This window comes from Amphibacillus marinus, from assembly GCF_900110345.1.
Lineage (GTDB): Bacteria > Bacillota > Bacilli > Bacillales > Amphibacillaceae > Amphibacillus_D > Amphibacillus_D marinus.
In genome coordinates, this window is the sequence record NZ_FODJ01000008.1 from 115,343 (window position 1) to 173,013 (window position 57,671).

49 protein-coding genes (2 of these 49 running past the window's edge) are annotated in these 57,671 nt (G+C 37.7%); 37 read left to right on the forward strand and 12 right to left on the reverse strand.

Going from position 1 to position 57,671, the window contains the following annotated elements; genetic code table 11:
• A protein-coding gene (locus BM000_RS11555; RefSeq protein ID WP_091498468.1) for a DUF1861 family protein crosses the window boundary here: on the forward strand, window positions 1–798 show its 3' portion. 138 nt of this gene lie to the left of the window's left edge; only the last 798 of its 936 coding nucleotides appear in the window; its start codon lies off the left edge, out of view; its stop codon occupies window positions 796–798.
• Window positions 799–874: 76 nt separating this feature from the next.
• Here BM000_RS11555 and BM000_RS11560 read toward each other — a convergent pair whose 3' ends face one another.
• Entirely contained in the window at window positions 875–1,096 is a 222-nt protein-coding gene (locus BM000_RS11560) for a hypothetical protein (protein WP_091498470.1), read from the reverse strand.
• Window positions 1,097–1,528: 432 nt separating this feature from the next.
• Here BM000_RS11560 and BM000_RS11565 point away from each other — a divergent pair, with 432 nt between their 5' ends.
• The 10 genes from BM000_RS11565 (at window position 1,529) to fliT (ending at window position 9,270) form a co-directional block, all read left to right on the forward strand.
• The gene (locus BM000_RS11565; protein ID WP_091498605.1) at window positions 1,529–2,203 is read left to right on the forward strand and encodes a response regulator transcription factor; all 675 of its coding nucleotides are present in this window, start codon (window positions 1,529–1,531) and stop codon (window positions 2,201–2,203) included.
• The gene (locus BM000_RS11570) at window positions 2,200–3,552 is read left to right on the forward strand and encodes a sensor histidine kinase (RefSeq protein ID WP_091498473.1); all 1,353 of its coding nucleotides are present in this window, start codon (window positions 2,200–2,202) and stop codon (window positions 3,550–3,552) included. Before BM000_RS11565 ends, BM000_RS11570 begins: the two co-directional genes overlap by 4 nt.
• Before the next feature lie 63 nt (window positions 3,553–3,615).
• Window positions 3,616–3,777: a hypothetical protein gene (locus BM000_RS16810; RefSeq protein ID WP_177178288.1), complete on the forward strand. Its 162-nt coding sequence runs from the start codon at window positions 3,616–3,618 to the stop codon at window positions 3,775–3,777.
• Complete coding sequence (locus BM000_RS11575; protein ID WP_091498476.1) at window positions 3,777–4,475, forward strand: zinc metallopeptidase; 699 nt, start codon at window positions 3,777–3,779, stop codon at window positions 4,473–4,475. The genes BM000_RS16810 and BM000_RS11575 overlap by 1 nt, the downstream gene beginning before the upstream one ends.
• 177 nt (window positions 4,476–4,652) lie before the next feature.
• Window positions 4,653–5,744: an ABC transporter permease gene (locus BM000_RS11580; protein ID WP_091498479.1), complete on the forward strand. Its 1,092-nt coding sequence runs from the start codon at window positions 4,653–4,655 to the stop codon at window positions 5,742–5,744.
• A complete protein-coding gene (locus BM000_RS11585; protein ID WP_091498482.1) occupies window positions 5,744–6,424 on the forward strand; it encodes an ABC transporter ATP-binding protein in 681 nt (226 codons plus the stop codon). The genes BM000_RS11580 and BM000_RS11585 overlap by 1 nt, the downstream gene beginning before the upstream one ends.
• A gap of 162 nt (window positions 6,425–6,586) precedes the next feature.
• Window positions 6,587–6,931: a flagellar protein FlaG gene (gene flaG, locus BM000_RS11590; protein ID WP_091498485.1), complete on the forward strand. Its 345-nt coding sequence runs from the start codon at window positions 6,587–6,589 to the stop codon at window positions 6,929–6,931.
• Window positions 6,932–6,945: 14 nt separating this feature from the next.
• Entirely contained in the window at window positions 6,946–8,484 is a 1,539-nt protein-coding gene (locus tag BM000_RS11595) for a flagellar hook-associated protein 2 (RefSeq protein WP_091498491.1), read from the forward strand.
• A 31-nt stretch (window positions 8,485–8,515) separates the two neighbouring features.
• Window positions 8,516–8,917 carry a flagellar export chaperone FliS gene (fliS, locus tag BM000_RS11600; RefSeq protein WP_091498493.1) on the forward strand — a complete coding sequence of 134 codons (402 nt, stop codon included), beginning with the start codon at window positions 8,516–8,518 and terminating at the stop codon, window positions 8,915–8,917.
• Window positions 8,917–9,270 carry a flagellar protein FliT gene (gene fliT / locus BM000_RS11605; protein ID WP_091498496.1) on the forward strand — a complete coding sequence of 118 codons (354 nt, stop codon included), beginning with the start codon at window positions 8,917–8,919 and terminating at the stop codon, window positions 9,268–9,270. Before fliS ends, fliT begins: the two co-directional genes overlap by 1 nt.
• Window positions 9,271–9,327: 57 nt before the next feature.
• Here the strand turns inward: fliT and BM000_RS11610 are convergent, their stop codons facing one another.
• From BM000_RS11610 to BM000_RS11620, 3 genes are all read right to left on the reverse strand, one after another.
• Window positions 9,328–10,074: an amino acid ABC transporter ATP-binding protein gene (locus BM000_RS11610; protein WP_091498498.1), complete on the reverse strand. Its 747-nt coding sequence runs from the start codon at window positions 10,072–10,074 to the stop codon at window positions 9,328–9,330.
• Between the two features lie 13 nt (window positions 10,075–10,087).
• Window positions 10,088–10,789: an amino acid ABC transporter permease gene (locus tag BM000_RS11615; protein WP_091498501.1), complete on the reverse strand. Its 702-nt coding sequence runs from the start codon at window positions 10,787–10,789 to the stop codon at window positions 10,088–10,090.
• A gap of 142 nt (window positions 10,790–10,931) precedes the next feature.
• Window positions 10,932–11,828 carry a transporter substrate-binding domain-containing protein gene (locus tag BM000_RS11620; protein ID WP_091498504.1) on the reverse strand — a complete coding sequence of 299 codons (897 nt, stop codon included), beginning with the start codon at window positions 11,826–11,828 and terminating at the stop codon, window positions 10,932–10,934.
• A gap of 170 nt (window positions 11,829–11,998) precedes the next feature.
• Between BM000_RS11620 and hpf the strand changes: the two genes are divergently transcribed.
• Both hpf and BM000_RS11630 read left to right on the forward strand, forming a co-directional pair.
• The gene (gene hpf / locus BM000_RS11625; RefSeq protein WP_091498507.1) at window positions 11,999–12,556 is read left to right on the forward strand and encodes a ribosome hibernation-promoting factor, HPF/YfiA family; all 558 of its coding nucleotides are present in this window, start codon (window positions 11,999–12,001) and stop codon (window positions 12,554–12,556) included.
• Window positions 12,557–12,709: 153 nt separating this feature from the next.
• Window positions 12,710–14,242, forward strand: a complete 1,533-nt coding sequence (locus BM000_RS11630; RefSeq protein WP_091498510.1) for a glycoside hydrolase family 43 protein — start codon at window positions 12,710–12,712, stop codon at window positions 14,240–14,242.
• 335 nt (window positions 14,243–14,577) lie between these two features.
• Here the strand turns inward: BM000_RS11630 and BM000_RS17095 are convergent, their stop codons facing one another.
• Both BM000_RS17095 and BM000_RS11635 read right to left on the reverse strand, forming a co-directional pair.
• A complete protein-coding gene (locus BM000_RS17095; protein WP_281245956.1) occupies window positions 14,578–14,706 on the reverse strand; it encodes a hypothetical protein in 129 nt (42 codons plus the stop codon).
• 150 nt (window positions 14,707–14,856) lie between these two features.
• Window positions 14,857–16,044 (reverse strand): ROK family transcriptional regulator, encoded by a 1,188-nt coding sequence (locus BM000_RS11635; protein WP_091498513.1) that lies wholly within the window; start codon window positions 16,042–16,044, stop codon window positions 14,857–14,859.
• A gap of 286 nt (window positions 16,045–16,330) precedes the next feature.
• Here BM000_RS11635 and BM000_RS11640 point away from each other — a divergent pair, with 286 nt between their 5' ends.
• The 17 genes from BM000_RS11640 (at window position 16,331) to kduD (ending at window position 42,618) form a co-directional block, all read left to right on the forward strand.
• Window positions 16,331–19,126 (forward strand): glycoside hydrolase family 3 C-terminal domain-containing protein, encoded by a 2,796-nt coding sequence (locus BM000_RS11640; protein ID WP_091498516.1) that lies wholly within the window; start codon window positions 16,331–16,333, stop codon window positions 19,124–19,126.
• Window positions 19,126–21,405 carry a glycosyl hydrolase family 95 catalytic domain-containing protein gene (locus BM000_RS11645; RefSeq protein ID WP_245751649.1) on the forward strand — a complete coding sequence of 760 codons (2,280 nt, stop codon included), beginning with the start codon at window positions 19,126–19,128 and terminating at the stop codon, window positions 21,403–21,405. Before BM000_RS11640 ends, BM000_RS11645 begins: the two co-directional genes overlap by 1 nt.
• Window positions 21,406–21,501: 96 nt before the next feature.
• On the forward strand, window positions 21,502–23,277 hold the full coding sequence (locus tag BM000_RS11650; RefSeq protein ID WP_091498518.1) for a cache domain-containing sensor histidine kinase: 1,776 nt from the start codon (window positions 21,502–21,504) through the stop codon (window positions 23,275–23,277).
• 25 nt (window positions 23,278–23,302) lie between these two features.
• Window positions 23,303–24,811 (forward strand): response regulator transcription factor, encoded by a 1,509-nt coding sequence (locus tag BM000_RS11655; RefSeq protein ID WP_091498521.1) that lies wholly within the window; start codon window positions 23,303–23,305, stop codon window positions 24,809–24,811.
• A gap of 21 nt (window positions 24,812–24,832) precedes the next feature.
• A complete protein-coding gene (locus BM000_RS11660; protein WP_091498524.1) occupies window positions 24,833–25,507 on the forward strand; it encodes a YesL family protein in 675 nt (224 codons plus the stop codon).
• A gap of 9 nt (window positions 25,508–25,516) precedes the next feature.
• Window positions 25,517–26,845: a DUF4340 domain-containing protein gene (locus tag BM000_RS11665; protein ID WP_091498526.1), complete on the forward strand. Its 1,329-nt coding sequence runs from the start codon at window positions 25,517–25,519 to the stop codon at window positions 26,843–26,845.
• A gap of 842 nt (window positions 26,846–27,687) precedes the next feature.
• Window positions 27,688–29,385 (forward strand): ABC transporter substrate-binding protein, encoded by a 1,698-nt coding sequence (locus BM000_RS11670; protein WP_091498528.1) that lies wholly within the window; start codon window positions 27,688–27,690, stop codon window positions 29,383–29,385.
• 407 nt (window positions 29,386–29,792) lie between these two features.
• Window positions 29,793–30,794, forward strand: coding sequence for an ABC transporter permease (locus tag BM000_RS11675; RefSeq protein WP_091498531.1), 1,002 nt, complete (start codon window positions 29,793–29,795; stop codon window positions 30,792–30,794).
• A 49-nt stretch (window positions 30,795–30,843) separates the two neighbouring features.
• Window positions 30,844–31,728, forward strand: a complete 885-nt coding sequence (locus tag BM000_RS11680; RefSeq protein WP_091498534.1) for a carbohydrate ABC transporter permease — start codon at window positions 30,844–30,846, stop codon at window positions 31,726–31,728.
• 49 nt (window positions 31,729–31,777) lie between these two features.
• Window positions 31,778–33,442 carry an ABC transporter substrate-binding protein gene (locus BM000_RS11685; RefSeq protein WP_091498536.1) on the forward strand — a complete coding sequence of 555 codons (1,665 nt, stop codon included), beginning with the start codon at window positions 31,778–31,780 and terminating at the stop codon, window positions 33,440–33,442.
• 109 nt (window positions 33,443–33,551) lie between these two features.
• Window positions 33,552–35,582 (forward strand): beta-galactosidase, encoded by a 2,031-nt coding sequence (locus tag BM000_RS11690; protein ID WP_091498539.1) that lies wholly within the window; start codon window positions 33,552–33,554, stop codon window positions 35,580–35,582.
• A gap of 28 nt (window positions 35,583–35,610) precedes the next feature.
• Window positions 35,611–37,926, forward strand: a complete 2,316-nt coding sequence (gene yicI, locus BM000_RS11695) for an alpha-xylosidase (protein WP_091498543.1) — start codon at window positions 35,611–35,613, stop codon at window positions 37,924–37,926.
• A gap of 131 nt (window positions 37,927–38,057) precedes the next feature.
• Window positions 38,058–38,672: a hypothetical protein gene (locus BM000_RS11700; protein WP_091498546.1), complete on the forward strand. Its 615-nt coding sequence runs from the start codon at window positions 38,058–38,060 to the stop codon at window positions 38,670–38,672.
• A 627-nt stretch (window positions 38,673–39,299) separates the two neighbouring features.
• Window positions 39,300–39,932: a bifunctional 2-keto-4-hydroxyglutarate aldolase/2-keto-3-deoxy-6-phosphogluconate aldolase gene (locus BM000_RS11705; RefSeq protein ID WP_091498548.1), complete on the forward strand. Its 633-nt coding sequence runs from the start codon at window positions 39,300–39,302 to the stop codon at window positions 39,930–39,932.
• 14 nt (window positions 39,933–39,946) lie between these two features.
• Window positions 39,947–40,957: a sugar kinase gene (locus BM000_RS11710; RefSeq protein WP_091498551.1), complete on the forward strand. Its 1,011-nt coding sequence runs from the start codon at window positions 39,947–39,949 to the stop codon at window positions 40,955–40,957.
• A gap of 20 nt (window positions 40,958–40,977) precedes the next feature.
• Window positions 40,978–41,808, forward strand: a complete 831-nt coding sequence (gene kduI, locus BM000_RS11715; RefSeq protein ID WP_091498554.1) for a 5-dehydro-4-deoxy-D-glucuronate isomerase — start codon at window positions 40,978–40,980, stop codon at window positions 41,806–41,808.
• A gap of 27 nt (window positions 41,809–41,835) precedes the next feature.
• Window positions 41,836–42,618: a 2-dehydro-3-deoxy-D-gluconate 5-dehydrogenase KduD gene (kduD, locus tag BM000_RS11720; protein WP_091498555.1), complete on the forward strand. Its 783-nt coding sequence runs from the start codon at window positions 41,836–41,838 to the stop codon at window positions 42,616–42,618.
• Window positions 42,619–42,677: 59 nt separating this feature from the next.
• On the opposite strand, the gene BM000_RS11725 is transcribed toward kduD, so the two are convergent.
• The gene (locus tag BM000_RS11725) at window positions 42,678–43,439 is read right to left on the reverse strand and encodes an IclR family transcriptional regulator (RefSeq protein ID WP_091498557.1); all 762 of its coding nucleotides are present in this window, start codon (window positions 43,437–43,439) and stop codon (window positions 42,678–42,680) included.
• A gap of 185 nt (window positions 43,440–43,624) precedes the next feature.
• On the opposite strand from BM000_RS11725, the gene BM000_RS11730 reads away from it, so the two are divergent.
• Complete coding sequence (locus BM000_RS11730) at window positions 43,625–44,467, forward strand: sugar phosphate isomerase/epimerase family protein (protein ID WP_091498560.1); 843 nt, start codon at window positions 43,625–43,627, stop codon at window positions 44,465–44,467.
• Between the two features lie 101 nt (window positions 44,468–44,568).
• On the opposite strand, the gene BM000_RS11735 is transcribed toward BM000_RS11730, so the two are convergent.
• Window positions 44,569–46,116 (reverse strand): helix-turn-helix domain-containing protein, encoded by a 1,548-nt coding sequence (locus BM000_RS11735; RefSeq protein WP_091498563.1) that lies wholly within the window; start codon window positions 46,114–46,116, stop codon window positions 44,569–44,571.
• Between the two features lie 187 nt (window positions 46,117–46,303).
• Between BM000_RS11735 and BM000_RS11740 the strand changes: the two genes are divergently transcribed.
• From BM000_RS11740 to BM000_RS11750, 3 genes are all read left to right on the forward strand, one after another.
• A complete protein-coding gene (locus BM000_RS11740) occupies window positions 46,304–47,860 on the forward strand; it encodes a PTS transporter subunit EIIC (protein WP_091498567.1) in 1,557 nt (518 codons plus the stop codon).
• A gap of 23 nt (window positions 47,861–47,883) precedes the next feature.
• Window positions 47,884–49,248, forward strand: coding sequence for a class-II fumarase/aspartase family protein (locus tag BM000_RS11745; protein ID WP_091498569.1), 1,365 nt, complete (start codon window positions 47,884–47,886; stop codon window positions 49,246–49,248).
• A 96-nt stretch (window positions 49,249–49,344) separates the two neighbouring features.
• A complete protein-coding gene (locus BM000_RS11750; RefSeq protein ID WP_091498572.1) occupies window positions 49,345–50,229 on the forward strand; it encodes a 5'-3' exonuclease in 885 nt (294 codons plus the stop codon).
• Window positions 50,230–50,285: 56 nt separating this feature from the next.
• Here the strand turns inward: BM000_RS11750 and BM000_RS11755 are convergent, their stop codons facing one another.
• The 4 genes from BM000_RS11755 to BM000_RS11770 all read right to left on the reverse strand — a co-directional run bounded on the left by BM000_RS11755 (window position 50,286) and on the right by BM000_RS11770 (window position 54,754).
• Entirely contained in the window at window positions 50,286–52,229 is a 1,944-nt protein-coding gene (locus tag BM000_RS11755; protein WP_091498574.1) for an FtsX-like permease family protein, read from the reverse strand.
• Window positions 52,219–52,980, reverse strand: a complete 762-nt coding sequence (locus BM000_RS11760; RefSeq protein WP_091498577.1) for an ABC transporter ATP-binding protein — start codon at window positions 52,978–52,980, stop codon at window positions 52,219–52,221. The genes BM000_RS11755 and BM000_RS11760 overlap by 11 nt, the downstream gene beginning before the upstream one ends.
• 102 nt (window positions 52,981–53,082) lie before the next feature.
• The gene (locus BM000_RS11765) at window positions 53,083–54,069 is read right to left on the reverse strand and encodes a sensor histidine kinase (protein WP_091498580.1); all 987 of its coding nucleotides are present in this window, start codon (window positions 54,067–54,069) and stop codon (window positions 53,083–53,085) included.
• Entirely contained in the window at window positions 54,062–54,754 is a 693-nt protein-coding gene (locus BM000_RS11770; protein WP_091498582.1) for a response regulator transcription factor, read from the reverse strand. Before BM000_RS11770 ends, BM000_RS11765 begins: the two co-directional genes overlap by 8 nt.
• 252 nt (window positions 54,755–55,006) lie before the next feature.
• On the opposite strand from BM000_RS11770, the gene BM000_RS11775 reads away from it, so the two are divergent.
• The 3 genes from BM000_RS11775 to BM000_RS11785 form a co-directional block, all read left to right on the forward strand.
• The gene (locus BM000_RS11775; protein ID WP_483860456.1) at window positions 55,007–55,954 is read left to right on the forward strand and encodes an MBL fold metallo-hydrolase; all 948 of its coding nucleotides are present in this window, start codon (window positions 55,007–55,009) and stop codon (window positions 55,952–55,954) included.
• Window positions 55,955–55,959: 5 nt separating this feature from the next.
• The gene (locus tag BM000_RS11780; protein WP_091498587.1) at window positions 55,960–56,622 is read left to right on the forward strand and encodes a reverse transcriptase-like protein; all 663 of its coding nucleotides are present in this window, start codon (window positions 55,960–55,962) and stop codon (window positions 56,620–56,622) included.
• A gap of 281 nt (window positions 56,623–56,903) precedes the next feature.
• Window positions 56,904–57,671 carry the 5' portion of a PDZ domain-containing protein gene (locus BM000_RS11785; RefSeq protein ID WP_091498590.1) on the forward strand. 408 nt of this gene lie beyond the right edge of the window, so the window shows 768 of its 1,176 coding nt (coding positions 1–768); its start codon is at window positions 56,904–56,906; the stop codon falls past the right edge of the window.

The following is a 57,671-nucleotide window of genomic DNA, read 5'->3' on the forward strand; positions in this document are numbered from 1 at the left end:
AACGACCAAACATTAATGATTGGTCGGGTAGAGAAAAGAGATAGTGAGCACTCAAAAGCAATTTTCTTTCAAGAAAAAGCAGGAGAATTTTATCGTTTAGAAGGCATGCCAGAATATCAATTACAAGATCCCTACGTCTCATTTATAGGTGGAAAAATTGTTTTTGGTGGAACAGAAATATATCCACACCCAGATGATGCAACTAAACTTGCATGGCGAGCAAAGTTCTATTATGGTGAGGATTTACTGGCTATGGAAGAGCTCGTTACAGGCCCACGAGGCATGAAGGATATTCGTTTGATTGAGCTAGCAAATGGCACGGTAGGTGTATTTTCACGACCACAAGGAGAACGAGGAGGACGTGGTAAGATTGGTTTTACTGTTATTAATAAGCTAACAGATTTAACCGCAGAAATTATTGACCAAGCACCGTTACTTGATCAATTTATTGATGAAGAATGGGGTGGCTGTAATGAAGCGACGCTGTTGTCTAATGGGAAAATTGGTGTGCTTGGGCATATTGCAAAGTTTAGCGAAGGTGATGTAAGACACTACTATCCGATGACGTTCTGTTTAGATGCTGAAACGGGTGAATACTCTGAAATGAAGATTATTGCTGAACGGTGTAATATGCTACCTGGACCTAGTAAGCGCCCTGATTTAGAGGATGTCCTCTTTAGTGCAGGGTTAGTTCGAGTGGAAAATGGAAAGGCTATTCTCTACACTGGTGTGAGTGATGCGGAGACACAGTCGATTGAGATACCTGACCCATTTAGCGAATATGAGATTTATTTTTAACAGCAATTGTAATTACTGGTGTAGTTTTAATTAATAAAAAGCAGGATAGCAAATCGCTGTCCTGCTTTTCTCTACGTTAAATTAGTTTCCTATATAAGAAAGCAAAGAGTAGAAAGAGAAAGACGCTTATAAATGCGATAATTAAGCCGTACAAGGCAGCAGTAATAATTCCTAAAACTAAACTGTTGTCTGCCCCAATGCTAAATAAGAACTGCATGAATGACAGAACAAATACAATAGTAACAGTAATTTTCATTTTAGCTATTTGAGACTTTTTGTGCAATATCTTGTTACTCATTCTCAGTTCTCCTTGATTTTCAAGTATTAATTAGCGGTGTTTATCGTCATTATAAATGCAAATTAACTTTCGCACAATAAAAATAGTCATTAAGCCTTTAGCGTATTGGGAAGGAGAGATACTCAATACCCATGTTAACTTTCTTTTCAAGTTGGCAAGCTATGCTGTTTGATAAGAAATGGATTCGCTACGGGTTAATACCTAGACTAAATCTTTGGTCAACCCTCAAGCCAGCTTAGTTGAACCTTACTATCTTGATGTAAAAGTTGAGAATGTAATGATAAGATAACGTCTGTATGTTTCGCCATTTCATTAAAGTGTATTACTGTAACAATTTGAACTGGCACGCTTTCGCTTTGAAATGACGGTCCTATTTATTATAATGAATTTATTAATGTTTTAAGTTTTTATTTAAAAAAAGGTGTGAGTAGAATAGCAACAATATTAGTAGTAGATGATGATTCGCATATTAGAAGGCTAATGACCTTATACTTAACTAAGAGTCATTTTGATGTAATTGAGGCAGGGGATGGCGAGGTAGCATTAAGTATTTTAGCCAAGCAAGCTGTTGATCTTGCGATTGTTGATATCATGATGCCTAACTTGAATGGAATTGAGCTTACTAAAGAGCTTAAATCCTTTTATGAACTGCCTGTTTTAATGGTGACTGCTAAGCATGAGTCACATGATAAAGTAAAGGGATTTGAAGCAGGTACAGATGATTATTTAGTTAAACCGTTCGATCCGATTGAACTCGTTCTTCGTGTGAAAGCATTGCTGAAGCGGTACAATTTGCAAGCTGACAAACGGAATAAAATTGGTGAGCTTGAGATTGACCTTGATCGTTTAACGGTTTCCAATCAAGAGCAGATTGTTGAACTAAAGCGCAAGGAATGTGAGTTGCTCTTTGAGCTATCCCATGAACAAGGACGAATCTTTACAAGAACGCAACTCGTCGAGAAAATCTGGGGGTTTGATTATGAGGGTGATGACCGAACTGTTGACGTTCATATTAAACGTTTGCGCGAAAAGCTAGCTGTTTTTCCGAGTTTAAAAATAAGCACGGTTAGAGGATTGGGGTATCGGTTAGAGGACGTGAAGCCATGATTCGAAGTCTATATTGGAAATTTGTTGTTACCTTTATTACGGGTGTAGTTGGAAGTCTTCTTGCTACCTATTTTATAATATCTGTTTTTTTTCAAGATGAATGGTTCTTTCGTTCAGAATTAGAACGATCGACTGATCATGTAGTTGAGTTGTTAGAATTAGTTGACACAGAAGACCGATCTCGGTTGCTAGCTTTACTCAACAATATTGGGACCAGCCCTGTTGTTCTAGATCAGGTAGGGGAGCATGTTGATGGGAATCGTGAGGCTACTTTTTTTAACGAGGACATGATCGTGCGTATGAATCAACTTCCGCAGTCAGAGATCATGCTTTTCGTACCGCAAGAGCAGAGCTTAGTCAGGGTGGTCGGCATTAATTTGGATAATGAGTTAATACTGTTTGTTAAAATTGATTTTAATAATGAATTTACCAGTTCCAGACGGTTAACGCTAAATGCGCTATTTCTCGTTTTATTAATTGGTAGTACATTTATCATTCTTGTCTCAAAGTATTTTGTTTCAAGTATCCGCAAAGTAACCAATGCCGCTGAGCAACTTGCTACTGGTGATTTTTCAGTTAGATTAACAACTGAAAGACAAGACGAAGTTGGTCGGTTAATGCACAGTTTTAATAAATTGGCCAAAGCTTTGGCCAATATGGATGAAGTACGGGAAACGTTTGTGAGTAATGTTTCTCATGAAATGCAGTCTCCACTGACTTCTATTAAGGGATACGCACGAGCGATCCAAGATGGCATGATTAACTATGACGATCAAACCGAATACTTAGCAATTATTTATCAAGAAGCAGATCGATTATCACGGTTATCCGATAACTTGTTGAGAATGGCATCGCTAGACTCAGAAAAGCACCCATATCGTCCAGAATGGTATCGGTTAGATGAACAGATTAGACGCGTTGTTTTATCAACTGAGCCATTATGGAAGGAAAAGGACATTACCATTGAATTAGATTTAAATTTAGAAAAAATTATGGCCGATCAGGACTTAATGGAACAGGTTTGGTTAAACCTATTAGTAAATGCTGTTAAGTACAATCGTGAGCAAGGGAGTGTCCATATATCAACTTATATGGAAGGTGATCATCACGTTGTTAGAGTCAATGATACAGGTATTGGAATACCAGAGCCAGCCATTCCTTATTTATTTGATCGTTTCTATAAGGTTGACCAGGCCAGATCAGCAACGAATTCTGGAAGTGGGCTAGGGCTTTCCATTGTCAAAAAAATCATCTTGCTCCATCGAGGTTCCATTGATGTTGTTAGTAAGCTGGATGTAGGTACAACTTTCTTCATTCGTATTCCAATTAATCAAAAAAAGTCAAACTAGTTCATACTCAGTTCATATTCATCATTTATACTATAGACAAATGAATGAATAGAGGTGACTGATTTGGCTAATTATGACTTGAATTTAAGTCTAGAGCGAGAAGGTACAGGTTACTTAATTAAAACAGGCATGAAATCGTTAATGGAACGAATTGCAGCATCGTTAAGAGAAGAAGGGATAGATGCTGAGGTTTGTAAAAAAATAGATAAAGGTAGTGGTGCATAATGTTTTATTCATATGGATTTTACCCTGGAATGGATATTTTAATTTTAGTTGCCTTTTTAGTTGCAATGTGGGCGCAATCAAAGGTAAGGAATAATTTTTATAAATATTCCCGCGTCCAAGCAAGTGCCCAAGTTACTGGCTTGCAGGTAGCTCGTCGTATTTTAGATCAGCATGGCCTATATGATGTCGCAATTGAACGCTCAGGTCGTGGTGATTTATCCGATCATTATGATCCACGTAGTAAAACAGTTCGACTATCAGGACCGGTTTACAGTGGTTCATCGGTTTCTTCACTGGCGATTGCTGCACACGAAGTTGGACACGCTATTCAGCACGCCAATGGTTATGCTATGTTAAAATTCCGTACTGCGCTATTCCCTGCGGCTAATATTGGCTCTCGGATGGGACCATGGCTACTGCTGTTAGGCTTTATTATGGCATATCCGCCGCTAGTAGGCGTTGGGGTTGGTTTGTTTGCTGCAGCTGTTCTTTTTCAGCTTGTTACTTTACCAGTGGAGTACGATGCAAGCCGCCGCGCTAAACACGATCTCCTGAGCTTAGGTCTTGTAACCGGACAAGAGCAACGAGGCGTCGCTAACGTGTTGAATGCTGCTGCTCTAACTTACGTAGCAAGTACGCTAATTGCTGTTCTGCAATTATTAAAATTTGTAATGATTTTTGCAGGCCGCCGTCGTTAATAAGGAAAATATTTCAATAAAAAGCATCTGACAAAATCGTAATTAAGGTTACGACATGTTCAGGTGTTTTTTTCTTAAAGATTAATTTAATGTGACAATTGGTTAGCTTAGTCGGTTCTCAATTGAATTTAACATACTTAAAGGTTAGAATTATTTACAAAGAGGAGGGGACGTATTTTGTTTGCATTAGCAATAAAAGAAATTCGTTTTTTTAAGTTAAAGTATAGCTTGATCGGTTTTATTCTTTTTCTACTTGCTTCTCTCGTTTTTATCGTCAGCGGCTTAGCTGGAGGTCTATCATTAAACAATGTTGCGATGCTAGAAAATAGCCATGCAAATCATTTCTTTCTTTCTGAGGATGCGGAAAATCGATTAGATCAATCTGGTTACATCGTTGATGATCTACTTGAGGCATTGCCTCGTGAAGGTGGGTGGGAGCCGTTCTTAATTCAGAATTATCGGTTGGACGCTGATTCAAGTGAGACAAAGCTTGCTGTTACCATGATGCCAGTTGATCCGAATAGCTTTCTTTATCCTGGTGTAATTGAAGGTACTGACTTATCGGATAGTGAAGCTATTGAAATTGTAGTTGATCAATCAATGAAAGTGGATGGTGTTACCATTGGTGACACTTTATATGAGGAAGACAATGATCTTTCCTTTGAAGTAATTGGTTTTACTGAAGGCCAGACTTATCGACATGCGCCAGTAGCTTATTTAGCTGAGACAGCATTTTATAGTTTAGAGTTAACACCCCATACCGTAGCAAATGCAATTGTGATTGAAACTGAAGAGACTGTATTACAAGCTGCAATTACCGGGGCTTTTGATGAAGGCGTTTGGGTAGGGAAAGCGGATGTTATAGATGGTGTTCCAGGACACTCGTCAGAGCAAATGTCATTAAATATGATGATTTTCTTTCTTATTGTCATTGCGGTTTTTGTTTTGGCAGCTTTCTTCTACATTCTAACCATTCAAAAGCTTAATCAATTCGGGGTGCTAAAGGCATTGGGAGCAAGCAATCAATTCCTAATTGGCGCAACACTTCTTCAGGTACTAACCTTGACAACTGTTAGCCTAATCCTTGCAATTGGGTTTACTTACTTCATTACCACCATCTTACCAGAGGGGATGCCCTTTGACTTTAATAGCGGCTTACTTGTGCAATATTCAGTCACGATGCTTGCTGTCTCGTTAATAGGAGCTTTGTTATCAGCGATAAAGATTGTAAAGATTGATCCACAGCAAGCGATTGGGAGGGTTGAATAATGACAGCACCATTAATTCTAGACAAGATTGTTAAAGGCTACCAAGACGGTAAAGAATATCAAGAAATATTGTCAAAAGTCTCATTATCAGTTGAAAAGGGTCAAACAACAGCTGTCATTGGGCCATCGGGTTCTGGGAAGAGTACGTTTTTATCTGTGGCTGGCGCCCTCCTCTCTCCAGATAGCGGAGCAGTTATCATTAATGGACAGTCAATTGCTGGATTTTCGGCTAAACAATTGGCTAATATTCGCTTAAATCAAATTGGCTATATTTTTCAAGCGGCGAACTTAGTTCCTTATCTAACGGTAAAGGAGCAATTAAAACTAGTTATTGAAATGAATCGTAATTGGTCAAAGGATGCTCAATTGCGCGTAAAGGAAGCGCTCGGTGATGTTGGACTTGGAGAGCGACTCAATGCATATCCACATCAATTATCCGGTGGCGAAAAACAACGTGTTGCCATCGCGAGAGCTTTTATGAATGACCCTGATATTATTTTAGCAGATGAACCAACTGCAAACCTAGATCAAGCTAGAAGTCATGAAATTGTCAGACTTATTGCTAAAGAAGCCAAGGAGAAGAATAAGGCGGCAATATTAGTCACTCATGATGAGAAGCTATTAGAATATTGCTCAGTTGTATATACAATTGAAGCAGGTGAGTTAGTGAAAAGAACGTAGAGGGATTCCCCCCTCTACGTTTTTGCATTTAAATTAATGTTAATAAGCCGTTAAACTGCTTGTTATCGAGTGATTAATTAAAAAGTTTGGTGAAAACGTTCAATTATTTTAAATGCTGCCGATATAAGCTTTAAGGATAAAATGCAGAGGAGTTGGCATGACATGGATGTCAGTAGATTGTTTTCTGGAACGACTTTCACACCACAGGCTAGTGGAGATTATGTATCAGATGTCAGAGCTAAGATTCAACAATCAGGAACGAACATGGATCAGGCCCAGGTTGACCGTGTTCAAGTGGAGAGTATGGTAGAAGGCTTAAATGATTTCTTACAGCCAATAAATAGAACGATTCGGTTTGAATTGCATGATAAATTAGATCGCTATTATGTTAAAGTTGTCGATAGATTCACAGATGAAGTGATTCGCGAAGTCCCACCAGAGCAAATGCTGGATATTTATGCGGCAATGGCTGAGTTTATGGGCTTGATCGTTGATGAGAGAATATAGGGAGGGCATAAATAATGGGTATGAGAATTAGTGGATTTGCATCAGGAATGGATATTGAGGCAATGGTTCGCGATTTAATGACGGCAGAACGGATGCCATTAAATCGTATTCAACAAAATAAGACTAAAATTGAATGGCAACGTGATGCTTATCGCGAGTTAAATGTTAAACTTGCTGAGCTTGATAATTTAATGTTAGATATGCGTTTACAAAGCACATATATGGCAAAAAAAACGACATCTTCCAATAACGCAGTCACTGCGACGGCCAGTGCAAATGCATCAAATGGGAGTTATCGGATTTCAGTGGAGCAATTAGCGACAAATGCGATTAACGCCTCTAATGGTGGTATTTCCGCTGAAGGTCAAAAAATTGACCCACGCGCAAAACTATTTGATCAAATAGAGGAAGGTAAAATTAAAGGGTTCTTAAATAATGGTGAAGTAGAGTTTGATCGTACTCAACCGCAATTTTTAAAGTTTGAAACTTATGTTGAGGGAGAGATGCGAGAAGTTGAGATAGAAGTTACAGAGCAGGACACCTTAAGCTCAGTGTTGAATAAAATTACTAATAAAGGCGTCGGTGTACGTGCTTTCTATGATGTTGAACAAGATCGTGTTATCATGGAACGTACCACTACTGGTCAGTTTAATCAAGTAGAAGGCGGTAAGGAGATAGAATTCGCAGATAACGGGTTTTTAGCGAATTTATTCTCTATGCAGTCAAGCAATGAGACTGGAGGAACCAATGCTCGCTTTACTTATAACGGAGTTGAATTAACCTCTAAAACAAATACAACCACCTTAAATGGAATCACCTTTACTTTTAATGATGAAACGTCAAGCACAAATGTTAGTGTAGTATCTGATACTGATCAAGTTTTAGCGAAAATCACTGAATTTGTTGATAAATACAATGAGCTCGTGGAAACCATTACAGGCAAGCTTAATGAACCAGCATATCGCAGTTTTCATCCGCTTTCAGAAGAAGAAATGCGAGATATGTCAGAACGAGAAATAGAAATGTGGGATGAGAAGGCAAGAAGTGGTTTGCTACGCCGAGATCCCGTCCTTAGCAATGCCTTAACCGAAATGCGAATGGCTTGGACCGGTATGGTGAAAAATGATAGCCAATATAATCACTTTTCACAAATAGGAATAAATACGACAGCTAATTATCTAGATGGCGGTAAGCTAGCTATTGATGAAGGTAAGCTTCGAGAAGCTTTAGAAAATAATGTGGAGGATGTTTTCCGCATGTTTTCTAATAATGTCGATGGTGAGGGCAAGGGGATTTTTCACCGTTTAAATGATGCAGTTGATAAAACAACAAAACAAATTACCGATCGTGCAGGCGGATCTAATAGTCAGCTTCACCAATACGCACTTGGCCGACAAATTAGAGGAATGGACTCAAGGATAGCTAACTTTGAACGGCGCTTAGAGATGACCGAGAATCGTTATTGGCGTCAATTCACTGCGATGGAAAAAGCAATTCAGCAGTTCAATGACCAGTCTAATATGCTATACTCTTATTTCAACCAAGGTATGTAGCAGGAGTTTATAGAAAGGATGACATTAAATCATGAGTCAGCAGCACTACCAACAAGCATACAAGTCTAACTCAGTTAATACTGCATCTCCCGGTGAGTTAACGCTAATGCTCTATAATGGTTGTTTGAAATTTATCAAATATGCTAAAAAGGGAATTGAGGACGGTAATTTTCAAATGAAAAATACCAATATACAGAAAGCACAGAGTATCATTAATGAGCTAATTGTCACATTGGATCAAGGTGCCCCAATCGCAAAAGAAATGATGCCGTTGTATGATTATATTAATCGGCTTTTAATTAACGGTAATGTTAAGAACGATCTTGAAGCGTTAACAGAGGCATCTAATCTAGTGGCCGACTTCCGGGATACATGGAAAGAAGTCGTCAAACAGACGCGCACCATGCAGTACTCTCAAGGAGTACAAGCATAATGTCTGTGCTCGTGAAGTTGACCAATGTCACCGACCAACTGACGCAATTACTTAATCAAATGGTAACAAGTCAAAATCGTGATGAGGTCATGGAATCTGTTCAAGCATTAATCGAGCAACGAGAATTACTGTTTAGAGAGTTAGTACCACCGTTTTCTGCTGAAGATATGGAGCTAGGTGAGCAACTGTTCCAAAAGGATCAAGCAATTCAACTGCGACTTAGTCATCTTTTCTTAGAGTTGAAAAATGAAATGAAAAGTACCCAAAAACAAAAATCCTCAAATAAACAATATTTAGATCCTTACCGTCAACTGTCAACAAATTATGGTTCGTATTGGGATAAGAAAAATTAATTAAGCTGCATTCCGACTTGTATGTCGCAATGCAGCTCTTTTTTTAGCTTATAATAGTTACTGTTCATCATCAAGTAATTGTAGAAACGTTTTTGTTTGCTTGTGGCTAGGGTTATCAAGTACTTGTTCTGGTGGGCCTTCCTCGACAATAAAGCCACCATCAATAAATAGCACCTTGTCGGCAACACGACGGGCGAAGTTCATTTCATGGGTCACAATGACCATTGTCTGACCTTCCTTAGCTAAGCCCTCAATGACTTTTAGCACTTCGCGGACTAATTGTGGATCTAAAGCTGATGTCGGCTCATCAAATAGCATAATTGCTGGCTCCATCATTAGGGCACGCGCAATTGCAGCTCGCTGTTGTTGGCCGCCAGATAAGGAGTCCGGGTATTTATCTTTATGATCAATCATCCCGACTTTTTCTAGTAGCTGCTCACCTTGCTTAATTAATTTTGCTTTTGACTGCTTTTTAACAATTAAAGGTGCCTCAATAATATTCTCCATCACCGTTTTATGAGGAAAAAGGTGAAAGCCTTGAAAGACCATCCCAGAATACTTTCGTAAAGTAAGTAACTTATTCTTCTTAAATTTCCTTTCTGAAAAGGTTAGCTGATCATCACCCATCTTAATGGCCCCTGAATTCGGTATCTCCAATAGGTTTAGACACCTGAGTAAAGTCGTTTTACCCGAACCTGATGGACCAATTAAGCATACAACCTCTCCTTTTTTTACAGAAAAATTAATAGATTCTAGAACGGTTGTATTATCAAAGGATTTTTTTAAGTTAATCACATCAATCATGATATCTCCCCTTTTACCGTTGGTTTAAGTAGCGATTATAGCGCTTCTCAAGTCTTTGCTGGAAATAACCAATTATGATACAGACAACCCAATAAATTAAGGCAGCTGCAATATACATGGTCATGCTTTCATAGGTCCGACCAGCGACAATTCTTGCCGAGTATAGAAGTTCATTGACCGTTATGATTGAGGTCAACGATGTTCCTTTTACAATATCCATAAAAATACTAAACGTTGGCGGTAAGGCAATTCGTGTTGCTTGTGGGATAATAATTCGCCACATGGTTTCTGGAAACCCCATTTGCAAGGATTCAGCTGCTTCCCACTGACCTCGTGGAACGGAAAGAATGGCTGAGCGAATGACTTCTGCATTATAGGCTGCAAAATTTAAGCTTACCCCAACAATTCCAGCTACAATTGGATTATTAAATTGTACCCCAATTACCGGAAGTCCATAATAAAGAATGAAAATAAAGACAAGCAATGGTGTACCGCGCATGAATGAGATAAACACTCTTGCAGGAAGGTGAAATATCCAATGTTTGGACATTCTCATAATGGCAATAACAAGACCAAGCAAAAGGGCAAAAATCATACTAAATAATGCAATCACCATGGAAATTCTTAACCCTTGCAAAAGAAGTGGTAATGAATCTCGGACAAGTTCAAAATTAAACAAATACTCCCACTGAATTTGATTAAACGAATTAAACATAAAATACGACCTCCCTTGCTCGCTATTTTTTTGTAAAGTAAGGGCTAATTAGCAGTTTTATCATACCTGTTTTTTAATCATAGTCAAGTAAAAGGGTGAAGTCCCGATGCTATGATCAGAACATCACCCTAGTGACGCGTTATTAAAAATCAAATTCGTAAACTTCAGAGCCGTCAACTGGATCAGACGCATCTTCACCTAGAAATTCTTCAGAAAGCTCAGCAATTGTTCCATCTTGTCTTAGTGCATCTATTGCTTCATTCAGTTTATCAATTAAAGCTAAATTTCCTTTGAGGACTGGAATTGCACTTTCTGTGGCATGGTATTTAATGTTTTCAGCGACAGCCAAGCCATCATTATTAAATTCCTCAAGCGTTCTTGCTAAGACTAGCCGATCATTTAAATAAGCATCGCGATTCCCGTTTAATATATCCCGCAGTATCGCCTCTACACCGCCATCATAAGCAACTCCATCTGCCTCAATATGCTCAGCGAATCGAGCATAGTTGCTTGTTAACGATCCGAGCGCAACTGGTATACCAGTTAAATCGTCCACAGATTGAAATTGATCAAGATCTTCTGTTCTAACAATAATTGAACCGTAAGAATACTTGTAAGCTTCTGTAAAATCAAATGTTTCAAGTCGCTCTTCTGTAACTGCAAAGTCGTTTAAGGCAAAGTTAATTTGGCCATTTCTTAATGCTGGCAAGATACCATCAAAGTCCATTGTTGAAAATTCAATATCAACCTCTAAATATTCTGCAATAGCTCTCGCTAATTCTACATCAAACCCTGTTAGTTCATTATCTTCATTAAAAAAAGTTACTGGAGCATAGGTACCTGATGTTCCAACGACAAGCGTACCAGCCTCTTCAACATCTAACCATGATCGATCCGAAGTTTCTTCGCCATTCTCATCATTTTCATTACTGGCATTATTGTCATCATTGCTTGCTGAATTGTTATCATCAATCGTACAAGCTACAGTAACAACAGTAAACACGGCTAATAATAGAAATAACCATACATTTCTTTTCATCTCTTTATTCCCCCAATTCTTAATTCTGAGTTAGTTAATCAGAATAGTGTGTTATAATATACCATAATTAGTAGCAAAAATCAATTAAAGAATTATTAATATTTTGCAGGTTTTAGCAGGATATTATACGGGTAAAATAGAATTATAGATATAGAAAGGAGGACACTTTTATGAAATACAACATTCGTGGAGAAAATATTGAGGTGACTGGGGCGATTAAGAGCTACATTGAGAAGAAGATTAGCAAGCTTGAACGCTATTTTCAGACTCCTCCAACAACAGATGTAAATGTAAATTTAAGTGTCTATAATGACGAGCAAGAGATTGAGGTTACCATCCCAATGCCAAACTTATTGTTAAGAGCCGAGGAAAATCATGTAGATTTATACGCAGCAATTGACTTGGTTGTTGATAAGTTAGAGCGTCAAATCCGAAAGTACAAAACGAAGATTAACCGTAAAACCCGGCAAAAGGGTGCACCCAAACATGTATTTGCAGAAATGGAGCAGGATCTAATTCATGATCAAGAGGACGAGTTTGAGGATGAAGGATTAGATATTGTCCGAACTAAACGATTTGATCTTAAACCGATGGATTCAGAGGAAGCTGTTTTGCAAATGGATATGCTAGGTCATAGTTTCTATGTCTTTACAAATGCAGACTCTGGTGATACCAACGTTGTTTACCGTCGTCATGATGGTAAATACGGATTAATTGAACCAAACTAATACTGAAATAGATTATTAGAGCCACTAGGTGATGTTTGATTACTCTAGTGGCTTTTCATATGTTTGTTAGTAGGATTAAGTGAAAAAACACTTGAAGTCTTTTGGATCTTACCTGTACAATGTTTGTAGACTAAAAAGGAAGTGAGTGACAGCATGAAATTTAAAAATCCGGTTTTATCAGGCTTTTATCCAGATCCAAGTATTTGTAGAGTGGATGACGATTTTTATCTGGTAACAAGTACGTTTAATTATTTTCCTGGGATGCCAATTTTCCACAGTAGAGATTTGGTTAATTGGGATCAGATAGGTCATTGCTTAACGACAGAAGAGCAACTTCCATTAGAGAGAGCTGGTAATGCAGCTGGAATCTATGCACCTACTATCCGATACTATGATGGAACTTTCTATGTGGTGACAACAAATGTTTCAGGTAAGCAGAACTTTATCGTCACAGCTACTGATCCAAAAGGACCGTGGTCTAATCCAATTTGGTTAACTGAGTGGCAAGGCATTGATCCTTCATTATTTTTCGATCATCAAGGTGACGCATACATTACTGGCACGCGTTCTTATGCAGCTAATGAGCCCGTCGGGATTTATCAAGCTAAGATTGACGTAAAAACAGGCAAGTTATTATCTGGTCGCCAACGAATTTGGGAAAGTACTGGCGGTTCAGACCCAGAAGCGCCGCACTTATACTATATTAATAGTAAGTACTACCTCATGATTGCCGAGGGAGGAACTGAATACGGTCATATGGAAACGATTGCAAGAAGTGACCATCCGTTCGGGCCATTCGAAGCATGTCCACATAATCCTATTTTAACGCATCGCAGCTTAAATCATACCATTCATGCAACAGGACATGCTGATCTTGTTCAGTTACAAGACGGTAGTTGGTGGGGCGTTTGCTTAGGTATAAGGCCAATTGGGTACCCACGCAAGCACCACTTAGGTAGAGAGACATTTTTAGCACCTGTAAGTTGGGTTGATGGCTGGCCAGTTTTTGGTGAAAAGGGCCGGATTGAAGAAGAGATGGAGGGGCCTGCACTATTTAGTGGCTACAAAAGTAAGCCAAGTAAACATTATACATTTAATGGTACTAAACTAGATCTTGACTTTAACTTTTTACGTAATCCCGATGAAACAACTTGGTCCTTAAATGACCAAGAAGATTCTTTGACCCTATTTGGTGCTGCAACAACTTTAAATGAGCATGATTCTCCAGCCTTTATCGCTAGGAGGCAAGCACATCATACGTGCACGATAGAAACGTTACTAGATTTTACAGCAACTACTAATAATGAAGAAGCAGGCTTAGCTATTTATATGAATAATAAATTTCATTATGAATTAGTTAAAACAAATGACAACGGATCACCAGTAATTGCTTTAAGGAAAAGCATAGCTGATGTAAGTGTTATCGCTCAAACAAAGACTATTAATTCTGATCAGGTTATCCTAGGTGTAAAAGCTGATCCTTATCAGTATACGCTTTATGCAAAGGAAATTGATTCAAAGGGTACCATTGTAGATGAGTTTGAATTGGGTACAGCTGAATGTGGGATGCTATCAACAGAAGTTGCGGGTGGATTTACAGGTGTTTATATTGGTATGTACGCTTCTGGTAATGGTAAGGCTTCAACAGTACCTGCACAATTTAAGTGGTTAGATTACAAGGTATAGGTGCGAATTAATCTTCTGGGCATGGATAAATGAGTGGTTTTAGTCAAAGAATTATTGTCTATGAGTCATTATACGGTTTGAATAACTTTTGAAGAAAATTAACAAAAAGCTGAGAAGGGGCTAGGACATAACTAAATATTGAAACAGGGTATCCGAACATTCTGATTAAGCGTAGGTACAATACGTAAATTCCTCGAAAATAAAAAGCTATTTTCTCACGACGCGATGTATTGCCGTCACAGCTTTCCTTCTCCTGTGGGAAAAAATCACTTCGATGGGGTGAGTAATCTCAACTACAGCACGCGCTGAGGATCCACTGTGTGAAGTGTCTTTCTTCACACAGTGGGGGATGTTAGACTAAACCAGTCACGTTCTGGGGCTGGGACTGTGCGATTACTCGTCCCACCAAAAACACTTGTGACAACGCCTAACTGATTCACATCCTGTGAGCCTGAAGATGTCACGTTCGTGCCCTTGGGTAAAAGCGAGGTGTTTTACCGAAGCACTATACGCTTTCAGACATAATGTTCGGATTTTCTTTAGTTAATTACCCTTTTGTCCCAGCTCCTTACTTTTTTATATTTGTTTTTGTAGTTTTTAAGTAAAGAGTTATTTTATAATTGTATATTAGTATTCTTTGCTTCTAATAAGAATCCTTCTATTGTAAAGGCAGCCATTCCTTTGACCGTTGAATACTGACCAAGCTTTGCAAAGCTTAGTTGTAAGTCCTGTTGATGAAAGCCAATGGTATGCGATTGAATATGGCCCATGATAGCTGGAAGGAGCCAATCCTTAACTTGGAGAAGTTGGTTGCCAATTACGATATGTTGAGGGTTAAAGATATTAATACAATTTGTTAAGCCAATGCCAATATAGGTGCCTATTTCTTCAAAAAGTTTTATTGTCTTGTCATCATTAGCCTTAGCCAAAGTAATTAAATCTGCTAATGGATCAGTGGATTGTTGTGCAATTAAGCCTCTTATTTCTCCCTCTTGAATTAATGCTTGTTCAGATGCATAACGTTCCCAGCATCCATTATTGCCGCACCGACATTTACGACCATCTTTCACAATTGTCATGTGCCCAATTTCTCCTGCAAAACCTTTTAGTCCATTATAAAGATTCCCATCTAAAATCATCCCAATGCCAATTCCCATACCAATACTTGCGTAAATCATATGCTCGGAAACAAATTTAGATCCGAAACGCTTCTCACCATATGCCCCAGCATTTGCTTCATTTTCAATATAAATAGGTAAATTAAATGCTTTTGCTAATTTTTCTTTTAAGTTAATATTTTTCCAATCAAGGTTTGGTGCTAATAAGATCTCACCAACATGGCTAACTACAGCTGGGACACCCACGCCAATTCCAATAATGCCATAACGACTAGCTGGTGCTTTATTAATGAGTTGCTTAATTAAATCTAGTAAGGTGGGGTAAACAACAGCAAATGCATTGCTCTCTGTTGTTACCTTATGTTCGACAATAATTTCTCCCGTTAAGTTAGTTAACACGCCTCTTATGTAACCAACGCCTAAGTCAATAGAAACAGAATGTCCTGAACCTCCATTAAATAAGAGCATCACAGGTCGCCTACCTCCGCTAGATTTACCTGGGCCTGATTCTTCAACTAATTCCTCAGTAATTAACTCACTTACTAAAGAAGAAACGGTTCCTTTGTTTAAACCAGTAAGCTGAGCAACATGTGCTCTTGAAATTGGGGTTCGATCTATAATTGTTGATAAGACTAACGTTTTGTTTTCTTGTTTTACAACATGTTGATTCCATGTTCGTTTCATAATAACCACTCATCCTCTAACCGTTCATTAATCATGCATTTTTTCGCCTAATATTAATACTTTACCACATCAAAGCCTGATGTACTACAATTCTACAAACTTAGTTTAACTTATGGACAAACTAGGGGGTTATTGCTATACTTTTTTGGTAAAGATGTTTATTTTTTTAACTAATGTATTGCTAAATTTGCGAAACCTATTTATTTATCCAGTCAGATTAACAACAATTACGGACACTTGGGTGTTCATAATTGTAAACGTTACCAAGTAAAAGGAGAGAAAGCTAATGAATTTTGATTTTCAAGACAATGAAAAGCCACTTGAGGTACGTGTTTCAAATTTAGTCAGTCAACTAACTATTGATGAGAAAATATCGTTATTGTCAACTAAACAAAGCCCAATTGAACGCCTACATGTTCCAGAATATCGTGTTGGCGGCGAGGCCGCTCATGGTGTTGTAGATCGCGAGGGGATGTTCACAACTGTTTTTCCTCAACCAATTGGCTTATCATCCACTTGGAATAAGGATTTGTTGCAAAAAGTTGGCGAAGCGATTGGTGATGAAGCACGAGGCTACTATTATTATAAGAATAAAAAAACGGGTTTAACCCTTTGGGCACCTACAATTGATATGGAACGTGACCCAAGGTGGGGACGAACTGAAGAAGCATATGGGGAAGACCCACATCTTACTGGGCAGCTATCGAAGCACTTGATAATGGGTATGCAAGGTGATCATCCGTTTTATTTAAAAATGGTCGCGGCACCTAAGCACTTTTATGGCAATAATAATGAACATGGACGTGAATCGCTCTCAAATAGCATTGATGCCAGAAATCGCTTTGAGTATTATTTACCTGCTTTTGAACCTGCTTTCACTGAAGCAAAAGCAACATCGATGATGACGGCGTACAACGGTATTAATGGAATACCAGGTATGCAACTTAACGAAATTAGACAAGTTGTTCGTGAACAATGGGGCATGGATGGTTTTGTCGTTAGTGACGGTGGCGCACTAACATTAAATGTTGAGGAATATCATTATTATGATAATTTTCCTGAGGCATTAGCTGATTCCCTTAAAAAAGGGATCGATTGCTTTGTTGACGATAAAGAGTTAGTCGAATCGGCTGCTCATGATGCGCTAAAGCAGGGCTTAATCACTGAAGAAGATATTACGTTAGCAATCTCTCGCTGTCTAAAGGTGCGCTTTAGGTTAGGTCAATTTGATCAAGTAGATCCTTTTGAGAGCAGTAACTCACTAGAACAGTTAATTGAACAACATAAGCCCCTTGCAGAAGAAGTAACCGATCAATCAATTGTCCTGCTAAAGGATAATAAGCAGGTGCTGCCGGTACAGGCAGAGTCAATTAAGCGGATTGCTGTCATTGGTCCAACTGCTGATCAAATTTTTAGAGATTGGTATGCTGGTTATTCTAAGGATCAAGTGACAATTCTGCAAGGGTTAAAACAACGCTTTAATAAAGCTGAATTTAGCTTTACTAACGGATTTAATCAAATTGCTTTAAAGAACATAAAGCATAACAAATTTATTAAATTTAATGCTGGTAATAAAGCTGACCTCACAAACACCAAAAGAGATGCGAGTATTTTTATTGATGAAGATTGGGGTTATCACAATCATTTACTATTTGAACGGAAAAGTAAATGCTATTTGAGTCTTACAAATGGAGTGGATTTTCAGCCAGTTAAAGAAGAGGTATATGATTGGTTTGTTAAAGAGAAGATTGGCTTTTACAATTTAGATGCTAACACAACGGCTAAACAATTGACATCATGGCGTAATAAGCCCATCCAGTTTGACGAGAGTCAGGGCTTAATTGAGGCAGACCAAGGTGATGAATTTGAAAGTATCGTTGTTGAAGATGGTATTGCTAAAGCAGTACAGCAGGCTAAGGATAGTGATGTAGCGATTGTTTGTATTGGCAATCATCCGATGTTAAATGGTCGTGAAACAGAAGATCGGTTAGATATTGAGTTAGCTGCTTATCATCAACGGTTAATTAAAGCCGTCTATCGAGCAAATGCTAACATGATCCTTGTGGTTGTCGGCAGCTATCCGTTCTCGCTAAACTGGGAGCAGGCGCATCTACCAGCAATTTTCTATACAGCTCACGGTGCCCAGCATCTAGGTCATTCCATTGCTAAGTTAATTGCTGGAGACTGTTCGCCATCTGGTCGCTTAAGCATGACCTGGTACCAAGATACTTTATCCTTACCAAGTATTTATGATTATGACATTATTAAAGGGAAACGAACGTATATGTATCCGAACAATCGAATCCTTTATCCATTTGGGCATGGTTTAACCTATGGTGAGCCAGTCTATAGCAATTTAAACGTTAATCAAACACAAATTGTTGATGATCAAGTAATTACTGTATCAGTAGAGGTTGAAAATGCCGATCAGCAACCATTTGCAGAGGTGATTCAGCTTTATGCCGCCTTTAATCAGGATGCCTTTAAACGTCCAGAGCAGAAGTTAATTGGTTTTGAAAAAATTATGCTCGAACCAGGCGCAAAGGAAGTTGTCTCCTTTGAGGTAACTGCAGAGCAATTTAAATTTTTTGATGTAAGAACGGAATCAATGCGTTTATTTGGAGGTGTGGTTGTCCTGAGTATAGGCAGATCAAGTCAAGATTTACGCTTACAGACAGCCCCATTAACTGTAGCAGCACAACCAGTTGTACCACGTGACCTTTCGCAAGTAACTAAGGCAGAGATGTACGATGATTATGCGGATATCATGCTAGGGAAAGGTGAAGATGAAGTTGTGTGTGTCGTCAATAAGAATAACGGCCACTTATTCTACAATAAGGTTTCATTGCCTGAACAAGGTGCATTAATTGTACGAGCCTCAACTGACGGTGGTAAAGGAGAGATTACTTTGCATTTAGACGGTCAAGTACAAGCGTCAGCTTTAGAAGTTAATCCAGAATCACCATTTGTCTGGGAGGATTATCGCATCGCACTACCGAATGAAAAAACTGTTAAAGATCTCACCCTTTCACTTAAAGGACCAGTGGCAATTCAATCGCTTTACATTAAAGAGGGTAAATAATGATGACAACACTTAAACTAAATAAACCAGCAAAAGGAATATGGCATGATCAACCAGCTGCAAAATGGGAAGAAGGTTTTGTTGCTGGGAATGGAAAGCAAGGCTTAATTGTTCTTGGTGATCCCTGTAATGAAGTACTTATTGGCAATCACGCTAAACTTTTTTTACCAATGGGTAATCAATTTTCTGTTCCTCAGGTAAAAGACCATCTACCTGAGTTACGGGAAATAATTAATCAAAAAGGGTACCAAGCAGCTTTAGAGTTTCATTATCAAAAAGCTGAAGAAAATGGCTACCCAGGTCTGACAATGAGTGACCCCTATCACCCGGCCTTTCACCTTAGCATTAAGACAGGCATAAATCATTTTACGTCTTATAGACGAAGTTTAAATTATCAAACAGGCGAAATAACGACCCAGTTTATTGGCGATGGACAACGTTACCAATCACAGTGCTTTGTTTCGCGTGCCGATGATATTATGGTTTATCATATTAAGAACGCTGATGGTCTGCTTGATCTAATGCTAGCGCCGGAAGTTTATCAGGTTGACCAGCTTGATGGTCATTTGACTGTTAATCAGGATGGTGTGTTTCAATTAAATTATGCCTATACGCAGGCTCACGGTGGCTATTCAGTAACGGCACAAGTACTAGCGCCTGACTATGCAATTGAGAGTTTAGCAGGTGCAATAAGAGTTACCGAAGTATCGGAATGTACCATTGTTCTAAAAATAACGCCAGAGCTTGATCAAAAGAAATTTATTATTAAGCAGTCAAGCTATGCTTATTGGTTTGCTCGTCATCGCGATATTCATCAAGAACTGTTTGATCGTGTTCGTTTATCATTGACATCTGATATTGAACGGGGAAAACCGTTCGCGACATTGCTTAGTGAGGCTCAAGCACAAGAAACGCTTTCACCTGTTTTTATTGAAAAAATGTATGATGCTGGAAGGTACATGTATTTATCCTGTTCTGGTGACGCAACCCCTAACTTACAGGGGATTTGGAGCGGAACCTTTCATCCTGCTTGGAGTGGTGATTATACGTTTGATACTAATGTCCAATTGTCGATTGCAGCAGCACTTACCGGTGATTTAGCAGAGGGCCTTAAGGGGCTGTTTAGCCTAATTAAAGAATTATTACCAGGTTTTAAAGAAAATGCATGGAATTATTACGGCTGTCGTGGCATAATGGCAGCTATTCATTCCAGTAATCGAGGACAGCATTTGCATTGGAATGTGGAGTGGCCGCTTCATTTCTGGACGTGTGGAGCTGGCTGGCTGGCACATTGGTATTATCAATATTATCGTTTTACTGGCGATCTTGACTTTTTAAAAGAAGAGGCTGTCCCTTTTTTAGAAGAAATTGCGCTATTTTATCAGGATTTTCTTACTGAGGATTTAGACGGGTATTATCGATTTAGTCCATCTTATTCGGCCGAAAATGGCTGTGGTGATAATGCGACTCAGGATATCGCGGTAGCAAAAGAAGTGCTAACTAACTTAATAGCAAGCTACCGTATTTTGGGTGTAGACACAGCTAATATTGAGTTATATCAAAAGATGCTCACGAAGCTCCCGCCATATCAGATTAATAAAGATGGTGCTTTAAAGGAGTGGTTGACCCCTGAAAAGGGCGAGAATTATAATCATCGCCATTTTTCTCACTTGTATCCTATTTTCCAAAGTCGTGAATTCACTAAAGAAAGTGAACCAGAGCTGTTTAAAGCAGCTGAAACTGCTTTTGAAAAAAGGTTAGAGGCTTGGTTGTTAAACGATGATGGTGATACGACCTCAACACATGGACGTATGCATACTGCGCTTTGCGCAACACAATTTCATATGCCAGAGTTGATTAAAGAAGTCATTATGCTCGTTATTAAAAATAATTGTTTCTTTCCATCGTTAATGATGAGTCACTATAATAATTTAGAGGTTTTTAATGTTGATGGTAATGGTGCTTTTCCACAAATTGTTCATGAGTTTTTATGTGATTATCATCATGACACGTTGTACTTACTTCAAGCTTTGCCAACTGATTTATCGTCTGGCCAATTAAGAGGATTAAAGCTTGCCGACCAACTTGAAGTTAGGTTATTAACATGGGACCTCGCCGAGCGAAAATTAAGTATTAATATTATTGCTCATGATCATGACCGTGAACTTTCAGTAAAGTTACCGTTGTTTAAAGAAGCCTGTATCAATGATCGCCCAGTAGCTAGCCAGACATTGCAGTTAGTCAAGAACCAAGTGAATCAAGTCGAGATTACGTTATAAAGAAGTGCAAAGGAAAAAAAGCACATTGAAATATTTCAAGAAACCTTGTAAAGTAAGGTGAGATTAGTAAAGCTTGTCAGCAAGGAGGTAGGCAACATGAAGTGGATGTTAACTAAAATACTTGATTTAAAAATCAGTTACAAGCTTATGAGTGTCTACCTCCTTGTAACTGCAATCCCATTAATTTTTGTTGGTGTATACTTAAACAGTGGGATAAGAAATGTCGTGCTAAATAATGCTATATTTGAAACGGAGTCAAACCTTGACAAGATTGAGATTAGATTAGAGTCAGCTTTAAATCGAATAACTGATATTTCTGATCTGATTTATTTAAATAGAGATTTAGAGGCGCTGCTGACGAGTGAGTACAATAGCACCTTAGATGTGTACAATGCTTATTCAAGATACCGAATTTTTGATGATTATTTAAGATATTATGATGAAATTGAAAATATCCAGTTTTTTATGGATCGTGATATGATTACAGATTCTCACTTTATTCATGCAAATGCTAACACGGTTGCACAGGAATGGTTTCAAGAAGCTGTAGAAAAAAGAGGTCGAATTTCTTGGTTGGTTATGGAAGAGCATTGGACAAAGAATCGTTATTTAGCACTAACTCGATCGGTATATGATCAACAAAACCAGTTCTTAGGTGTATTAAGTATTTATTTTTCTAGTGATAAGTTAAGAGAAATAATTGATCCGGAAATCCATGACGCCTTTATTATTTTAGATGAGAACGAAATTGTATATAGCAATAATATTCGTGCTCTTGATATTGATCCACAATTTGTTGACGCGTTATTTAGTGCATCAAGCCAAGGGGAGACTCTGTTTGACGATGAGTATCTTGGTGAAGATGTTAAGGTTAATTTACGCCGGTTACAACCGAGTAAATCACTTATGAATGAATTGCAGATCGCAACTGTTATTCCAGTTGAAAGTCTGATGGAGCAGCCAAGTGAATTATTTAACCGGGGGTACTGGATTATGTTTACGGCGTTGGCTATTTCCATTCTTGCTTTTCAGATTTTCATTAAAACCTTCCATCATCGCATTAATACTTTGAAGCTAGCGATGGGAAAAGTTGCGCGGGGAGAATTTAATATTAAACCGACGATTGCAGGGAAGGATGAAATTGGTGAAGCATATCAAGAGCTTCATAAAACATCCCAAAGTATTCAAACATTAATTGATGAGGTTTATGTCCACAAAATTAAAGAGGAGCGGTGGCGACGGAAGCAAAAGGAGTCTGAATTTAAAATGCTATCTAGTCAAATTAACCCGCATTTCCTATATAATACACTTGAAATGATTAGAATGAAGGCAATCGTAAATCAGGATAAAGAGGTAGCTTTATTAATAAAAAAACTCAGTAAAATGATGCGTTCTGCCTTGGAAAGAACGGATCGTCCAATCCCATTAATAGAAGAGATTAATTTAATCGAGACCTATCTTGAGATTCAATCAATGCGCTTTGGTGATAAACTTACCTATCAAATAGATGTTGGAGAGGCCATTACTGATTTTTATATCTTTCCGTTACTGATTCAACCGATAGTAGAGAATGCAATTATTCATGGACTAGAACCCCAAGTGGGTGAGGGGCATCTAGCTATTCAAGTTAAAGCCTTTAAAAATTATTTTGAAATTATGGTGCGGGATAATGGTATAGGAATGGATGATCAGCGTTTAGCACAAGTGCAAAAGAAGCTTGTCGAAGGTGACAATTTAGATGGCAAGCGGATTGGTGTGCGAAATGTTCATCACCGCATCCAATTATATTATGGTAAAGAGTATGGCTTGTCTATTTCTAGTAGGCTGGGTCACGGGACGACTGTCAAAATTACTTTGCCTATTATTAAATAAATTTCAGGATGAGAGAAGGGGTACGATGTATAAAGTTTTGCTAATCGATGATGAGCCGATCATAAGAGAAGGCATGAGACATGTCATTGAATGGGAGACCTATAATTTTTCTGTCATTGCAGACTGTGCAAATGGCCGGGATGGTCTTCATGCTATTCGAACACATAACCCCGAATTAGTGTTTGTTGACATTCGAATGCCTGGCATGTCAGGCATAGAGTTAATTCAACAAGCCAAGCAAGAAGGCTATCAAGGTAGATTTGTTGTTTTATCAGGGTATTCTAGTTTTAGCTATGCACGAGAGGCAATTAAGCTGGGCATTCATTCTTATTTATTAAAACCTATTGATGAGGATGAATTAATAGAGATATTAAGAGAAATAAAAGTCCAAATTGAAAAAGAACAGAAGATTTCATCACAATTAACTGCTTACTATGATATGACGGAAGAAGAAGCATGGAAAGCGGTCATTGAGGGGAGAATTGATGATTGGCAACGATCTCATTACTTACAAGAACAAATTGGACCCTTTCAATTAGCTAGTATATCAGTAGCTGCAAACGTCAAACATTTAAAAGCCAGAAATAAGCTGTTTGGCCACGAACAGCCGTCAGCAAAAATAGTTTTGAAGGACCAACTTATTTATCTGCTTTATGTTAATACAGCAATACCTAAGATTCAGGAAGAGCTAAAGATATTGCTACAACACATTAGACTGGAGTTTGATCGCCATGCATACGCCTGTCTGTCAACGCCCTACCAAAAGTTAGCTGAAACGACAGCGGCAATTAGTCAACTACAGCAAGTGAAAAATAAAGTGTATAGTTTTTCAGCAGAATCCATTTTTCAATATCCTATTGTTTCAACAAAGTCATATGAATCGCTAAGTGGTTTACAACTAGCTGAGAAAATTGTACAGATTATCGAGTTTAAAGATCAGAAAAGCCTAAAGCAGACTATTTCAGCAACAGTTAATCATTTTAGAGCATTAGCATTAGATAAAGAAAAAGTACAGGCAGAAATCTTAGAGCTTGCTTTGTCTATTGCCCAGGGATTTCATCAGCAGTATCCAAATGTAAAGCTCCTACCAAAACATGAATGGGTCGATATTATTTACCAATATGATCATTTACAAACATTAATGGAACGATTGTTTACGGAATGGTGGGCATTGTCTGATCAGATAATGGGTTTTGCCGTCTCCTCAGACAATAGTATGGAAAGAATTATTAGTTATATTGACCATTATTATCATCAAGATTTAAGTCTTAAAATATTAGCTGATTTATTTAATTATAATAGCTCATATTTAGGGAAGAAATTTAAAAAACATACTGGGGAGTACTTTCATATTTATTTAGAAAATGTCCGGATTGAAAAGGCAAAAGAATTATTAGTAGATCGACGTTATAAGGTCTATGAAGTTTCAGAGCAAGTCGGGTATAGTAATATGGATTATTTCTATAAAAAATTTAAAAAACAAGTAGGTATGAGTCCGAAAGAATACCAAAAGCATATTTTACAGGCAGAATAATAATAAAGATGAGGGATTGCTATGAGTAAAACATTAATTGATCGCCCTATTTATCTAATGGTTAACTATCTATACGCTTTTTTAGCGACAAACTTCTTTTTTTTACTGTTGATTAGTCCATTTATTTTCTTTTTTTACTTTGCAGATTTTACTGTCCAGAATATATTACTTTACTATGTCTCGCTACTACTTTTTGGTCCGGCATTTGCGGCTTTATTAAAGACGATGGATAAGCTGGTTAAAGATAAAATTATTCAACCAGCAAAGGATTTTTGGACGTTTTTCTTACAAAATTTTAAAACTGCTTTTAAATATTGGTTAATTCAATGGACGATTGTTGTCGTTTTAATTATCGACATTTATTATGCAAATCTGTATCTACCCATTTTGTCACCTATTTTTTTAATCTTTATTGGCGTTTGTTTATTCATTAGCTGCTATGCCTTTCCAATTTTAACAAAATTTGAGGTTAAGATTAAAAATCTTTTTGTAATTTCCATTTATTCAATCTTTCGTTATATAAAAGTTACTTTATTAAATGTTTCAACACTTGTGGCATTTGGGGTTATTTTCTATGCCTTTCCAAGTATTATTGTCTTATTTTTTATGAGTCTTCTTAGTTTCTTTATTATGTACAATTTGCAGGATGTATTTAAACTACTAGAAGATCAATTCTCTCAAACTGACTCGAAGTGAGGTGGAATAATGAAAAAAGTTAGTAAGAATATTGCCATCCTTACACTAATAATAGCGGTGTTAATTGGCTTATATTATGTTATCGGTCGAGATAATCAAAGTGAAACAACGCAATCTATTCAACTAATTAATGATCCAGATGCTATTGTTGGCTTGACTATTCATAGTGAACAGGGGTTCTCTGTGGTGAAAACAGATCAAATATGGCAAGTTGAGGAGCGCAGTGAAGCCACGCATCAGGAGAGAACTACAGAGGCGATAGAACGTTTAAGTGGCTGGGAGGGAGAAGCAGTTGAGCTACAACGACGTGATGTAGGCTTAGACTTTCCTAGTTTATCCTTGACGGTGTCCTATCAAAATGGCGAAGAAAATCGTTTAATGATTGGACAGCTTAATAACACTGGAACGGGCTATTATATTGAGGATCGGAGCAATCAAGGCATTTATTTAGTAGATCGGGCGCTTGTTGAGGCATTTCCTTTTCATGTGCAGACTTATTTAGATACGCAGCTATTTAGCTGGCAAACAGATCGCTTACAGGAAATAAACATCTTTAATGGTATTGAGGAAATTAGTCTTCACAGGAATAGTCCTTATCCAGAGGAAGAGACGAGAGCAAATATAACAGGTTGGTTTATTAATAAGCCGTACACGCATTTTCACCATACGACTTACTCTATTATGGAGGTTGTTTTACAAGCGACTCAAATAATAGCAATGGACGAGTTAGTTGAAGAAAATGCAACTGATCTTAGTAAGTATGGGTTGGATGATAGTAATTTTACAATTTCTTTTATCACAGATGATAGTGAAGAACTGCTACTGATCGGATCACCAGCTACACAAAATAGCTATTATGCTATGTTTGCAGGAAGCAATCGGGTGTTTACTATTACAAATGATCAACTTGAGCCTTTTAGTTACCAATCGGCACAATATCACGATGGTTATCTGAAGATTATCCCGTTAGATGTAATGGATTCGCTGGAGATAAGCAGTGGTGATTATGAGCTAGTCATTTCAATTGAAAATGAAGGTGAGTCAGCATTGTTTACCGCTAATAATCAGGAACTCTCTGACTCAGAAGTGAGAGAAGCTTATAAATCACTAGCAGGCTTGCGAGTAGATGGCGTCGCTGAAGATATAGCATATCAGGACCCAGACTTAACCGTCACTTATCAAGTTGGGACGGAAAATAACACTAAACAAATAACACTGGATTTTATCAGCTATGACGATGAGCATTATGCTGTTTTTATGGATGCACAAAGTGATTTTATAGTTGAAAAACAAGCTGTTAATCAGATGTTAATAGAATTCGAAACACTTATTCCATAGAACAATAAAAAACTAAACGTGGCTTGGCTGCGTTTAGTTTTTTTATTATTGGAACAAAAGGTTAACTTTATAAAAGAAAAACACACTCACACTGAAATTAGTCATGAATCCTTGAACGTGTTTGGGAGAGTTGGTATGCACTACCTATGTTGATATTCTTATCCGTTTGAACGCTATGGCGTTTTGAAAGGAATAGATTTGCTTTCCACGGGTCTGGATTCAGCTTACTTTATTTCCGTTTACTTACATATCGGATAATATTCTAGTCTTTTTCTTAATGTTCGTGTTTGAAACGCAGATAAGTACTTATGAAATTCACTTATTTAGAAGCCCCGTTCGCTTTCAGTGAAAAATCTTGATAAGCCCGTTATTAATTTTGCGATTAAAGCGTAATAACTATTCTCAAAAAATTCTCTTTAAATCAAACCCAAAATAACAAGGTAAGAACTGAGTAACTGGATTATCTAAAAAGGAGCGCCAGTTTTTGTTAAAGTCTAGTTTGTCATGTAATTTATATCTAATAATTACTGTATATTCTGAAAGCGCTTACTTATATAATGAATTTATCAAGATGAGCAATTAACTACAGCATTAAGCGCTTAAGCAAGGGCAAATAACTTCATCAGCTAATTCCTACCTAAACAAATGCCCAAGTAAAACGCTAATTATTAACCTCACTATTTAAATAAGCAAACTACCTATTAAAAAGGCATACGAAGGCTTAATTAGTGTGTGAATGCTAATTCAATTAATTAAGTAGTTACTATGGCTATCTTGTAAACGCTTACTTTAGGTATTAATGTAAATTAATATAAATTTTTAGAAAATGGAGGGGTATTAAGATGAAAAAGAGACTTTTATTTCTATTAACACTGCTTTTAACCGGATTAGTGTTCATTGCAGCATGTGGTAATGATTCAGGGACCACTAGTGAAACAGATCCAGAGCAAACTGATGAAGGTGAAGGGACTAGTGAAGTTCCGGCTGAACCTGTTACCTTATCATTTTATAATGAAGATGGAGAAGAGAAATCATTTGATGATCCAGTAGCACAAGCAATTACTGAAAAAACAGGTGTTATTCTTGATATTCAGTACCCAGTAGGTGGCAGTGATGAGACAGTTCCACTTATGATTGCCAGTGGTGACTATCCTGATTTGATCTTTGCTAAAGGTGATATTGGGATGTTAATTGAAGCAGGTGGCGTTATTAAATTAGATGATTTAATTGAAGAACGTGGTGAAAACCTTAAAGCAATGTACGGTGATCAACTTGACCGATTAAGAAATTCAGTCAGTGATCCATCAATTTACGCAACAGGCGCATATGGTGTATTTGATCATAAGCTTGAGACTTCAGGTACTTTTCAAATTCAGTTAGAGGTATTAAGAGAATTAGGCTATCCTGAAATTAACACATTGGAAGAATTTGAAGATGCAATTGAAACTTACTATGAGATGTATCCGGAGATTAATGGACAGCCGACAATTCCCCTTTCATTACAAGGTAGTGACTGGCGCTGGTTAATTACTGTAGGTGACCGTGCAACTGTTGCAGCTGGTCATGCAGGAGATGGTCAATGGCATATTGATCCAGAGACTGGAGAAACAACTTATAAATTTGTCTTACCTGAATACCGTGATTATTTTAAATGGTTGAATGGTGTGAATGCGAAGGGATTGCTTGATCCTGAATCGTTTACACATACACAAGAAACATATATCTCTAAACTATCATCAGGAAGAGTGTTAAGTATCGCTGATGAGGATTGGAATATTAATGATGCACGATTTGCTTTAATTGAGGATGGTATGGAGGAGCGCACGTTCGCACCATTACCAGTTACAATGGGTGAAGATTATGTTCATCAGGGATTAAAGGATTACGGCTTCCCAGGTGGTTGGGGTATTGCGATCTCTTCAACTACTGAGCATCAAGATTTAGCGTTTGATTTCTTAGAGTGGATGGCTTCTGAAGAATCACAAATTCTTCGTAACTGGGGAATTGAAGGCGAGCACTACGAAATCGTAGACGGCGAGCGTGTCATGTTTGACGAAATTAGAGTACGACGAAATACTGATGGAAACTTCTCAAAAGAAACAGGCGTAGGTTATTATGTCTATCCATTCCCACAATGGGGATCAGGGGCAGTTGATTCAAACGGCCAAGGCATTTCGCCAAATAGTAGAGATGAAATTATTAACAATCATTTAGATATTGAGAATGAAGTGCTTGCTGAATACGGTATGGAATTATGGGTGGATTGGTTCCCACAAACAGAGGATCTTTCTCGCTCTCAGCATGGTCAGGCATTTAACTTTACCATCCCATCTGGCTCTGACATTCAAATTATTCAGCAACGTGTTGATGATATTACTGAACAAAGAATTACACAGGCCATTCTTGCTAACCCAGCTGAATTTGACGGTTTATGGGATGCAATGATTGCTGAGGTTGAAGCGGCAGGCGTAGAGCAATTAAACGGCGATATGACTGAGCTAACACAAAATATTATTAAATTGTGGAGTGGCGAATATTAAGAGATAACTTTAAAATTATATTGCTGTAAATGTAATGGGTACTCATCAATTGATAAGTACCCATTATTTTTGAAAAAATTCACCTTAGCAACCTAGTTGCACAATTATACATTCAGTCATAAAAAAGGTGCAGTTCTAATATCAACGGATTAATAACGATACCTTTATTGAGACATTAAAGTAGCTACTAATCATGTTAATAGCTAGACTTCCTCCTTTTTCCACCATTCAGCTAGTTTAGCTGAATCTTACTATGTTGATGCGAACGTTGAGTAATATTAATATCTCGTTTTGAATGGATTTTATGTCGGTTTTAGTATGTTTTCGTTGAAAGCGGTTACTTGTATAATATAATTAAAGGGATGACAATATAAGAACAAATCCTGTTAAACAAGGGAGAGAGAACAATGAGCAAAAGTATAGCCCCAGTTACTCCACAAGCTGAATTGCCCTTAGGAAAATCGGGCAAGAAGGGACAGCGACCACAACGCGCTCCAGGAGAAAAGAATATTTGGCAACGCTTGAATAACCAAAAAGCATTAATATTAATGTCTTTACCATTTGTAATCTGGTTAATTATTTTTCGCTATATACCAGTGTTCGGCTGGACAATGGCATTTCAGGATTATAAACCACAGCAAACTTTTTTTGAACAAGAATGGGTAGGGTTAAAGCACTTCCAAGACCTATTTAACGAACCCCAATTCTTTCGGGCGTTAGAAAATACAATTGGAATGGGTGTACTTGGCTTAGTCTTTGGGACATTAGCAGCTATTACCTTTGCCTTACTTCTTAATGAAATGCGCTTTACTAAATTTAAAAAATTAACCCAAACAATTTCTTATTTACCTCACTTTGTATCTTGGGTTATTGTTGCTAATATTGTCACAACAATGTTATCGGTTACAGGACCAGTCAACGGATTGTTAACAAGTATTGGTATTATTGATGGTCCAATTAATTTCATGGCACGACCTGGTATGTTCTGGGGTTTAATTACGACCGCGGAAGTCTGGAAGTCAACTGGATGGGGAGCCATTATTTACTTTGCAGCAATGGCTGGTGTTGATCCACAGCTTTATGAAGCAGCTAAAGTGGACGGTGCATCAAGATTTCGTCAAATGTGGCATATTACCCTACCGAGTATCCGCCCAGTTATCATTGTCTTACTAATTTTAAATATTGGGAATTTAATTAATATTGGCTTTGAAAAGCAGATGCTATTAGGTAATAATATTGTGGCTGATCGAGCACTTGTTATTGACTTATATGCATTAAATTACGGTATCGGGATGTTCCGTTATTCGTTTGGTACAGCAATTGGTATCTTTAAATCAGTAATCAGTGTCATCTTAATCGTAATTGCAAACACTTTTGCTAAAAAAATAGGTGAAGGTCGTGTATTCTAGTATTTATTATGCTGACCGATCTTATAGAAGGAATGAGGGGTGCTAAATGATGAAAACGAGAAAGATTACCGTGTTTGATATTGTCTTACTCATTATGATGCTCGGTGTAATTATTGTGACACTATATCCGTTTTTAAATATCTTAGCAATATCATTAAATAATGCTACAGATACGGCAAGAGGCGGTATTCATATCTTACCGAGGGATTTCACCATTGCGAATTACACTGAAATATTTGGAGGAAATGCTAATTTACTAAGTGCGTTCGGAATGTCAGTCCTAAGAACCGTAGTGGGAACAATTACTGGTATTATTGCCAGCACAATGTTAGCGTATACAATTAGTCGAAGAGATTTTGTCTTTAACAGACCAATTAGTTTTATTCTAGTTATTACGATGTTTGTAAGTGGCGGATTAATTCCAGAATATATGTTAATTCGTGATTTAGGCTTAATGAACAACTTCATGGTCTATATTCTACCTATGCTACTTACGGCATTTAATGTAATCGTTATCCGCTCCTTTATGGATAACATTCCAATGGCATTGACGGAGTCTGCAAAAATGGATGGTGCAAATGACTTTACAATCTTTTGGCGAATCATTATTCCACTCTGTCTGCCAGTTATTGCAACGGTGTCATTATTTTTAGCGGTTGGGCAATGGAACAATTGGTTTGATACGTATTTATATGCAAGAGGAAATTCTAACCTATCTACGTTACAATATGAATTAATGAAGATTCTGGACAATACTAATGTCAGTCAAGGCGCAGTAACATCTGGAAATGCTGAATTTATTGCCAGACAGACTAATCCACAGTCAATTCAAATGGCAATAACAATTATTGCAACAGTACCAATTCTCCTTGTATACCCATTCTTACAACGATACTTTGTAACAGGGTTAACATTAGGTGCAGTTAAGTCTTAATATTAATGAAAAATTAATATAAATTTATAAATTTTTGGAGGTAATACAGATGAAAAAGAGAAAATCATTACTATTCATGTTGCTATTTGCCAGCTTTTTAGTGTTAGCTGCATGTGGTAATGGAGGCAGTGAAGGCGACGGGGGAGCAGACGGAGAGGGTCCAGTTACATTAACCCTTTATAACGAGGATGGCGAAGAAAAATCATTTGATGATCCAGTAGCACAGAAAATCACAGAAGAAACTGGCGTTATTCTTGATATTCAATATCCAGTTGGTGGTAGCGATGAGAGTGTACCATTAATGATTGCCAGTGGCGACTATCCTGACCTTATTTTTGCTAAAGGTGATATTGGGATGTTAATCGATGCTGGTGGTGTAATTCAACTTGATGATTTAATTGAAGAACGTGGAGAGAATCTTCAAGCAATGTACGGCGATCAGTTAGACCGTTTAAGAAACTCGATAAATGATCCTGCTATTTATCAAGTAGGTACGTTTGGTGTTCAGGATGTACCATTAACAACTTCAGGAACATTCCAGTTGCAATTAGAGGTACTAAGAGAGTTAGGTTATCCTGAAATTAGTACATTAGCTGAATTTGAAGAAGCAATTGAAACTTATTATGAAATGTATCCAGAGATTAATGGAGAGCCTACTATTCCGTTGACTTTACAGGGCAGTGACTGGCGGTGGTTAATCACTGTTGGAGACCGTGCTACTGCAGCTGCGGGTCATCCAGGAAATGGGCAATGGTTTATCGATTCTGATACAGGCGAAACAACATATAAATTCTTATTACCAGAATATAGAGAATACTTTGAGTGGTTAAATGGTTTGAATGCAAAAGGTTTGTTAGATCCTGAGTCATTTACTCATACACAAGATACCTATATTTCAAAAATCTCTTCAGGACGTGTATTAGGTCTTGCTGATGAAGATTGGAACATTGGTGACGCAAGAAATGCGCTTATCCAAGCTGATATGGAGGAACGGACTTATGCTCCACTTCCAGTCACCTTAAGTGAGAACGAACAACATCAAGCACTAAAAGACTATGGCTTTGCTGGTGGCTGGGGAATTGCTATTTCTTCAACAACTGAGCACACCGACTTAGCGTTTGACTTCTTAGATTGGATGGCTTCAGAGGAAGCGCAGATTCTGCTTAACTGGGGACTTGAAGGTGAGCACTATGAAATTGTTGATGGAGAACGTGTTCTTCATGAAGAGGTAAGAGTAGGCTTGAATACAGATGCAAATTATGGTCGTGATACTGGAGTTGGTTATTATGTTTATCCATTCCCACAATGGGGCACGGGTGCTGTTGACTCAAACGGCCAATCGATTACAGTAAACACACGCGAGCAGGTAATTGAAGATCATCTTGAGCCTGAGCAAGAGGCACTAGATGCGTATGGTATGGATCTTTGGATTGACTGGTTCCCACAGACTGAAGAATTATCAATTTCAGAGCATGGCCGTGCGGCGAACTTTAGTATTCCATCTGGGTCAAATATTCAAATTATTTTACAACGAGCTGATGATATTACCGAGCAACGCATTACCCAAGCTATTTTAGCTGATCCAGCTGATTTTGATACATTATGGGAAGCAATGCTTGATGAATTAGACGCAGCTGGTGTTGAGCAATTAAATGAAGAGATGACACAACTCACTCAAGATGTTCTAGAACTTTGGGGTGGAGACGTACAATAGTTTAAGTTACTGATCGCAACTGCATAATGGTAGAGCCTGTTTCCTTATAAGAGGAATCAGGCTCGAACTATTACGATGACCATAATCCTTATTGGAGAGGAAGGACGTTATGTTAAATAAATCACTACCCCAAATTTGGTATGGAGGCGATTACAATCCTGAGCAATGGGATGAAGCAACATGGAAAGAAGACAATCGTCTCTTTAAAAAAGCTGGTATTAACGTTGCCACGCTAAATGTATTTGCCTGGGCATTGTTACAACCAAGTGAAGAAGAATATAATTTTGCAGGGCTTGATCAGACAATTGAACGGTTATATCAAGATGGTATTTATGTATGCTTAGCTACCAGTACAGCTGCTCACCCGGCTTGGATGGCTAAGCGCTACCCTGATATTCTCCGTGTCGATTACGAGGGTCGGAAAAGGAAATTCGGCGGTCGGCACAATTCTTGTCCAAACAGCCCGACTTTTTTAAAATTTGCACCACGCTTAGCCGAAAAAATTGCAGAGCGTTATCATGATCACCCTGCAATTGTCGCATGGCATGTGTCAAATGAGTATTGGAGCTATTGTTACTGTGAAAATTGTGCGAAGGCTTTTCGTGTTTGGTTAAAGCAACGTTATCGCACGATTGAAGAAGTAAATAAATCATGGAATACGGCCTTTTGGGGCCATACCTTTTACGAATGGGATGAAATTGTCGTACCTAGTGTATTGACAGAGGAATGGGAAGGCGGTAAGAATACCAACTTCCAAGGAATTTCTCTTGATTATCGTCGCTTTCAATCTGACAGTCTCTTAAACAATTATAAACTTGAACGTGATCGAATTAAAAAATATTCAACAGACATTCCGGTTACGACAAATCTGATGGGGTTGTATGACGAACTAGATTACTTCAAATGGGGCAAGGAACTTGATGTGGTCTCATGGGACAATTATCCACAGTTTAATACACCAATAAGTATGACAGCTATGACCCATGATTTAATGAGAGGCTTGAAAAGTGGTCAACCATTTATGTTAATGGAGCAGACACCGTCTCAACAAAATTGGCAAGCATACAATGCGTTAAAGAGACCAGGCGTTATGCGGTTATGGAGCTATCAAGCTGTTGCTCATGGGGCAGATACCGTTTTGTTTTTCCAGCTTAGGCGTTCAAGAGGGGCAACGGAGAAGTATCACGGTGCTGTCATTGAGCATGTTGGTCATGAGCATACACGTGTGTTTAGAGAATGCGCTGAATTAGGACAGGAATTAAATAATCTAGGTAGCGAGCTTCTTGGCAGTAGACTTGAGGCTAAAGTGGGTATAATGTTTGACTGGGAGAATCGTTGGGCAATAGGTTTATCAAGCGGACCTTCTGTTGCGCTCGATTATGTAAAAGAGGTTCATAAGTATTATGATGCTTTTTACAAAGCGAATGTGCCAGTAGATATGATTGGTGTCGAGGAAGATCTTTCTCAATATGATGTCGTCATTGCACCTTTCCTTTACATGATTAAAGAGGGTGTTGCAGACCGCATTAAACAATTCACAAGCAATGGTGGAACATTTGTCACAACGTGCTTTAGTGGGATTGTAAATGAATCCGACCTTGTTACACTTGGCGGTTATCCAGGTGAGTTAAGAGAACTAGTCGGGATTTGGGCTGAAGAGATTGATGCTCTTGAACCTTCAATAAAAAATGAAATCAACTTTACTAAAGATCATGGTAGTTTATCTGGTTCTTACACGTGTGATACACTATTTGACTTAATTCACGCAGAAAGTGCAGAAGTTTTAGCTACTTATGGTTCTGACTTTTACGCAGGGATGCCGGTTCTAACCAAAAATAAATACGGTAAAGGTTCTGCATATTACGTTGCTTCATGCCCAAGTCAAACGTTTGTCGATGACCTCGTAAAAACGATTATTAAGGATCAGGCACTTGTTTCTTTAATGAAGTCAGACATGGGTGTAGAAGTGACTGCACGATCTAATCAACATGGTCGTTATTTATTTATTCTTAACCATAACGATCAAGAAAGTTACTTTGATACAGGCTCTGCTACCTACAATAATTTATTAACAAGCAAAACGTATCAGGGTAAATGTAGCATCGCAGCTAAAGATGTATTTATCCTAAAAGAACAATAAAATAATGAACTGAAGGAGAAAAGATGTTATGAAATTTACAGATGGAAACTGGCTAGTAAGAGAAGGCTATCAAATTCATTTCCCAAGAGTTGTTTATGATTATCGGGTTGAAGACAAAAGTCTAACGCTTTTTACACCATGTAAGTATATTAATCACCGCGGTGATACATTAGATGGGCCATTACTTACGATTAAGTTATCAGCACCGCTTGAAGACGTTATTCGTGTTCAAGCTTGGCATTACCAAGGTGAGAAACCTAAATATCCGAATTATACTGTTGCAGACCAAGAGAAAGCTCTGAATATCGACGATACTAATGAATCACTTATTTTTTCTAGCGGGGGCTTAAAATTAACGGTTAATAAAGAACATTTTCAATTTGTCTTTGAAAATGCAGCAGGCTTATTAACGGTTTCTGATCAAAAAGGTCTTGCTTGGATTGAAGGACCTGAAGAAACAACTTACATGCGTGGTCAGCATAAACTGACAGTAGGTGAGCACTTGTATGGTCTTGGTGAGCGTTTCACCCCATTTGTCAAAAATGGTCAGTCTGTTGAGATCTGGAATGAGGATGGCGGTACTAGCTCAGAGCAATCATACAAAAACGTACCATTCTATTTATCAAGTAAAGGCTATGGTATTTTTGTTAACCACCCTGAAAAAGTGAGCTTTGAATTAGGCTCAGAACTTGTATCCCGCTCACAGTTCAGTGTGCCAGGTGAAAAGCTTGATTACTATTTGATTAATGGACCAACTCCTAAAGAAGTCGTTAGTCGCTATACAGCATTAACAGGCCGCCCAGCTTTACCACCGGCATGGTCATTTGGTTTGTGGTTATCTACCTCATTTACTACAAACTATAATGAGGAAACAGTAACGCACTTTGTTGATGGTATGGCAGATCGTGGCATTCCATTAAGCGTTTTTCATTTTGATTGTTTTTGGATGGAAGGGTTTGAATGGACAAACTTCATTTGGGATCGCAACAATTTCCCGGACCCAGAAGGGATGCTGACAAGACTTAAAGAGAAAGACTTGAAAATCTGTGTGTGGATTAATCCATACATTGCACAAAAATCGCCATTGTTTGACGAAGCGCATGAAAATGGTTATTTAATTAAAAAGCCTAATGGTGACACATGGCAGTGGGATCGCTGGCAAGCCGGTATGGGTATTGTTGACTTTACCAATCCTGAAGCAGTTAAATGGTTCCAAGATCACCTGCGTAAATTAATTGAAATGGGTGTTGATTCATTTAAAACTGACTTTGGTGAGCGTATTCCGACAGATGTTGTTTATTATGATGGCTCAACCCCTGAGAAAATGCATAACTATTATGCACATTTATATAACCAAGTGGTCTTTGACTTATTAAAAGAAGTTAAGGGTGAAGAAGAAGCAGTTGTCTTTGCACGTTCTGCAACAGCCGGAGGTCAACAATTCCCGGTGCACTGGGGTGGCGATTGCGATTCGACCTATGAAGCAATGGCTGAGAGCTTAAGAGGTGGATTGTCATTAACGACATCAGGCTTTGGCTATTGGAGTCATGACATTGGTGGGTTTGAGAATACAGCATCACCAGATGTTTTTAAACGTTGGACGGCATTTGGACTACTATCAAGCCACAGTCGTTTCCATGGTAGCTCATCGTATCGTGTTCCTTGGAATTTTGATGATGAAGCAGTTGATGTGGCCCGTCATTTTACTAAACTAAAGAACAGCTTAATGCCATATTTATATCGCCAAGCCGTTGAAAATAATAAAACAGGCGTACCTGTAATGCGCTCAATGATTCTTGAATTTCCAGAAGATCCTTTATGTGAAACACTTGACCGTCAATATATGCTTGGTGACGACATTCTTGTCTCTCCTATCTTTAATGAAGAGGGCATCGGCTCTTTTTACCTACCAAAAGGAAAGTGGACGCACTTACTTACTGGAGAAACCATAGATGGTGGTACGTGGATTAAAGAGAAATATGATTATTTTAGTCTACCACTGTTTGTCCGAGAAAATACGGTTCTTCCAGTTGGAAATAGTGATCAGAAGCCTGTTTATGACTATGCTGATTCGGTTACCTTAAAACTGTATCAGATTGCGGAAGGTGCTAATCTGAAGACACCTGTCGTTGATTACACTGGCAAGTTGGCCAATGAATTTACGATTGCTAAAAAAGGTGATACAATTACCGTATTAGCAGCACATTCTGATAAATCATACCGTATAGAGTTAGTTGGCATAGACGCCATTCAATCTGTTTCAGCAGGTGAGGTAGTACATCAGAATGGCAATATAATTATTGAAGTCCCAGCTCAAACTGATACATTTACGATCAGTCTATAGGTAAATTAAAAACCGATATTTTTACGGTAGGGATGCGTGTTTTCTCTACATTATTTAATAAGATTTAGCAACATTAGTAAACGGGCACTTATGATACTAAGTGCCCGTTTACAAATCAGTTGAGGTGAACTATGGTAAAGTTCCGAGAAGCGATTAAAGGAATGTCAACAAAAGAAAAAATTGATTACATTTGGGAATATTATAAGCTCGTTATCTTTGGTTTTATCTTCTTAATCGCCTTTGTTTGGTTAGTTGCTGATAGTATAATTAATCAGGATCCTGATCCTATCGGTCTCACCATTATTAGCGAGTCAAGCTTAACGCAGGTTGATGAGTTAAAAAATGATTTTGATTCTTTAAATACTTCTCCCCATCCACTTTTATTTGATCATTTTTATCATCAAGGTGGCATTATTGAGGACCAAGCTTTACAGATGCTTGAGCGGCTTGCAACCACAATTGGAGTCGGACAAGTTGATCTGCTTATTTCACCTTTGCCTTTTGCAGAACAACTTATTGAAGAAGAGATACTGATCCCCTTTGATGATCAACAGCTTATTAATCAACTAAATAATTTAGCTATTGAGCTATTATTAATTGAGTCTGATGTATATGGGATAAGTACCAGCTCTAATCACGTACTTACTCAATATGACGGCTTTACTGATAGCTATATTTTTCTTGTTGCTTCTGGTCGACAGCATGAGGAAGCAATAACTTTAATTGAACAACTTATTCAAGAATAACCAAAATCTAATAATTTGTTTATACCTCTAAACATTGGTTTCCAGAACCATATGTTTAGAGGTTTTTCTTATAACCTCACCTTTCGCATTCTGAAAATAGTCACTAAGCTTTGACCGTGTTTGGGAGAGTCGATAATGATAGCTTTCTTTTCAGGTTGGCGCGCTATGTCGTTCCAATAAGCAATGGATTTACTTTCCTCGGGGCTAGCTTCGGGCCGATAGGACGTAGGTCAGTTAGACGTTGTCATAGGACATGACAGGTTGAGTCTAACATCCACCACTTTGTGAAGAAAGACACGCTACAAAATTGGATCATCAGCGCATCCTATTCCCGCAGGAGTCTCATCCATTGCTTATCTCCACTTAGTTGAGTTTTCACAATGATTAAATCAATTTTAATATGCATTCCTCATCTAGTTTGTTCACATCGTGTGTAATTAAAAGCATTTTGGGTTAATATATCGCACTGGAAACTTCACCTAAAGTCACAAGCATGAGGGTTTTATTCTCGAAAGAAACGAGTTTATAAATTTCCTGGTTGAAAAAAAGAAAGCGTTTCGCTATAATAGACTTATAATTTCTTTATAATAAAATTAATTTCCAAATAGGAAAAAAGGAGAGTCTTTTTTGAAAAAACACACCATTTTGTCAAACCTAATAAAAAACAAGCTTGTTGCTGTTGTTCGAGGTAAGTCTCCTGAAGAAGCGTTACAGGTTTCAGAAGCGTGCATAAAGGGAGAAATAAAAGGAATAGAAGTAACCTTTACCTTGCCTGGTGCAACACAAGTCATTGAGCAATTGGCAATGAAATATCAAGATACTGATATAACTATCGGAGCTGGTACTGTGCTTGATGCTGTAACGGCACGAATAGCTATTCTAGCAGGGGCACAGTTTATTGTTAGTCCAGCATTTGATCGCGAAACAGCAATGCTTTGTAATACTTATCACATTCCTTATCTACCAGGCTGTGTCACCATTACAGAAATGCAGGAGGCGCTCAAATATGGTGTTGATGTTATAAAGCTATTTCCTGGTGACTTAGCTGGGCCAGCTTATATACAAGCTGTAAAGGGACCGCTTCCACATGTGCAAATTATGCCTACTGGTGGTGTTGACCTTGACAATATTAAGACTTGGTTAGACAAAGGTGCTGTTGCGGTTGGAATAGGGAGTAATTTAACCTCGTTAGAAAAGCTAGGCTCATTAGAAGGCGTTACTGAGCAGGCTAACAAATATGTAGCGAAAATTACTGATTAAGGAAGGGAGCTATTATGAAAAAAATTGTGACCTTTGGTGAGATATTAGCTAGATTTTCAACTGATCAAGGGCAGCGTCTAAGTAAGTCAAATCAGTTAACGCTTCATTATGGTGGAGCCGAGGCTAATGTAGCCGTATCGCTAGCCCAGCTTGGTCACCAAACAGCATTTGCCTCAAAGGTTCCCAATAATCATTTAGGGCAAGGCATTATTCAGTATTTAAAGGCAATGAATGTTGCAACTGACCTAGTTCAACTTGGTGGTGAGCGACTCGGAACATATTACTTGGAAGTCGGTGCTGGAAATCGTGGTTCACAGGTTATTTATGATCGAAAGCATTCAAGTTTTTCACAGACAGTAGAACATGATTGGGATTTTGACGCCCTGCTATCAGATACATCGATTTTACATGTGACGGGTATTACACCTGCTTTATCAGAAAGTCTAATCAAAATGGTTGAAGCGCTATTTAAACGGGCACAGACCCTAAATGTTAAAGTAAGTTTTGATTGTAATTATCGAGGTAAATTGTGGTCACAAGAGCAAGCTGGTACAGTGTTACGGCGCTTATTGCCATATGTGAACATTTGCTCGTGTGGTGAGCTAGACATGGTCTATTTATTTAATTATGCTCAGCAACCTGACCATCTTACGTATAAGGATAAACTATACAATTATTATCGGCTGCTAACTGATGATTATCCCAATATTGAGTATCTCTTATCAACAAAGCGTGAGAATTTATCTGCTTCGCATAATCGATTAACAGGCTATCTTTATACCAATAATGAAATCTATCAATCTAGAATCTTTGATATTGATCATATTATTGATCGAGTTGGAGGGGGGGATGCATTCGTAGCTGGAACGCTTCACGGTATTATTAAAGATTGGAATCCAGATGCAATTGTGTCTTTTGCCACGGCTGCTTCGGTACTTAAGCACACGATTAAAGGCGACGCAAATTTAGTTAGTGAAGAAGAAATTAAAAGTCAAATGAGTAGCGAGAATCAAATTTCAAGATAACTGCTAAGGAGGCAATAGGAATGGAAACACGTTATGCAACTGACCCAGAGGGGATTAAGCGTTTAACAACAGATGAATTAAGGAAGCAATTTTTAGTTGAATCTATTTTTGTTCCAGGAGAGGTGACGTTAACGTATACGCACCACGATCGGATGATTTTTGGTGGTGCTACACCAACAGATCAGGAGCTGACAATTAAGCTCGATAAGGAGCTAGGGGTAAGCTATTTCTTGGAAAGACGAGAGCTTGGTCTTATTAATATCGGTGCTGACGGCTTTGTAACACTTGATGGTAAGGAATATGAAGTGAAAAACAGAGATGGTTTATATGTTGGAAAAGGAACTAAAGAAATTCTTTTCCGTTCCAAGGATGCAAAGAATCCAGCTAAATTTTATCTCAATTCAACACCAGCACACCACCAGTATCCAACTGTTAAATTAGATATTAATAAAATGACCCCTTTGGAAAAAGGAGAGCCAGCCACTTTAAATGAAAGAAAGATTTATCAGTATGTCCACCCCAATAATTGTGAGAGCTGTCAGCTCCAAATGGGCTATACGATGCTGAGCCCTGGTAGCGCCTGGAATACAATGCCTGCACATACCCATGAGCGACGGATGGAAGTTTATCTGTATTTTGATATGGAAGCGGAGACACGTGCTTTTCACTTTATGGGTGAGCCTGAAGAAACACGTCACTTAGTGCTAGCAAATGAACAGGCAGTTATTTCACCAAGTTGGTCAATTCATACCGGTGTGGCAACAAACAATTATACATTTATTTGGGGAATGTGTGGCGAGAATATTACTTATGATGATATGGATCACATTGAAATGAGTCGCTTAAAATAATAAAAATTTGTCGGGAGGCTAAATAAAATGGTTGAATCATTACAGGATTTTTCACTTGATTTATTTTCAGTAAAGGATAAAGTTGCGATTGTCACTGGCGGTAATACCGGACTCGGGCAAGGATATTCAGTTGCGTTAGCAAAGGCTGGTGCTGATCTATTTGTGGTAAGCTACGATCAGGATTGGGAAGAAACACGTGAGCTGATTGAAGCTGAGGGCAGAAAGGTTGTCTTTTTTCAAGCGGATTTAACAGACCGGGACCAACTTAAGGATGTTGTGGCTAACTGTATTGAAGCATATGGCCGAATTGATATTCTTGTTAATAATGCCGGTACAATTCGTCGTGCACCATTATTAGAATATAAACCAGAAGACTGGGATGCCGTAATGGATATTAACTTAAATGCGGTGTACTTACTTAGTCAAGAGGTAGCAAAAGAAATGGTTAAGCAAAAAAGCGGGAAAATTGTTAATATCTGTTCAATGCTAACTTTCCAGGGTGGAAAATTTGTACCGCCATACACTGCAAGTAAGCATGCGGTCGCAGGCGTGACCAAGTCCTTTGCAAATGAACTAGCGGAACATAACATTCAAATTAATGCAATTGCCCCTGGCTATGTAGCAACAGCTAATACAGCACCAATTCGTGCTGATGAGAAACGAAATGCTGAAATATTATCGCGAATTCCAGCTGCACGCTGGGCGCAACCAGCAGATTTAATGGGAACAGTTGTCTTCCTATCGAGTCGCGCTTCGGATTATGTTAATGGTCATATTTTAGCAATTGATGGCGGTTGGTTAGCCAGATAAACTACTTATTTTAAAAAACAGCAGCGGACCAAATTGTTTGGGTCTGCTGCTGTTTACTGTTAGCTTAGTTCGTTAATGATTGCTTGTCTGCAAATCAAGATGCTTTTTATTATTTGCTCAAGAACTTCATCTGTTAGACGATACTTTGGTAAACTGACACTTATTGCCCCGTAGTTTTTATTGTCTACTGTAATACTGCTGCCAACACAGAAAACATCTAAGTCATGCTCACCGTTATCAAAAGCATAGCCTTGTACCTTGGTTTGCTCTATCTCATTAAGAAGGGCTTTTCTTGTGGTAATCGTATTGGTTGTTTTAGCTTCAAATACATGCGAATCAATATACGCGTTTACCTTTGAATTTGTGAAATCAGCGAGGACAGCTTTCCCCATTGCCGAACAATATAATGGAATTGACTTACCTATTTCTGAATAGAGTGAGACAGGCTTTTTGCTTTCAATTTTGGCAATGTATTTAATCTGACCCATTTCATGAATCCCCAAGTGCACAGTCTCTGAAGTTGCCTCCTGTAAGGTTTCTAAATGGGGCTGAGCTAGTTGTTTAATGCTAATATGATGTAAGCTTTTATTTGCATATTTAATTAAACGAGGCCCTAGACTAAACATTTTAGTGTCTGGATCTTTTTGAACATAACCAATCATTAATAACGTATTTAGAATTTTTAATGCAGTTGAGTTTGTCAGTTTTGTTTGTTTCGAGATATCACTTAGCCGTTGTGGATTATTATGCTGTGATAAAAACTCTAGAATATAGTCAGCTTTTATTAGCACACTGCCGTACGGTTGTTTTTGTTGAACCATTTAGATTCCTCCATTATTCTTACAACACATTTTTTAAAAAGCAACAAGTCAAGTACATCTAATAGTAGTAATTGTATTTTATTTCCTATTAGGAAACTCTTTTTTTTATATGGAAATTATAAACTAAATGAATAAGGTTAGCAATGTTTAATTGATTGAATTAATAAAGAAAAGGAAGGTGAGGAATGTTGAATATAGGTATAAGAGCGCATGATATTGATAGTGACAATCTAAACGACCTGAGTAAACAGCTAGCCGTTTTACAAATAAGCGCCATTCAACTTGCTTTGAAAAAATCAATAAAGGAATGGCCCATTAAGTTAGGTAGCTTAAATACGGGTTTAGCTAAAACAATAGCGAATGAATTTCGGAGCGATAATGTTGATATCGCAGTGCTTGGTTGCTATATTAATATGATTCATCCTGACGTCGAACAACGTCAAGAGGCACTTGCTTATTTTAAGGAGCATATTCGCTTTGCTCGTGATTTTCATTGTAGTATCGTTGCTACAGAGACTGGTAACATTCATAGTCAAATGGGCTATACGGAGGATAATTTCACTGAAGAGGCATTTCAACTTGTCGTCGAAAGTGTCAATGAGCTAGTGAAGGAAGCCGAGCGCTTTGGTGTAATCGTGGGCATTGAAGGCGGTGTAAATCATCCGATTTATTCACCCGAGATGATGCACAAATTAATTACGCAAATACCTTCTAATCATCTTCAGGTTGTGTTTGACCCGGTTAATTTTTTAACAATAGAAAATTATCAGAGTCAGACAAAAATGATTGATCAGGCTTTTGAACTTTTTGGTGAGCGAATTATTATTATTCATGCCAAGGATTTTATTGTTAAAGATAATCACATAAAGGTTGTTCCAGTTGGACATGGCTGGCTAGATTATCAATACTTAATTAATAAGCTATACCCGGATAAGCCACTTATTCCTATTCTCTTAGAAAACACGAAAGAACCTTTTATCACAGAAAGCATTGCTTATCTTAAGCGGCTGTTTGAGCAGATCTTATAAGGGTGTCGTTCCGCTTGTTTTCAAACTGAAATGTCTGGAACAAGCGGAAGCGCCTAAGCGAGGGATGGCAGTGTTATTTTAAGCCTACCAATGCAATACAACTATAGAAAGTAATCAGGGTAATTTGCTGTTAAATAATCCTCTATTTGGTCGTCGTCCAGTTGTTGCAATTGTTTAGCGAAATCTGATGCAAGCAACTTGCGTCTAGCGTTATCAGAGAAGCCATGTTGAAGCAGGTGCTGAATGTCTTGATCCCTAATAAAGTAGTTTAGCTTTAGAATGTTATACTTTCTTTGGTATAGGATAGCAGAAATCCGATTTGAGAATGTTATGAGATAATCAAATTCTACGTCTGTTAACAAGTCAAGCTCGTTAATATGAATACTAGCTAAGACGTCTATTTCAACAACTTGCTTCAACAGTTCAATAAAGAAATTTGTTTTTTCTTTGGCAGAGTTTGTGACAATAATTATTTTCTTTCGATTGCGTCCTGCTAGCTTATTTTTGATAATGTGCTGTCTGAAAATTAATGTTAAAGTAGCCAGTTGTGTTTCCTTTAAGGGCAAATAAGTTGATTCAAATGCTTTAATATGTCTTGCAATAACGTGAAATAAATTAATGTACTCTTCCTTGGCAAGTAACAGCTTATCATCAAAGAAATCAAAGCTGCATAAGTTTCTGAGAATACATCGATACAGGAATGAATACGCCTCAGTGCAAAGGGATTCTTTCTTGTGAAAGGTAGTAATAATATTTTGTTCGACATCGTCAACTAGTTTTTTGACAATATCGGCTAATAATGCATCTAACTTTATCGGCTCCACCTGTTTAAAATCTTGGCCACAGAGTACTAAATTAAAATGGCTATTTTCAATACTATTCTGCGAGAATTGATATTGACTAATTTCTAAAGGTGAATGAAGTGGTACATCAATCACTTTACCAAGCGAAATGCGATAATGGGACAGACAAACAAAGCTAATTAAATATTTTTTTGACGGATAACTAATAAATAGGTCTTGTGCTGGTAAAAAACTTAACAGATGTTGAATAGCATCTGTATGTCTAGTAAAAATCGGATTAAAACAGGCATGGAAAATTTCACGTTCAATGGGATTGTTTGCTTGTCTTTGATAAAGCAGCCCTTCGCTATTAACTTCTATCAATCGAGCTAGAATATGACTTACTCGGGCTCTTAATTGAAATTCATTCCCCTCAATTCGTACACCTTTCCCGGGAATCGGTTTAAGTGTTAAGTCTATTGCGTTTAGGTAGTCACTAAACTGCTTCCGGTCCTTTTTCTTTGTTGAGAGGCTTAAGCCTAATTTATCATAAATCTTTGAAAGATTAATGGTTTTGTTAAAAAAACTAACGACTAATAAATATTGGAATCGCTCAAGCTGTGACGGTGAATAGTTTTGAAAAGTAAGTTGTTTAACAAAGGCTAGATAATCCTCATAATGCAGATTTGACACAACATTTAAGTCATGAATAATAATATATTTATCTTTTGGCAATTGCTCATTAATTTCATGAGTATAACGGTAAATACTAGAGGATGAGAGCTTAAATAAGGCTTCAGCTTGTTCCAACTGAAGTGTTTTTAATTCTTGTAGGCGATTGACAATAAAAATATGTGCTTTATTCATCGTATTCGTTTCCCCTCTAGTGTTAGCTTTATGTAGAAGTATAACACAATCAAACGGTTACAATGTGAAAGCGTTCTATTTCATAATGTAACCTTGTTGGCCGGTACTAGCTCTTATATAATCAAGCTATAATTTGGTAAGCGCGCTACTAAAATTATTAAAGACATGACTTAAAGGGGAGAACCAAATGAAATCAAATTTCAAGACTGCTATTCAAACGTTTGGCCGCTCTTTACTCTTACCCATCGGTATTATGGCGCCAGTTGGTATGATTATGGGCTTAATGGGAGCGTTTACGCAAGGCTATATGATTGAGACTTTTCCAATATTAGATAATGAAACATTACAAACCATACTGCGAAGTGCTCAACAAATATCATCTGTCATCTTTAGTAATATTCCAATTTTATTTGCCATGGGTGTGGCCTACGGCATGTCTAAGCACGAAAAAGGGATTGCTGTTTTTTCTTCAATCATTAGTTACTTAACGCTACTGATGGTTATGAATGTTTATCTGACCGTTACCGGTACGATGGCAGAGCCAGATGTCATGGCTGAAGTTGGTCAAGCAACGGTATTAGGGATTCAAACAATAAGAATTGATGTTGCAGGTGGAATCATTGCTGGTCTATTGGCCGCCTATGTAACGGATCGCTTCTACAGATTGAGATTGCCGTTAGCTTTTGCATTTTTTAGCGGTAAGAAGTCTGTGCTTATTCTTACCTTTCTCTATACCATCCCAATTGGTTTAGTATTACCGTTTATTTGGGGTCTGTTTACTAGTGCGCTTATTTTTATCTCACCAATATTAATGAATGAACCATTTGGACCGGGTATTTATTGGTTATTAAATCGTGCTCTAATTCCACTTGGTCTTCATCATGTATTGGCATCAGTAGTAAGGTTTACCGAAGCTGGTGGTATCTACGTTATTGAAGGTGTGCAGCAGGTTGGTATTTTAAATGCGATGAATCAAGTTTTATTTGATCTAGGCCCATCACATGAAAGCTGGAATCGGATTATGCCAACGATCTCACCCTACCTAGCAGGTGGGCAAATGCTAACAACACTATTCAGAGTACCCGCTATTGGGCTGGCCATGTACCATACCGCTTTTGCCAAAAATAAAACCATTGCTAAGGGTGTTATCCTGACGATTGTCTTAACCGCCTTTTTAGGTAATATTACTGAGCCATTAGAGTTCTCATTTATGTTTATTTCACCACTACTTTATTTGCTCTATATCATTTTGGTGGGAATTACAACGATTCCATTAGGTATCTGGGATATCTCAATTGGCTATATTCGTGGCACCATCTTTGACTTCGGTATCTTTGGTTTACTATATGAAAACACGGGTTGGTTTAATTTAATAATCATTGGTATCCTTAATTTCATTGTTTTCTATTTTGTTTTTAAATATGTGATTAAAAGATTTAACATTACGACCCCTGGTCGTGAAGAAGAAAACCGTGATGTTACGCTGTTAAATGAAAAGAAGTATGATAGAATTGCTGAACTTGTTATTGAATCATTGGGTGGTCGAGCCAATATTGTCAATGTCGATAATTGTGTTTCTCGTTTACGAATTGATCTTAAAGATCAGGATAAGTTTAATGACAAATTAATTAAAGAATCAGGTTCATCAGGCTTCTTCTTTCCGAAGAAAAAACATATTCATATTGTCTTTGGGCCACATGTTGAATTTGTCAGAAATGAAATAGATGATTTATTAAAAAAATAGTGAAAGTGTGGAGGGGGATAATAATGCGAGCACTATACGATTCCAAAAGCTTTTCGATTAATGATCGGGGAATTAAGCAATTACTGACGAAAGAATACAAGTATCAATCATGGTTAGATGTTGAAACGGCCTTAGCTCAGGCACAAGCTGATTTTGACGTTATTCCCAAACAAGCAGCCGCAGACATTAAAGTAGCCGCAAAAATTGAGAATATTGACTTTAATGAGATGAATCGCATTTATCGAGAGATTGGCCATGTGTTTGTTCCATTTCTGAAAGTTCTTGTTAAAGCATGTCCAGAAGAGAGTGGAAAGTACGTCCATTACGGCGTAACAACGCAAAATATTCAACAAACAGCTCAGTTCTATACAGTTAAACAGGTTCATAAGAAGTTTAAATGCATTTTAAGTGATTCGCTAAAGAATTTAGCTAACCTCGCTGATAAGCATAAGAAAACGGTCATGCCAGGTCGAACCCATGGACGTCATGCGACCCCGATTACTTATGGATATAAGGCATCTGTTTGGATTAGTGAGCTGATTGATGGCATTGATCGGTTAATTGAATCAGAAAAACGCGTGTTTGCGGTCATGATGGGTGGAGCAGTTGGGACATTTAGCACTGCGCCGGAACATGGGCGACAAGTACAAAAACGGGTAGCAGAGCTATTAGGAATGTCAGAAATGAGAGTGCCATCACGCTCAATTCATACGCCCAAAATAGAATATCTAATGAATTTATCACTCTTGTGTAATGTTTGTAATAAAATGGCTGAAGAAGTTTATTATACCTCATTAGAAGAAATTGGCGAGGTTGCTGAAGGTTTTAAAGAAGGAACTGTTGGTAGCAGCACAATGCCACATAAAATTAATCCAAAGCTAGCGAAAGGGATTATTGCAAATTCGCAAAAATTATATAGTCTACTCAACCCTTTACTTCATTCTGCTACCAGAATGTTTGAGGGTGATAGTAGTACCTATCTTTTATTTGATGGTGTGATTGAGGAGGCTATTCAATTAACGACTGAGATTCTACTACGATTTGAAGAACTAACAGGTACAATTACCATTCATGACGCACGGATGCAAAAGAATGCCTGGTTAAATAAGGGACTTGATAATAGCGAATGGTTAATGATGAAGGTCGCTGAAAAACTAGGAAAAGATCAAGCTCACGAGCTCATTTATAAAATTGCTATTAGAACGTCAGCTTATAACGAAGATTTCTTAACTAATTTATTAGAAGATCCGTATATTGCTAACCACTTCACTAAAGCGGAGCTCGAGGAACTTATTTCACCTGCTAGCTATACTGGCTTAGCTACCGAAATAGCAGAGGATATGGCCTTACTAGCCAATCGCTATGCTAACAAGCTCTTAGCTGACTAAAAAAGCACAGCCAATCAGGATGTTAACCAGCCTGATTAGCTGTGCTTTTATGTTATAATATGAACTAAATTAACTTTTAAAAAAGGGGTTTAGGTTATGAGTAAAGAACGATTACTGATCATAGATGGCTTTAATTTGTTAAGTCGAGGTTATTTTGCAACTGCTTATAATAAAAGTGAAGAGCAATTAAGTCGAAACAGTAGTGGGTTGTATACCAATGCACTCCGTGTTTTTTTTCAAAAGCTGTTTAATCTTATTGAGGAGCATGAGATAACGCATCTAGCTATTGCTTGGGATGTAAAACGGGAAGAAACAGCAAGACGGCAAAAGTATGATTTTTATAAAGCAACCCGTGGAGAATTACCGTTTCCACTCATCCAGCAATATGAAACTTTAACACAATATCTTGAGAAAATAGGTGTCTATCAATTAACGCTTGCACCTTATGAAGCGGATGATCTAATTGGAACACTAGCACGACAATGGTCAAGTAGTGAGGGGAGGACATGTTTAATCTATAGTAATGATAAAGATTTACTACAACTCCTCGGACCACGAACCTCACAAATTATTGCCCAAAAGCGAACGGAAATAACATATACTTTGCAACACTTTAAGGATGAATATGGTATTGAGCCTGCGCAATGGATCGATGTAAAAGCTTTGCTAGGCGATGCCAGTGACAATGTACCAGGGGTAGCTGGAGTTGGGGCGAAATCAGCGCTGCCGTTAATTCAGGACTATCAAACAATTGAACAGTTGTATGAGCGTGTCGACCAGCTTGATCCAAAGTATAACCGTTATCAGAAAAAGCTGATTGCAGGTAAAGAGTCTGCCCGAATTAGCAAGGAACTCGTTACGATAAACTGTCTGATCGAGCACCAAACATTATTTACTGATGAAAGAATGATGTTAGCTTTTGAGAAAGAGCTTGTTAAACAAACACTTCATCAGCTTGAGGTGAAGGTTCGGATTAGTTAAGTGAAAGTTAACCAAACCGTTGACAGGTTAATCAACGGTTTGTTTATTAACTAGCTTTAAAGCGCTCTTCTAATTACTTGCTTGTAATAGCCGACAGATAACAGTCCAAATAGCGAATAGAGCATGGTGTAAATGCCCATTACAATTAACATCGGCGTCCACATTTCTGAACCAAAGAAGAACCAGCCGGACTGTACAGCGAAGAAGCTATGACTTAACCCCAGTAGTAAAGGAAAGCCAAAATTATAAAGCTGCTTAACTTTTATCCCTTCAGTTAAATCTTGTTCAGTATAGCCAATTTTTCTTAAAATGGTGTAGTTTCCTTTCTCACTTTCACTTTCATCCATCTGCTTAAAATACAGAATACATCCTGAGGTGATTAAAAAGGTTAGGCCAAGAAAACCGACGATAAACATGGCTAATCCTGTTGCTTCCCGTTGTTCTTGTCTTAAATTCAGCCGAGATAACGGCCCAGGTGTGTCTTCAAAAATTTCTTTGTTAAAAAGCTCATTTGCAATGTTTAACTCCTCAGAATTGGCAACAGTAAAGCCGTAAAAAGTATTAGCCTCCCGTTGAAGCGACGGATCTAAATTGTCAGCTAGTAATTGAAATGTGTCATCATGAACAATGGCAACTGGAGCGCCAAATCTAGTCATGGTATAGGGCAAGTAACTGTCGGATTCAACGCTAACGGATTGTTCGCTATTATCAATTTCTTGCCCAAACCAAGAGATTGTTTCAACATTTTCAAAGTTAAGGATGACCTCGGCGATAGGATCCATACCTGAAAACAATATCGCACCCTCTGCCAGCGATACGTCATCCACTTCTGCACTAGATATAGCCGCAACTTCAAGTCTTGATTCATTCATTAAGAGTGAAGCATTGGGCATCTCTTCGTCAATTTCCACCTCGGCATAAATAACCTGACGAGAAATCTGCTGATAAGTAATGCCTTGGTCAATTAAAGTCTGTTCAAATTGTTCAGCACTTGATTGACTTGTAAAGGCAAAATCTGCTGCAACATTGTTCTGTGCTGTTTGATCAGCAGAGTAATAGGTAATGTAGCTTAATGACAGCAACCCAATTGCTAACGCAGACACAGTTGTAATGATTGTTAACAATAGGGCATTTGATTTAATTCGAAACATGATTGAAGCAAGACTCATTACTTGCTTGATGTTTAAGTAACCTGATAGCCGTTTGCGGACGATATTTAGGATGAAGCCGATTGACCCTTTGAAGAAACAATAGGTTCCAAGAATAACGGATGTCAGAATTAATAGCATAACAACCATTAAATTGGTGCCACTCTCAAACAATGTCCCATCAAAAAGAAGCTGTGATACATAATAGCCAAGTCCAATTAAGAAAAAACCTACTAATCCAATAAGAGCTTCAATAAATGAGAAGCGTTTTGCTTTATTCTCTGTCGAGCCCTCTACTTGAAAAAGCTTTAATAGTGTATGTTTTTTTATAAATACATAGTTTCCAATTAGGATTAACAGAAAAACACTAGAAAAAACAATTAACGATTGTCTAAATGCTTGTGGAGCGAACGATAAGCTCGCCACTTCATCTACGCCGGTGACGTAAAACAAAACAAGCATAACAAATCTTGTCATTAATAAACCTGCTAAAATACCTATTAAAACTGAGGTGAAATAGATCACGCTATTCTCAAAAAGTAGCACTCGAAAAATCCGGTTTTTATTCATGCCAATTAACTGAAATAGACCTATTTCTCTGCTCCGTCGTTTAATAAATAAACGATTTGCGTAGAGTAGGAAAATCGCAACAATGGCAAAAAGTAAAATAGATGCAACTCTGATCCCTGCTTCCCCCCGAACTGACCCACTAGCTTGATCCATTGATGGGTCATATTGCAGGGTAACAAATGAGAAATAAAGCGCTACACTAAAAACTAACGCAAAGACATACAAGTAATAATTGGTAATGTTTTTTTTCAAATTTTGAAATATTAAGCGACTAACTGTCATGGTTTACACCACCTAGTACTGCCTGAGTACTCATGATATCTTCATAAAATTGTTTTCGTGATTGATCGCCCTTGTTGAGTTGCGTATAAATTCGACCATCTTTAATAAAGATCACGCGGCCTGAGTAGCTTGCTGCAGTCATATCATGGGTAACCATCATAATGGTTGCTTGTCGTGTTTGATTAAGCTCACTTAACTTATTCAGCAAATCTGATGCAGCTTTTGAATCAAGTGCTCCCGTTGGTTCGTCAGCGAAAATGATTCGTGGTTGATGAATAAAAGCGCGGGCAGCAGAAGTCCGTTGTTTCTGCCCACCTGAAATTTGATTAGGATACTTATTAGCGATTTGAGTTAGACCTAATTCATTAGCAATCAGTTCGAATCGAGCACGTGCCTCTTTTTTAGGGATGTTACTAATTGATAAAGGTAGTAAAATGTTTTCTTTAACGGTTAATGTATCTAGTAGGTTATAGTCTTGAAAAATAAAGCCGAGATGTTCCTTGCGAAAGGCTGCTAATTGCTTTTCCTTCAGGCGAGTCATATTTTGTGTCCCAATATGAAATGATCCCTTTGTAAGTTTATCAATTGTCGATAAGACATTTAGCAGCGTTGTTTTACCTGATCCTGATGCACCCATAATGCTTATGAACTCACCTTCTTCAATTGTTAAATCAATTCCTTTTAAAACTTCTTGTCGGTTGAACTTATTTCCATAGCTTTTATGAATTTTAGTTGCTTGTAAAATCGACATATTGTTCCACCTCTTCATTTATTGTTACTTAAATTATAAAAGTTCGTCATCATAACATCCTGCATAATAACGAACAAAATGGCAAAGCATGTGACAATGTTGTCACATGCTCGTTATATTTAAAAAGGCATTTTTATTTGGGAAAGTCAAAGTAAAGGTTGTCCCAACATGAAGGGTTGAGTTGACTTCAATTGTCATCTTTAAATGAGGCAAGATTCTTTTGACGAGATATAGCCCCATCCCTGTCGATGCGTTATTATCGTGTTCTGTTGTTGAGGTGAAGCCTTTATCGAAGATTCTAGGAATATCTTTATTAGCAATTCCCTTTCCGCTATCGGAAATAATAACTTGGGTCATGTCATTTGTATGAATGCTTTTTATCATAATTGTATTATTCTCACTATATTTAACAGCATTGGTGATTAGTTGTCTAAGTAAAACGGCTAGCCATTTTGAATCACTAATAACTTGCTTAATATTCAAATCAAGCTCAAAGCCAATTTCCTTTTGGCGACACCAAGCAATTAATGGCTTAATCTCAGCTGTTAAAATTGCTGATAAGTCAACAGTCTCAATAAATAGGTCATTTTCAATCGTGTCCATTCGATTTTGGTGTAGCTGTTGGTCTAAGAGTAGGTGAATTCTTAACCACTCATAGGTCAGGCTTTGCTTAATTGACTGTTCTTCAATTCGATCGATCATTAGCTTCATTACTGTAAGTGGTGTTTTTACTTCATGAATCCAGCTAAGAATTTGATCTTTTTCTTCTTCAATCTGGAGATGTTGCTTTGATAGAGTCTGCTCGTATAGAATGGCTTTATTTTGCCAAGCCGCATAAATAGATTCTTGAAAAGCTGTTCTTGGCTCTAGTTGCTCACGTTGCTCACTTAGTGCTTTTAAAAATGTCGTTTCCTTAGGATAGCGAATAAAGAAAAAGATGACAATCGTCACTAGGGCAATGGTTACGATGTAAAAGGCACTTGTTATCGGTATAGTTGGATCAATAATTGCAAATAAAATAATAAGTAATTGTAGGGAAAGGAGTAGTAAGAGCCAACTTTTCTTTTCCTTGATATATGTTTTAAGCATGGTCTCTATCCTCATCAAGGGCAAGATAACCTTGACCAACCATTGTTTTAATATAGTGCCCAAGTGCAATCTCTGCTAGTTTCTTTCTTAATCGATTTACATTTACCGTTAAAGTATTATCACTAATAAAGCGACTATCGTCCCAGAGTGCTTCAATTAAAGCATCACGAGTCACAATTTTATTACGGTTTTCTAGTAGTAGATTTAAGATAAATGCTTCATTCTTTGTAAGCTCAATTTTGTGATCCTTATAGGAGATTTCATTTTTTTCAAGATCAATTGTCGCCCCTAGCCACGTTCTAAGCTGGCTCGTCTCCGTGCTATAACGATAAACGCGTCGAAGAATGGCTTGAATCTTAGCGATTAGCACATCAAAATTAAATGGCTTTTCAATATAGTCATCAGCGCCGAGCTGCATCGACATGACCATATCAGTAGGATGATCTCTTGAGGAGAGAAAGATAATTGGTACACTTGAATGATCGCGAATCAAGCGACACCAATGAAAACCATCAAACTTAGGTAGTTGAATGTCAATAATAATAAGTTCTGGCTTAGTTTCTGTGAATGTCTCCATGACTTTGGAAAAATCATCAATAGTAAACACTTGGTATGACCAACTTGTTAGTCTTTCCTTAATTTCATCACATAAGGTGCGGTCATCTTCAATTAGTAAGATACGCATTGCTATCACCACGCTTTTTGTTAGTGTGTAAAGCCATTGTACTAAAGTTAATTAATAATCGCTAGCTGTTTACTAGAGTTAGTAATGGTTTTTACTATAACGTATATACTAACATTTAATGATCTAACTAGTAGAATTTTTGAAAAAGGCGTTATAAAGTCACCTAAAAAGGGAATAGGCCATTTGCGATTAATTTATGCATCGGTTGGAGAACTCATCCAATTATTGTTATAATTAATTTAAGAATCTTAAATGGAGGATAAAATAATGAAAAATCAACCGATTGAAATAATTGACTTAAATGATTTAAGCTTGTCAGAGCGTACAGCATCATACATATTACCAGCAGAAAAGCCAACGATTATTGAAACAAGTGCTAGTCCATCAATTCCCTATCTTTTAGCTGGTTTAAAACGCTTGCACATTAAGCCGGAAGACATCGTGTACATTATTGTCACACATATTCACTTAGATCATGCAGGTGGTGTAGGTTTGCTCTTAGAGTCTTGTCCAAATGCAACTGTTATTGTCCATCCAAGGGGAGAGCGACATTTAGCCGACCCTTCACGTCTTATCGCTGGTGCTAAAGCGATCTATGGAAATAGTTTTAGTGAATTATTTGATCCGATTTTGCCGGTCCCCAATCACCGACTTGTAGTGAAAGCAGATTTAGACACTTTAGACTTAGGGGGTGATCGTATCCTGACTTTCTATGATACGCCTGGACATGCAAAGCATCACTTATCAATTCACGATAGTCTAACTAATGCTATTTTTACTGGTGATACGCTGGGTATCCTTTACCCGACTTCGATGACCAATGGGACTGAGCTTATTCTCCCGTCAACATCGCCAAACCAGTTTGACCCAAACGCAATGCTCTCATCAATGAAAAGAGTTCGTGAATTGAATGTTAATACTATTTATTTTGGTCATTATGGAAAATCAGACTATCCTGATCATGTATATCATCAGTTGGCCGAGTGGTTAAACCGTTATTTGAAAATTAGTGAGCGAATTGTTGAAAAACATTCACATGCTGACTTTGAGACACTATCTGAACTTGTTGCAGAGGCACTTTTTAACCGGGTTGAGATTGAGTCGGATATTAGTGATCCAACCGTATTTGATTACATTCGCTTTGACTTAACTATTTGTGCTCAAGGTATTGTTGAATATTTATTAAATAAGAAGGACTGAGCAGGATGGAAGTTACACTCCAGTTTGATTATCAAGCAATAACGGGTGAGCAAGTAAGCTTTAAATCTGCTCCGATCATAGCTGACCAAGCACTTAAGATTGCTGCTGACCTTATTAAGACTGGTCGTACACAATTGATCAATTTTGAAGATGAGCACGGTTATAGTTATAATTATAAACAATTGCAGAAGCAAATAGCGGTGGATAAACAACGCCCCCAGTTTGTTGAATTATATTTTGATGGCGGTTTTAATCATGAGACCAAAGAATCAGGACTAGGAATTGTCATTTATTATCAGCAAAACGATTGTCATTATCGAGTCCGAAAAAATGCCTGTCTTGAACAGTTGCAATCGAATAATGAAGCGGAGTATGCCGCATTAGCATTTGGAATTAATGAGTTAGGACATTATCAGATTAGCCATCAATCAATTAAAATTTTGGGTGATTCAAAGGTTGTTATTAACCAGCTTGCTGGGGAATGGCCTTGCCATGATCCAAAATTAAATTATTGGGCGGATCAGATCGAAGCCAGCTTAGCTCAGTTAAACCTAAAGGGACAATACAAAGAATTAAACCGGAAAGAGAATAATGAAGCGGATCGTTTAGCGGGTCAAGCCCTAAAAGGAGAAGCAATAGAAAGTCGATTTAAAATTAATAATGAATAAATGAAAAGCCATCTGAATTGTGGAGTCACAGTGGATCAACCACATTGAGGATTGGCTTTTTATTGTTGGTGGGCGGCTTTCTTTTACTTATTTTAACAGAGTTATTTTAACAAGATATCAGTCTATCGAGTGAATTTATATGATATATTTAAAAGAGTCAAAACGTTGGCAGGAATTAATGAATTTTTAGCGAAAATATAACTATTGATTAATGTATACAGTTATACTTGATTAACAATAGAGGTAATAAAAATAGCTTGGATATAGCTGGAGGTAATAAAATGGAAGTTTGGTTGATAGAAATTGCAAAGGCTTGTTTGCGTCTAATAGTGAATCCACTGTTATACTGGTTTCTCCTAATTGTCTTTCTCGCCTCTCAGATGCGGATAAAAAGAGAACGGAAAAGCTTTGGTCATAAAATTTACCCCATGTTTGATGAGCTTTATGGCTTTAAATTAAAAGGATTAGCCTATGGATGCCTGTTTTCTTTAATTGTGTTAGTTCTGGGTGCAACACTTCATTACTTAATGTTAATTGGAATTATTACAATAACTATGCTATTCTCATTAAATAAAAAATTCACTTTTTTATCAAGTGCTTACATATTTGGATTTACCGCAATTATACTCTTGCTCTTCCCATATTATCAATCCTATTTACCAGTAGTACTTCAAGGAGAAGTGACAAACTTGCACTGGATTGTTTTTACCACATTGATGGGTGCGTTCTTGGTAATAGAAGCTGCAATGGTGAACTCAATTAGACCTGAACAAACATTTCCTGAATTAATTCGCGGGTATCGAGGTAAATATATTGGGCAGCATCGGCTTAAACGAATAGCATTAATTCCATTAGTGATGCTTTGGCCAATCGGGGATTTAGTAGTGATGGCAGATTGGTGGCCAGTTCTCGAAATTAACAATCAAACTTACGGTTTGCTTATTTTCCCATTTATTATTGGCTTTGAACATGTGGTTAAATCTAGTCTACCAGAGCAGGTAACCGGAAGACTCAGTCAATATTTATTAATGCTCGGATTACTAGTTATT

What these genes read in the sequence shown, in the direction of transcription:
- BM000_RS11560 (WP_091498470.1), bottom strand. Translation starts at nt 1,096, where the DNA reads ATGAGTAACAAGATATTGCACAAAAAGTCTCAAATAGCTAAAATGAAA.
- BM000_RS11570 (WP_091498473.1), top strand. Translation starts at nt 2,200, where the DNA reads ATGATTCGAAGTCTATATTGGAAATTTGTTGTTACCTTTATTACGGGT.
- BM000_RS11575 (WP_091498476.1), top strand. Translation starts at nt 3,777, where the DNA reads ATGTTTTATTCATATGGATTTTACCCTGGAATGGATATTTTAATTTTA.
- BM000_RS11585 (WP_091498482.1), top strand. Translation starts at nt 5,744, where the DNA reads ATGACAGCACCATTAATTCTAGACAAGATTGTTAAAGGCTACCAAGAC.
- flaG (WP_091498485.1), top strand. Translation starts at nt 6,587, where the DNA reads ATGGATGTCAGTAGATTGTTTTCTGGAACGACTTTCACACCACAGGCT.
- BM000_RS11595 (WP_091498491.1), top strand. Translation starts at nt 6,946, where the DNA reads ATGGGTATGAGAATTAGTGGATTTGCATCAGGAATGGATATTGAGGCA.
- fliS (WP_091498493.1), top strand. Translation starts at nt 8,516, where the DNA reads ATGAGTCAGCAGCACTACCAACAAGCATACAAGTCTAACTCAGTTAAT.
- fliT (WP_091498496.1), top strand. Translation starts at nt 8,917, where the DNA reads ATGTCTGTGCTCGTGAAGTTGACCAATGTCACCGACCAACTGACGCAA.
- BM000_RS11610 (WP_091498498.1), bottom strand. Translation starts at nt 10,074, where the DNA reads ATGATTGATGTGATTAACTTAAAAAAATCCTTTGATAATACAACCGTT.
- BM000_RS11615 (WP_091498501.1), bottom strand. Translation starts at nt 10,789, where the DNA reads ATGTTTAATTCGTTTAATCAAATTCAGTGGGAGTATTTGTTTAATTTT.
- BM000_RS11620 (WP_091498504.1), bottom strand. Translation starts at nt 11,828, where the DNA reads ATGAAAAGAAATGTATGGTTATTTCTATTATTAGCCGTGTTTACTGTT.
- hpf (WP_091498507.1), top strand. Translation starts at nt 11,999, where the DNA reads ATGAAATACAACATTCGTGGAGAAAATATTGAGGTGACTGGGGCGATT.
- BM000_RS11630 (WP_091498510.1), top strand. Translation starts at nt 12,710, where the DNA reads ATGAAATTTAAAAATCCGGTTTTATCAGGCTTTTATCCAGATCCAAGT.
- BM000_RS11635 (WP_091498513.1), bottom strand. Translation starts at nt 16,044, where the DNA reads ATGAAACGAACATGGAATCAACATGTTGTAAAACAAGAAAACAAAACG.
- BM000_RS11640 (WP_091498516.1), top strand. Translation starts at nt 16,331, where the DNA reads ATGAATTTTGATTTTCAAGACAATGAAAAGCCACTTGAGGTACGTGTT.
- BM000_RS11645 (WP_245751649.1), top strand. Translation starts at nt 19,126, where the DNA reads ATGATGACAACACTTAAACTAAATAAACCAGCAAAAGGAATATGGCAT.
- BM000_RS11650 (WP_091498518.1), top strand. Translation starts at nt 21,502, where the DNA reads ATGAAGTGGATGTTAACTAAAATACTTGATTTAAAAATCAGTTACAAG.
- BM000_RS11655 (WP_091498521.1), top strand. Translation starts at nt 23,303, where the DNA reads ATGTATAAAGTTTTGCTAATCGATGATGAGCCGATCATAAGAGAAGGC.
- BM000_RS11660 (WP_091498524.1), top strand. Translation starts at nt 24,833, where the DNA reads ATGAGTAAAACATTAATTGATCGCCCTATTTATCTAATGGTTAACTAT.
- BM000_RS11665 (WP_091498526.1), top strand. Translation starts at nt 25,517, where the DNA reads ATGAAAAAAGTTAGTAAGAATATTGCCATCCTTACACTAATAATAGCG.
- BM000_RS11670 (WP_091498528.1), top strand. Translation starts at nt 27,688, where the DNA reads ATGAAAAAGAGACTTTTATTTCTATTAACACTGCTTTTAACCGGATTA.
- BM000_RS11675 (WP_091498531.1), top strand. Translation starts at nt 29,793, where the DNA reads ATGAGCAAAAGTATAGCCCCAGTTACTCCACAAGCTGAATTGCCCTTA.
- BM000_RS11680 (WP_091498534.1), top strand. Translation starts at nt 30,844, where the DNA reads ATGAAAACGAGAAAGATTACCGTGTTTGATATTGTCTTACTCATTATG.
- BM000_RS11685 (WP_091498536.1), top strand. Translation starts at nt 31,778, where the DNA reads ATGAAAAAGAGAAAATCATTACTATTCATGTTGCTATTTGCCAGCTTT.
- BM000_RS11690 (WP_091498539.1), top strand. Translation starts at nt 33,552, where the DNA reads ATGTTAAATAAATCACTACCCCAAATTTGGTATGGAGGCGATTACAAT.
- yicI (WP_091498543.1), top strand. Translation starts at nt 35,611, where the DNA reads ATGAAATTTACAGATGGAAACTGGCTAGTAAGAGAAGGCTATCAAATT.
- BM000_RS11700 (WP_091498546.1), top strand. Translation starts at nt 38,058, where the DNA reads ATGGTAAAGTTCCGAGAAGCGATTAAAGGAATGTCAACAAAAGAAAAA.
- BM000_RS11710 (WP_091498551.1), top strand. Translation starts at nt 39,947, where the DNA reads ATGAAAAAAATTGTGACCTTTGGTGAGATATTAGCTAGATTTTCAACT.
- kduI (WP_091498554.1), top strand. Translation starts at nt 40,978, where the DNA reads ATGGAAACACGTTATGCAACTGACCCAGAGGGGATTAAGCGTTTAACA.
- kduD (WP_091498555.1), top strand. Translation starts at nt 41,836, where the DNA reads ATGGTTGAATCATTACAGGATTTTTCACTTGATTTATTTTCAGTAAAG.
- BM000_RS11725 (WP_091498557.1), bottom strand. Translation starts at nt 43,439, where the DNA reads ATGGTTCAACAAAAACAACCGTACGGCAGTGTGCTAATAAAAGCTGAC.
- BM000_RS11730 (WP_091498560.1), top strand. Translation starts at nt 43,625, where the DNA reads ATGTTGAATATAGGTATAAGAGCGCATGATATTGATAGTGACAATCTA.
- BM000_RS11735 (WP_091498563.1), bottom strand. Translation starts at nt 46,116, where the DNA reads ATGAATAAAGCACATATTTTTATTGTCAATCGCCTACAAGAATTAAAA.
- BM000_RS11740 (WP_091498567.1), top strand. Translation starts at nt 46,304, where the DNA reads ATGAAATCAAATTTCAAGACTGCTATTCAAACGTTTGGCCGCTCTTTA.
- BM000_RS11745 (WP_091498569.1), top strand. Translation starts at nt 47,884, where the DNA reads ATGCGAGCACTATACGATTCCAAAAGCTTTTCGATTAATGATCGGGGA.
- BM000_RS11750 (WP_091498572.1), top strand. Translation starts at nt 49,345, where the DNA reads ATGAGTAAAGAACGATTACTGATCATAGATGGCTTTAATTTGTTAAGT.
- BM000_RS11755 (WP_091498574.1), bottom strand. Translation starts at nt 52,229, where the DNA reads ATGACAGTTAGTCGCTTAATATTTCAAAATTTGAAAAAAAACATTACC.
- BM000_RS11760 (WP_091498577.1), bottom strand. Translation starts at nt 52,980, where the DNA reads ATGTCGATTTTACAAGCAACTAAAATTCATAAAAGCTATGGAAATAAG.
- BM000_RS11765 (WP_091498580.1), bottom strand. Translation starts at nt 54,069, where the DNA reads ATGCTTAAAACATATATCAAGGAAAAGAAAAGTTGGCTCTTACTACTC.
- BM000_RS11770 (WP_091498582.1), bottom strand. Translation starts at nt 54,754, where the DNA reads ATGCGTATCTTACTAATTGAAGATGACCGCACCTTATGTGATGAAATT.
- BM000_RS11775 (WP_483860456.1), top strand. Translation starts at nt 55,007, where the DNA reads ATGGAGGATAAAATAATGAAAAATCAACCGATTGAAATAATTGACTTA.
- BM000_RS11780 (WP_091498587.1), top strand. Translation starts at nt 55,960, where the DNA reads ATGGAAGTTACACTCCAGTTTGATTATCAAGCAATAACGGGTGAGCAA.